Raw genomic sequence first — 57,671 nt, forward strand, 5'->3', positions numbered from 1 at the left:
CTCCCGCCCGAAACGCCAACTGCTCGGCGTGTATTCCCCCGAACTCATCGACGTGTACGCCAAAACCGTCGCTCAATTGGGACATGAACACACCATCATCGTACACGGCAGCGGTTTGGACGAAGTGGCAATCCACGGTATCACACAAGCGGCGGAAGTCCGTAACGGCAACATCGAACGCTACACCCTAACCCCACAGGATTTCGGCTTCCAGGCAAAACCATTAGAAACCTTACGCGGTGGCGAACCGGCTGAAAATGCGCAAATGATCACCGCACTGTTACAAGGCAATGGCAAAGCGGAACACAATCAAGCCGTCGCCATGAACACCGCCTTATTGCTAAAACTGTTCGGACAGGACGACCTTAAACATAATGCACAACAGGTGTTGGATGTCATCCAAGGCAAACCGTTTGAGACATTGCAGAGATTGACGGGGTATTGATTAAAAGGAGGAATTGCCCTCCTTTTTCTGTAAAGAGAAGCTTTACACCCCAAAATATTAATTGTATAGTCTAGCGATACAAATAGGCACAAATAATGATTTTATCTTTCAAACATAAGGGACTTGAACAATTTTTTAAAACCGGTTCGACCGTAGGAATTCAAGCCAAACACGCCAAGAAATTAAATCTGCAATTGGCTACATTAAATAATGCGGAGACGCCTCTTGCTATGAGTGTTCCCGGCTGGAATTTGCACAAACTTAAAGGTGATTTACAAGAGCATTGGGCTATCACCGTAAACGGAAATTGGCGTCTAACATTTAAATTTGAAAATGGTCACGCTGAAGTTGTTGATTATCAGGATTACCATTAAGGAGAAAACATGAAAATGCATAATCCTCCCCACCCGGGAGAACTGTTAAAAGAATATATTGATGGTGTGAGTGTCACGGAAGTTGCCCAAAAATTAGGTGTTTCGCGTGTTACACTTTCCCGTATTCTCAATGGGAAAGCAGGCATCACGCCGGAAATGGCTGTGCGATTAAGCGAATTATTGAATACCACAACACCGAAATTATGGTTGGGTATGCAAGCAGACTACGATTTATGGCAAATTGAACAACAACACGCCGTATTTAACATCCAACCATTATTTAATTAACCGATAATATGATCACACAAGACTTCTCCAAACCGCTCGAAACCGCGACGGTGCTACAAAAAATCGTTCTCGACAAAGCCCAATGGGTGAAAGCCAAAGAAGCGGAATTTCCGTTAAGTACCTTTGAAAAAAACATCGAAAAATCCGACCGCACTTTTTATGACGCGTTGGCGCAAGGTTCGCACGAAAAGCCGGCATATATTCTGGAATGTAAAAAAGCCTCGCCCTCCAACGGATTGATTCGCCGTGAATTTAAACCGACGGCGATTGCACAGGTATATAAAAATTACGCGAGCGTGATTTCCGTATTAACCGATGAAAAATACTTCCAAGGGGATTTTGCCTATATTCAGCAAGTTCGCGACGTTGTCACGCAACCGGTGTTGTGCAAAGACTTTATGATCAGCGAATATCAGGTTTATTTGGCGCGTTTTCATCAAGCCGATGCCATTTTGCTGATGCTTTCCGTGGTGAACGATGAAACTTATCGTATTTTGGCGGATTTAGCCCATTCCCTCGGCATGGGCGTGCTGACCGAAACAAGCAACGAGGAAGAATTTGAACGCGCCTTGGTGTTAGGCGCCAAAATTATCGGCGTGAACAACCGTAACCTGCATGATTTAAGCGTCGATCTCAATCGCGTTGTAGAATTGACCGCCAAATATGCGGATAAAATCCCTGCCGATGTACGCATTATCAGCGAATCGGGCATCTACAATCATCAACAAGTGCGCGAATTACAACAAGTCGCCCACGGCTTTTTAATCGGCAGCAGCTTAATGGGCAGCCCGGATTTAAATAACGCCGTGCGCGAAGTGATTTTCGGTGAAAACAAAGTATGCGGATTAACCCGTGCGCAGGATGTGAAAACCGTTTACGACAACGGCGCTTTATACGGCGGGCTGATTTTCGCCGAACAGTCCAAACGTTGTGTCAGTTTGCGTCAGGCACAGGAATTGGTAACTGCCGCACCATTGCGTTTTGTTGGCGTGTTCCAAAATCAGGACATCGATTTTATTGTGAAAATCGCCCAACAGTTACAACTCTACGCCGTTCAGTTACACGGCGATGAAACGCCGGCGTTTATTACCGCACTTCGCGCTCAACTGCCCCAATCTATTCGCATTTGGAAAGCCATTTCCGTGGATGTGAACCATAAAAGTGCGGTCAATTTTGACGACGTTTCTGAAGTAGATCGTTTTGTTTTCGACAGCAAATCTGGCGCACACCAAGGCGGCACGGGAGCGACTTTTGATTGGTCGCTGATTCCGCAGGACCCGAAACATAAAATTATTCTGGCGGGCGGTATTAACCCGAGTAATATTGAAAACGCATTGGCGCAACATTGCGCAGGCGTTGATCTCAATTCCGGCGTAGAAAGCGCCCCGGGCGTAAAAGATGCCAAAAAAGTGCGGTCGGTTTTTGCGAAGATTTTGTAATCCAAATATTAAAATCTTGATGGCGCGCGTCTCCCGACGCGTGCCTTTCTTTTTTACTCACCGTTTTTATAAATCCTTTCACTCCAAATTACCTTTCTTATACCTCTTTATAGTTACAAATCCTTAACAAATGAGAATCAATCTCAATTACATAATAAAAACAATAGGTTACACTTAATTTTCTTACAAAAAGTAAGGGCGTTTTTGATAACGATCAAAAAATTTTTCATGTGACAGGCATATCATACCTCCAATAACCCTATAGAAAACGTGTGAATTTGGAGTGAATATGCAACGAAGTGATGGTTTATTTTCCGCTTTGGCGGATGTTTCCCGTCGGGATTTTATGAAATTATGTACCGCACTTGCGGCGACAATGGGGTTGAGCAGTAAAGCAGGCGCAGAGATGACGGCAGCGTTAACCGCCCCTGCCCGTCCGCCTGTGGTATGGATTGGGGCGCAGGAATGTACGGGATGTACCGAATCCCTTTTGCGCGCCACTCACCCCACCGTTGAGAATCTGGTGCTGGATTTAATTTCGCTGGAATATCATGAAGTGCTTTCTGCCGCCTTTGGTGAGCAAGCGGAAGAAAATAAACACAACGCGTTGCATAAATACAAAGGCAAATATGTTTTGGTGGTGGACGGTTCCATTCCGGTGAAAGACGGCGGTGTGTATTGCATGGTGGCGGGTAAGCCGATTGTGGAACACATTCGCGAGGCGGCGAAAGGTGCTGCTGCCATTATTGCTATCGGTTCATGCGCGGCGTGGGGCGGCGTACCTTCCAGCGGCGGCAACCCGACAGGCGCCAGCAGTTTGACCGAAGTGCTGCCGAAAGGCACTCCGATTATCAATATTCCGGGCTGTCCGCCGAATCCGCACAATTTCCTCGCCACCGTGGCATACATTATTACCTACAAAAAACTGCCTGCGATGGATCATCTGAATCGTCCGTTATTTGCTTACGATCGCTTAATTCACGAAAACTGTTACCGCAGACCGCACTTTGATGCCGGTCGTTTCGCCAAAGAATACGGCGATTACGGACATCGTCACGGCTGGTGTTTATATCATTTAGGGTGTAAAGGCCCGGAAACCTACGGCAACTGCTCCACTTTAGAATTCTGCGATGTCGGCGGCAATAACTGGCCCGTGGGCATCGGGCATCCGTGCTATGGCTGTAATGAAAAAGGGATTGGCTTTACCAAGGGTATTTTCCAATTAGCCTCCATAGAAAATCCGACACCGCGCGTAGAAAAACCTGATGTGAATAACACGGAAGGACAAGGCGCGACCATGACCGCCATCGGGTTATTAGGCGGTGCCGCGGCAATTTTGGCGGGCGTTACCGTGGTGACCTTGCGTGAATTAAGTATTCAACACAAAGCCCGTGCCGAAGCCAAAGCTGCAGAAAAAGAACAACACGCAGGTAAATAAGATGGATAGACGCAAATTTCTGAAAGCAGGCTTGCTTGGCGGAATCGCTTCCGGTTTACCTGTGGCGAAAGTACAGGCAAACGAAAATTTACCGCCGATTCCGACCGCACTTGGCATGTTGTACGACTCTACCCTTTGCGTCGGCTGCCAGGCTTGTGTCGCCGAATGTCAAAATGTGAACCACACGCCGGTGAATCCGAAAGGGGATCAAACCTGGTCCAATAACGACAAACTTACGCCGTTCACACGTAATATTATTCAGGTTTGGAGTGATGGCGACGGCAAACATAAAGACCAAACAGAAAACGGCTATGCCTACATAAAAAAACAATGTATGCACTGCGTTGACCCGAACTGTGTCGCTGTTTGCCCCGTTCAGGCACTCACTAAAGATCCGAAAACCGGCATTGTGAAATACGACCCCGACATTTGTACCGGCTGTCGTTATTGCATGGTAGGTTGCCCGTTTGATGTGCCGAAATACGATTACGACAATCCGTTCGGCGAAATCAGTAAATGCGAACTCTGCAACCAAAAAGGCGTGGAACGTTTAGACAAGGGCGAATTGCCCGGCTGTTGTCATGTTTGTCCGACGGGCGCCATTATTTTCGGTACGCGTGAAGAATTATTGGCGGAAGCCAAACGTCGCTTACGTTTAATTCGCGGCACGGAATATGATTACCCGCGCCAACAGGTTAACAGCAGCGACAAATACTGCGCCACCGTGCCGGCGTATCAATATCACATTTATGGTGAAAAAGAAGGTGGCGGCACGCAGGTGTTGGCATTAAGCGGCGTGCCTTTTGAAAACCTCGGTTTACCGCCGTTAGATGAAATCGCCACCGGCTCCCGTGCGGCGCATTTGCAACATTTTCTCTATCGCGGTTTGGCATTGCCGTTAGTGGCATTGGCGGGCTTAACCATCATGACCTACAAAAATATGCACGGTGACAAAATCGCCGAGCGCATTGCAGCCCAAAAAGAAGCCATGCGCCAAGCCCGTAAAGAAATTGAAGAAGCGGAGGATGAGCATCATGAGTAATCCACGTCCGGTGGGCGGTCGTCTGATTTCCGCCGCCATTTTGTTCTTCGCGCCTTTAGCCGTGTTATGTCTGTTACTCATCGTCAAACGGCTGGTTTTCGGTATCGGCTCCGTCACCGCACTGAACGGCGGCTATCCTTGGGGGCTTTGGATCGCTTTCGATTTGTTGGTGGGTACGGGATTCGCCTGTGGCGGTTGGGCGTTGGCATGGACGGTGTATATTTTCAATAAAGGAAAATATCACGCCCTCGTGCGCCCCGCGTTGCTCGCCAGTTTGTTCGGTTATTCCCTCGGTGGGCTATCCATCACTATTGATATGGGGCGTTATTGGCATTTGCCGTATTTCTACGTGCCGGGGCAATTCAACACCAATTCCGTACTGTTTGAAACGGCATTCTGTATGACCGTATACATCATCGTGGTTACGCTGGAATTTGCGCCGGTGTGGCTCGGTTTCCTCGGATTGAAAAAATGGTTTAACAAGCTCAATAAAATCATGTTCTTCATTATCGCGCTGGGCGCGCTGTTGCCAATGATGCACCAATCTTCCATGGGTTCCCTGATGATAGTGGCGGGGCATAAAGTGCATGATGTTTGGCAAAGCTACGAAATGCTGCCGATTCTCTCTTTGCTCACCGCGTTTATTATGGGCTTCTCCATTGTGATTTTTGAAGGCTCCTTAGTAAAAGCCGGTCTTGCCGGTAAAACCCCTGATGAACGTCATTTGTTCACCCAACTGGCACGTGTCACCGCAGGCTTGATTTTCTGTTTCCTTGTAGTGCGTTTCGGTGAATTGATTTATCACGACAAACTCAAATTGGTGCTCGGTTTCGACAAATTAACCAAATTTGAAGCCTGGATGTTCTGGATGGAAATCTGGCTGATGGTGTTGCCGTTGCTTACCCTTTTCCTCGGGGAGAAAAAATCCGATTCCCGTTGGTTGTTTATTTCCGCCTTAAGTATGTTACTCGGCGCCGCATTGTGGCGGATGAACTACTCCCTCATCATGTACGACCCGGGCAACGGTTATAAATATTTCCCTTCGGCGGAAGAATTGCTTATCTCAATCGGCTTCGTTTCCATTGAGGTTTGTGCCTACATTTTGATTATTCGTCTGTTCCCGGTCTTGCCGGTCTTTAAAGAAAAACACACAGAAGAATCAGAAAAAATCATTGCCGAAAAAGCGGCATTCAGTAAAAAACTTAGCGGAGCAGAATAATGTCAGAAAAAAAACGTATCTCAATTGACCCGATTACCCGTATTGAAGGTCATTTACGTATTGATTGTGAAATCGAAGACGGCAAAGTCACCAATGCCTGGTCCTCCGGTACCATGTGGCGCGGTATGGAGAATATTGTAAAAGGCGCTGATCCGCGTGATGCCTGGATGATTATGCAACGCATTTGCGGCGTATGTACTACCGTACACGCCATTATCAGCGTGCGCGCGGTGGAAGATGCCATCGGCGCCAAAGTGCCGGTGAACGCCCAGTATATTCGTAACATGATTCTTGCGGCGCACAGCATTCACGACCATATCGTGCATTTCTATCAACTTTCCGCCATGGACTGGGTGGACATCACCTCTGCCCTGCAGGCGGATCCGGAAAAAGCCACGGATATGCTGAAAGGCGTATCCACTTGGTCGCTCAACAGCGCCAATGAATTCCGTAATGTACAGAAAAAAATTCAGGCGTTGGCGGATAGCGGACAGCTCGGCATTTTCGCCAACGGCTATTTCGGACACCCGGCAATGAAACTGCCGCCGGAAGTGAACCTCATTGCCGTGGCGCACTATTTGCAGGCGCTCGAATGCCAACGTGATGCCAACCGTGTGGTGGCGTTACTCGGCAGTAAAACACCGCATATTCAAAACCTTGCCATCGGCGGCGTGGCGAACCCGATTAATTTGGACTCCCAAGCGGTGTTAAATCTCGAACGCCTGATGTTCGTGAAAGCCTGTATTGACCGCCTCACCGACTTTATCAATCAAGTGTATAAAGTGGATGCCGCCGTATTTGCCGCTTATTATCCCGAATGGCTCAGCCTCGGCAAAACCTCCGGCAATTATTTATCCGTGCCGGAATACCCCATTGACGCGGACAATAGTCAATTCATGCTGAAAGGCGGTTATATCGAAAACGGCGATTTATCCACCTTCCGCGCCATCGACCAACAAAAAGACGAATTTGTCGTAAAAGGCATAAAAGAAAGCGGCAAACATGCCTGGTATGAAGACGATGAACCGCTGGAACCTTGGGCTGGTTTAACCCGTCCGAAATACACCGGCTGGCAGGATGACGGCAAATATTCCTGGGTGAAAGCACCTACCTTCTACGGCAAAGTGGTAGAAGTGGGACCGCTCGCCTATTTAATGTGCGGCTTAGCAGCCGACGACAAACCGACGGTCAGCCATTTCAACGAATTAAAAGGCATTTATGAAAAATTAAGCGGCAACAGCCTCACTACCGACCAATTGCATTCCACCCTCGGACGCATTATCGGTCGCACCGTGCATTGCTGCGCCATTAACGACATTTTAAGCACCCAATGGCAATTGCTCATTGACAACATCGGCAAAGGCGACACCACCGCTTACATCAAAACCGAGATTCCGGCAAACGGCGAATTTAAAGGTGTCGGCTTCGGTGAAGTGCCGCGCGGTATGCTTTCCCACTGGGTCGTCATTAAAGACGGACGCATTGAAAACTACCAAGCCGTTGTGCCGTCCACCTGGAATTCCGGTCCGCGTAATGAAAGCGACCAAATGGGGCCTTACGAGCTTTCCATTATCGGCACGCTGGTAGCTGATCCGACCAAGCCGTTAGAGGTAGTCAGAACCATTCACTCCTTCGACCCTTGTATGTCCTGCGCAGTACACGTCGTCAACACGGAAAACGGCGAAGTGACCGAAGTGAAGGTGTTGTAATGAAACCGTTGATTTTGGGCGTCGGCAATATTTTGTTAAGCGATGAAGGCGTCGGCGTGCGTGTTGTGCAGGCACTTGAAAAACGCACTGAAATTCAACCGCACTTTGACCTCATCGACGGCGGCACTTGCGGTATGGAGTTGCTGGACGCCATGGCGAAACGCGAACATTTGATCATCATCGATGCCGTGCTCGCCAACAAACAGGCGGGGGAGATTGTGGTGTTACATCATGAACAAGTGCCGACCTTTTTCTCCCGAAAAATCTCACCGCACCAACTCGGCATTTGCGACGTACTTTCCGCTCTCAAACTGACGGACGAATTCCCGCAACACCTCTGCCTCATCGGTATCCAACCGGCATCCTTGGAGGCAGGAATCGGATTGACGGAAACCATCCAAAAAGCATTGCCGAAGGTTTTTGAAACGTTAAATCAAGTGATTGCTGAATATGGTTTGAATCTAGACTCCCCTCTTTAGAAAAGAGGGGCAGGGGGAGATTTGACAGACCAAATTAACGTAGAAAATAGTAAGATTTTTCTCAGTGAGTGTTAATGGCTCATTAAATTTTCAGTATTTATTAATTTGCTAAATGTCCCATAACCCCTCTTTACAAAAGAGGGGGACATTCTTTAAGGTTTCGCCTGCTATTCTTTAATTTTATTAATATTGATAAACAACCATGTACCGACACGAAAAAACACCGCAAAAAACCACCGCACTTTTTACCCCGATTACCGGCTTTGAAGAAAACCCGACGGATATTTTCCTTGCCGATATGCAAACCATCCAGCCCGAAATGCAGGATTTACCTTTCTTTCATCGCGGCATCGAATGCTTCTGCCCAAGATTTGTGTTATTTGAAGAACAATGGGTCGGCACGGTATTAACGCCGTGGATGATTAGCGTAGTCATTCTACCCGGTCCGCAACAAATCTGGGAACCGCGCGAGTTAGGCGACAAAATCACCGTGCAGCTGCCTTACAAAGCCCTCACGTTCACCGTCAGCGGCATTGAAAACGTACCGCAGTATTTAAGCTGCTCCCTGCACTATCCGCTCGACCCGAATTTAACCCAAGCTCAAGCGGTACAACTCACGCAGGATTGCCTGCGCATGATTTTATCGATGCCAACAAAACAGCCAAAATTTGATCCGGATCGCCGAAACCTGTTTAACGCCATGATAAAATAAACGCAATTTTCAAATGGAGTGAATGAATTATGTGTTTAGGTGTGCCGGGACAAATCGTGAAAATCGGCGACAGCGCGCTACAACTCGCCACCGTGGATGTGTGTGGCGTTCAACGCGACGTCAACATTTCCTTAATCTGCAACGACGACCCCAAACTGCTTCTCGGCAAATGGGTCCTCGTCCATGTCGGCTTCGCCATGAGCATCATCGACGAAGAAGAAGCCAAACAAACCCAAGAAGCCTTGATCGCCATGAGCCAGTTGGAACATGAAGTGGGCGATTTTTTGGGGTTGAATCAGGGGTAGGTTGAGGAAAAGTGCGGTTGGTTTTTACGAAAAAATTATAATTTCAAATAATAAATGGAAGACAAATTTATACACTTACATCTTCCATTACTTCAGAAATAAAAATTACGTATCATATTTTTATCTATTTCTTTTTAGAAAAGCGATCGCCAATGAACCAATACACGTACTCGCAATGATCCAAGAAAGCTTCTCATATCCATTTGCAGCAGCATAAATGGAACCAAATATACCACCTGTTGCTATACCTGCGGCAAGAAGTAATGCCCCCATTCTTTCAATAAAAGTAAACCAATCAATTTTAACTTCACGTTTACGACGATTTTTAGCTTCTTCCCCGGTTTCTTTAATAACGAAATCAACCAAATCAGGTCGAAATGTATTTAAGCGTTCAAGAGAATTTACATCAAGAATAGGACTATCTGTTTGGCTATGAGATAAGCTAATTTCATTACCTACAGAATTTTTTGCTTTAACCTGTGTATTTTTCGTTGCCATATTTTCTAGTGTTACGATTTAAATTTGATACTGTGGTATTAAAATCCCCACGTAATTTAGCCCGATCTTTAACAAATCCATTATGTATATCGGAATACTCTGTCGGATTTTGCAATACACGAGAGACAATACTTAAATCAACTAAACGTTTCAATGTAGCCATCATATATAACCTCCAAGGCTTTAGTATACCATTGAGATACATCATATTACATTGAACAAAAAGTACAGTCAAAATTATGGAACAGTTTTTTATTAATATATTTTTATACAACTAGAAAATTCCCATAGCAGATCTCCCTGCTGACGCAAACATCTTTCATTTATGCCTTTTTATTTCCACAAATCTATATTTCAGCACAAGCCTAGACACTTGCGCTATGGTTTCAAAATCCACCGCCAAAAAACACCGCACTTTCCACACCCTAGCCGTGCCATCGGCGCAAATTATGATCTCAATCACGGTTTTGATGGCGTGAATCCGCTAGAATGAAACTCCCATTTCAAAAATATGAGGAAACGACTGATGACTTCGGCAGAACTTTTCGGTGAAGGAATTAATCTGATGTTTTCAGGGATGGGTTTTGTGTTGGTCTTTTTGCTCATTTTGATTTCGGCAATCGGACTGATGTCAAAACTTATCAACAAATATTTTCCCGAGCCTCAACCCTTGCCAAAAACTCCCCCGAATTCCACCGCACTTTCTGCGGTTCCCATTGACGATTTTGAGCGTTTGCGCCCTGTGATTGCAGCGGCTATCGCGCACCATCGCCGTACCCAACAGTTCAAATAAATAAGGATTTTACTATGACTAAAAAAATTAAAATGACCGAACTGGTGCTTCGTGATGCCCACCAATCGCTTTTTGCAACCCGCTTGCGTCTTGATGATATGTTGCCCATTGCCCATGAATTGGACGACATCGGTTACTGGTCGCTGGAAGCCTGGGGCGGTGCGACATTTGATAGTTGTATTCGTTTTTTGGGTGAAGATCCGTGGGTGCGTTTGCGTGAGTTGAAAAAAGCCTGCCCGAAAACCCCGTTACAAATGTTGTTGCGCGGTCAAAATCTGCTGGGGTATCGCCACTATGCCGATGACGTGGTAGAGCGCTTTATGGAACGTTGCGTGGCGAACGGCATGGATGTGTTCCGTGTGTTCGATGCCCTCAATGACCCGCGTAATATGAAAGCGGCGTTACAAGCGGTGCGCAAATTCGGCGGTCATGCGCAAGGGACGTTAAGTTACACCACCAGCCCGGTGCATACCATGCAAACTTGGCTCGACACCACCGAACAGTTACTTGAAATCGGGATCGACAGCCTTGTGATTAAAGATATGTCGGGCATTTTGAACCCGATGGCGGCGGCAGAACTGGTGCGCGAAATCAAAAAACGTTTTGATGTGGAATTGCATTTACACTGCCATTCCACCACCGGCATGGCGGAAATGGCATTGTTAAAAGCCATTGAAGCGGGTGTGGACGGCGTGGATACGGCGATTTCCTCCATGTCCGCTACCTATGGTCACCCTGCCACGGAATCCATGGTGGCAACCTTGCAAGGTACCGAATATGACACCGGCTTGGATATTCCACGCCTGGAAAAAATAGCGGCGTATTTCCGCAATGTGCGTAAAAAATATGCAAAATTTGAAGGGCAACTGCGCGGCGTGGATAGCCGAATTTTGGTGGCGCAAGTGCCGGGTGGTATGCTAACCAACCTGGAAAATCAATTAAAACAACAAAACGCCTCCGACAAATTGGATTTGGTGTTGGAAGAAATTCCGCGCGTACGTAAAGATTTGGGCTACATCCCGCTGGTGACCCCGACATCACAAATCGTCGGCACCCAATCCGTAATTAATGTGCTAACTGGCGAACGTTACAAAACCATCGCCAAAGAAACCGCCGGTATCTTAAAAGGCGAATACGGCAAAACACCGGCACCGGTAGATAGCGCGCTACAAGCCCGCGTATTGGAAGGCACCGCGCCGATGACCGACCGCCCTGCCGATCACATTGCCCCTGAAATGGCGAAAATTGAAGCAGAAGTCGCCGAACAAGCCAAAGCGAAAGGCGTGAAATTGTCTGAAAATGCCGTAGATGACGCCTTGATCGTCGCCCTCTTCCCGCAAATCGCGTGGAAATTTCTGGAAAACCGCAATAACCCTGCTGCCTTTGAACCGGCGCCGACAGGCAAGGAAAGTGCGGTCGAAAATAAACCTGTTTCTAAAGCCGCAGCGACAACATCAGGCCCGGCCGTTTATACCGTGGAATTGGAAGGCAAAGCCTTTGTGGTGAAAGTGAGTGAAGGCGGTGATATTTCTCATGTGGCAACCACCACGCCACAAGCGGCTGTGCAAGCAGCGCCTGCCCCGGAACCAACAAACAACGGCACACCGGTTACTGCGCCGATGGCGGGTAACATCTGGAAAGTAGTGGCAACAGAAGGGCAAACCGTTGCCGCAGGCGATGTGTTATTCATTCTTGAAGCCATGAAAATGGAAACCGAAGTAAAAGCGGCGAAAGGCGGCACGGTGCGTGGCATTGTGGTGAAAGCCGGCGACGCCGTGGCGGTGGGTGATACCGTAATGACCCTCGTGTAAGGAGTTCCCTATGGATAGCGTTATTGCATTAATTCAAGGCATGGGAATATTTCACCTGCAATGGGGGCAGGCGGTGATGATTGGTATTGGCCTGCTCCTGCTGTGGCTTGCCATTTCACGTAAATTTGAACCGCTGCTGCTCTTGCCTATCGGTTTCGGCGGTTTGCTGTCAAACATTCCGGAAGCCGGGCTTGCCATGAGCGCATTGGAAAACCTGCTCCATCTGGGATCAGCGGAACAAATCGCCGTGATTGCCGCGCAGCTGGGCGTTGCGCCTGATCCGGCGATCATCAAAACAGCCATCGCCTCTGCACCGACGTCCATGATTAATCAACTGGAAACCTTTTCGGTGGATATGGGCTACAGCGCAGGCATTCTGGCGTTGTTCTATAAAGTCGCTATCGGCTACGGCATTGCGCCGCTGGTGATTTTCATGGGCGTGGGCGCCATGACGGATTTTGGTCCGTTACTGGCAAATCCGAAAACCCTGCTCCTCGGTGCGGCGGCACAATTCGGTATTTTCGCCACCGTGCTTGGCGCGCTAGGGTTAAATTATTTTGGCATTATTGAATTTACACTGCCGCAAGCCGCTTCCATCGGTATTATCGGCGGTGCGGACGGTCCGACGGCAATTTACCTCACCGGTAAACTCGCCCCGGAATTGCTCGGCGCCATTGCTGTTGCGGCGTATTCTTACATGGCGTTAGTGCCGTTGATCCAACCGCCGATCATGAAAGCCCTCACCACGGAAGAAGAACGCAAAATTCGCATGACGCAATTACGCCATGTGAGTAATCGGGAAAAAATCCTGTTCCCGGTGATTTTGCTGTTGCTTGTCGGCTTATTATTGCCGGATGCGGCACCATTGCTCGGTATGTTCTGTTTCGGCAATCTGATGCGCGTGAGCGGCGTGGTAGAACGTTTAAGCGACACCACACAAAACGCGTTAATTAACATCGTCACCATCGTGCTCGGCTTGTCCGTGGGGTCCAAACTCATTGCCGATAAATTCCTGCAACCACAAACCTTGGGCATTTTAATTCTCGGTGTGGTTGCCTTCTGTATTGGTACGGGCAGCGGCGTGTTAATGGCGAAAATGATGAACAAATTCAGCAAAACCAAAATTAATCCACTTATCGGTTCCGCTGGGGTGTCCGCCGTGCCAATGGCAGCGCGTGTCTCCAATAAAGTGGGGTTGGAAGCGGATAATCAAAACTTCCTGCTCATGCACGCGATGGGTCCGAATGTCGCCGGTGTTATCGGCTCCGCCATTGCCGCCGGGGTGATGCTGAAATATGTGGGCGCAATGTTGTAACATTAAAAACATTGCGAAAACCAACCGCACTTTTCAAATAAATGATGGCGCACGCTGCATAGCGTGCGTCTTTTTTCGTGCGCGAAAATCTATTTAAAAAACCCACCGCACTTTCACTTCCCATCGGTATACTTCATTCCTTTATCCGACTATAAACCAAAGGTTGGCGCTCACGCCGTAAGCAACGGATTGATGTTGATTAGTAATAAGTTAAGCGAATTTGAACGAATTGAAGGGCTGCTTTTAGAGAATTGAATTGGTTAAAAAATACACGATCACAAAAAATTAAAAAGTGCGGTGGAGTTTTCAATGCCTAAAAACACCCGGAAAACCCACCGCACTTTTTTTGTACTAAAACACACTTACGCGTGTGCAACAATCAAAACAAAATTTTTAGAACTTCATTTCTATTGTTATTGCATAATTCCGCCCTGGTGCAACATAGCGGTTATAGTTACCTACCTTGGTGTGCTGGTTTATTGCACCTATAGCGCTTTGTCGGACGGACTCCCATGTTGAATAACGGGAATTGAACAAATTATATACACCAAAACGTGCCGTCATAAAGTCGGCCAGGGTGACATAACCCGATAAATCTACTGTATGCCAAGATGAGGTTGTTACTTTTGCCGCTTTAATTTTCCGTGATTGTTGAATATGCTTACGAATACCTGTCAATTCATCTTCGGACTTAGCCTGAGAGTGTGTATAAATAAGCATTCATTCCCCATTTACCGGTCGGCGCATCATAGCCCAAACCTATAACATAACGTGCCGGTTGAATGGCATCAAATAAATGGTTAGTAACAGTAACCAAATTCGGTCTGACTCGATTATCTTTTACTTTGATACGATTGTAGGCAAAAGTAGAGTACAAGCCATAAGGCAGAGCTTTCCATACACTGTGCCATTCCAATTGTGCAAGAATATTAATACCTACTAATTTTGCATCTTGTGCATTGCGGAAACCATAATCACCTCTACCGATTAGTCCTAATCTTCCACCTTTTCGCACACTTTCGCCAAATGCTATCAACCCTTTGTAGGAATTACGAAAATGACTTATTTCAAAGCTACCCAAATCGCCTTTTAAGACAATACCGAATTCTTGGTTAAGGGATTTTTCAGGTTCAAATTTGGCCACATAAACCTTTCTGTGTCCCGCTCTCCGACCATATAGTTCGTCGAAACTCGGCACACGGAAGCCGGTTGAAATACGGTAAGAAAAATCCAGCCATTCGGTTGGTTTTAATACGACGCCTGCATTCCATGAGAAATTACGATAATCAGCCCGGCTGATTAATGGATCGTCGCTATGGGCACGATAAATGTCATACCGTCCTCCTATACCTAAATCAACATATTTACCCAGCGACATGTTGTCACGTATGGCAACATAGTAATTCTTACCTTTAATTTTGCGTGTAACACAAGATTGTTCGTTATATAAAGTACCTTTGTAATCACAAAAGTCTGTAGTTTTCAAAACCGGAGGATGGATTTTATAAAAGTGCGGCGACTCTTTCGTTCCCTTCCCTTTTAAATGTTCTTGTTTCTGATCCACTCGCTGTTCCACAAAATCACCGTGCTGTAGTTTAGAAGTAAAATAATCTAAACCCAGATTAGCCGAAACCTGGTGCTCGCCCCATTTGGTATCAAGTTTTTTATCCGCATCCAATCGAAGTACATTGTGTTCTTCGGTGTAAATATTGCGCTCTGTTTGGTGATATGAAAACGGCTTGGATAAATCTGCACGACAAGACTTACTGACTGACGGGTATTTTGCGCAATGCGTGAACAGAATAAAGCTATCAAGTTCAATCTTTTGTTGATCAAAACTTAAACGCAGCTGATCAATCCAACTTTTTTGCGCATTTTTATAAATATACTCAATACCTATGCGTTTTTTTCTGTAGTGTTCATCATAGAACCTCCCCCGCCCATAACCAAGACCCAGCTGGTTATATCTCGTACGTTGGAACTGCCCATAATTTTGCCCCTGATAGATTCCTTGGGAATCTCCAAGGTGAAGCTTTTCACGGGAATAAGGCAGGATATATGCAGGTAATGTCATATCGCGAATATCAAAGCGCTGTTTAGTATATTCCATGACCGCCCCGAGATAATGTTGCTCGGAAAAGTGATACCCCGGGCGGAAAAACCAAGATTGACTACGCGATTTCAGCGGGTTCGGTGCAACGCGATTCTCACCGGTATACTCTCCCTGACTGGCCGTCTCTTCTTGCTCAGGAATAACTTTTGCCAGTGGCTTTATGTAACCTTTGCATAAATCAACATTACCGGACGGGCAATCCTCTTGCAAAAGAAAATAGTTATATGTACCGCTCGTACCCGGTACCGCAACCTGGCGGGAATAACGCTGCTTTCCCCTGCGTGCATCACGATGAATTTGTGTTTCTTTGCCTCGGCGATCCGTGTAAATGAATAGCCCCTCAAACCCATCATTTTTTCCCGCTATTGCAATTTGGTCTGTAACCCCCAGTTTTTACCGGGTTGGATAATATCATCCGCTGTTTTAGTACGAAACGCCACTGCACCGGCCAATGCACCATTACCATATTCTGAAGAACTGGCACCTTTACTGATTTCAATGGATTTTACGTTTTCATATTCAACTTCGTTAATTGCACCTGTACCGGCATAACCGTTACCTTTCGCCGACGGACCTTGAACCACATAAGACTGACTTTGCGGCAGACCATCCACACTTAATGAAATTCTATTGCGATCCATTCCACGAATGGAATAACCGGAAGAGGCGCTCCGTCCCTGCTCGACCACGGAAATTCCCGGGTCATAACGGGTTAAATCCCGAATATTTAAAACTTGCTCACGATTTATCGTTTCAGTTGTTTTTACAACTTTTCCTAATCCGGTCACTTCATTGTCTTTCCGGTCTTTGATTTTTTCTGTAATGACATCGATGGTTTCAAGTTCTTCTTTTTTTGTATCGGCTGTAGCGGCATAGCCGATGTAGCTATAACAAGAAACGAAAAGGTAGGTTATGAGGTTAACACAAAATTTTGGTTGCTTTTTCATTAATTTTCCCTTTAGTAATGAGCAATAAAAACGGCGCTGTGCCGTTTATTAAAAAACGACATCAACAACGATTTTCACACTCAACATCTTAAGCAGTATTTGTGTTGTTGATGTGATACCAACAACGAAGAAACTCAGCGCATTTTTAATCTATAAGTATTAATCAGCGAAAGCTATTATCAATAACACCGAATGATAATAGTTATCATTATGTATCATTAAAGATACTTATCAAGTAACGTTATGCTTCACCGCACTTTTCCTTCCCCGCCTTCAAATTTCTTGATAAAAGTTCTATATTTTTTTGTACTAGTGGAGTAGTATGTTACACATTCACGCAAAAGTGCGGTGATTTTTCCACATGAATTTTCATCACGCACAAATTCCACAAAATAAGGAGAGATAATGATGACAAGAATTGCATTGGTGACCGGCGCCACCGCCGGATTTGGCAACGCCATTTGCCGAACCTTATTAAATGCCGGTTATCCAGTGATCGGCACCGGCAGAAGAAGCAAACGTTTAACACAGCTTCAACAAGAATACGGCAAACATTTCTTCCCTCTCACCTTTGATATTTCCGACCGTCACGCTGCTGAAAACGCGTTGAAAACCCTACCGCCGCAATGGCAGGCAATTGATTTGTTAGTTAATAATGCGGGGCTGGCGTTGGGCTTGGAATCCGCCGACAAGGTGAATCTCGACGATTGGGACCAAATGATTGATACCAATGTGAAAGGTTTAGTCACCATGACCCGCTTAGTGTTGCCGCAAATGGTGGCGCGTAATCAAGGGCACATTATCAATTTCGGTTCTATCGCCGGTACCTATCCTTACCCCGGCGGCAACGTTTACGGCGGCACGGAATTCTCCAACATCCGTTTTAAAGGCGATAACGCCCGCGCGGAAAAACTTTACGAAAATGTACAATACGTTACGCCACAAGATATTGCCAATATCGTGTTATGGCTCAATCAACAGCCGGAACACGTTAATATTAACCGCATTGAAGTAATGCCAACAGCACAAACCTTCGCCCCGCTTAATGTGGCAAGGAATTTAAATTTAGATTAAGGAAGCAATATGGCAGAAACGATTTTAAACCCGTATTTCGGGGAATTCGGCGGAATGTATGTGCCGGAAGTTCTGGTGCCGGTGTTGCAACAGTTGGAAAAAGCCTTTGTAGAAGCCAAGGCGGATCCGGCATTTCAGCGCGAATTTCAGGATTTATTGAAAAATTATGCGGGCAGACCCACCGCGCTGACCCTTTGTCGTAATCTCACCAAAGGTACCAACGCCAAAATCTACTTAAAACGGGAAGATTTATTACACGGCGGTGCACATAAAACCAATCAGGTATTAGGTCAGATTTTACTCGCCAAACGTATGGGCAAAACCCGTATTATCGCCGAAACCGGCGCGGGACAGCACGGTGTCGCAACGGCGCTTGCCTGCGCCATGTTGGATATGCCGTGCCGTGTTTATATGGGCGCGAAAGACGTGGAACGCCAATCGCCAAATGTGTTTCGTATGCGTTTAATGGGCGCGGAAGTGGTGCCGGTGCAAAAAGGCTCCTGTTCACTGAAAGACGCTTGCTGCGAAGCCATGCGCGACTGGTCGGCAAATTATGAAACCACCCATTATCTGCTGGGTACGGCGGCAGGTCCGCATCCGTTCCCGACCATCGTGCGCGAATTTCAAAAAATGATTGGGGAAGAAACCAAGCGCCAGATTCTGGAAAAAGAAAGCCGTTTACCGGACGCGGTGATTGCAGCAGTCGGTGGTGGCTCAAATGCGATCGGGATGTTTGCCGATTTTATTGAAGAAAAAGAGGTGCACTTAATCGGCGTGGAGCCTGCCGGCAAAGGCATTGAAACCGGCGAACACGGCGCGCCGTTGGGGCATGCCAACGTAGGGATTTATTTCGGTATGAAATCACCGCTGATGCAAACGGAAGACGGTCAAGTGGAAGAGTCCTATTCCATTTCGGCGGGCTTGGACTTCCCTTCCGTAGGGCCGCAACACGCTTATTTACAAAGTATCGGTCGCGCGAAATACCCAAGTATTACCGATGATGAAGCCCTTGACGCGTTTCAGGCATTGGCAAAACACGAGGGCATTATTCCCGCGCTGGAAAGTTCCCACGCCCTTGCCCAAGCCCTGAAAATGATCCGTCAGGAACCGAATAAAGCGCAAATTCTGGTGGTGAATTTGTCCGGTCGTGGCGATAAAGATATTTTCACCATAGATAAAATTTTAGCTGAAAAAGGAATGCAATCATGAGCCGTTTTGAAACCACATTTGCCCAATTACATACGCGAAATGAAGGCGCATTCGTTCCTTTTGTGACCTTATGTGACCCAACTTTCGAGCGTTCTTTTGACATCATTTGCACCCTGGTAGATAACGGGGCGGACGCGTTGGAACTGGGTTTTCCGTTCTCCGATCCGTTATTGGACGGACCGGTGATTCAAGCCGCCAACAAGCGCGCGTTAAACGCCGGTCACAGCACGGAAGACAGCTTTAAATTGCTGGAAAAAGTGCGGTTAAAATATCCGGAGATTCCGATTGGTTTGCTGCTTTGCGCCAATTTAATTTTTGCCACAGGCTTGGATAATTTCTATCAACGTTGCTCCGACGTGGGCGTGGATGCCGTCTTGGTTGCCGATATTCCGTTGTTGGCGAGAGACGATTATGTTGCCGCCGCCAAAAAACACGGCATTCAACCCGTCTTTATTTGCCCGCCGAATGCAGACGAGAAAGCCATTCAAGGTGTGGCGCAAAACAGCGAGGGCTATACTTATTTAGTTTCCCGCGCAGGCGTGACCGGTGCGGAAAACCAAAGTCATGCGGCGAATCTGGACAGCTTGGTAGAACAACTTAAAGCCCACCATGCCGCGCCAATTCTACAAGGCTTCGGCATCGCCCAACCGACGCAGGTAAAATCAGCGCTCCAACTTGGCGCGGCGGGCGCAATTTCCGGCTCCGCGACGGTGAAAATTATTGCGCGCAATTTAGATAATCACGACCAATGTTTAACCGAACTCGGCGAATTTGTACACAGCATGAAAGCGGCAACAAAATAACGCTAAAACGGACCGCACTTTTGAAAATGTCACGAAAGTGCGGTTAAAATCCTTTCCGTTTTTCTGAATTTTTTGTCTTTTCACAAACCCTGTCACTGGTCTACTCTCTTTTCTATCATTTTCGCTATTTAGGGTTAATAAATTCAATAATCACTAGATGTTGTGTTTATTTTTATTTTTCACCACTATTCAAAAAGAATAAAAATCCCGATTTTCATCACAATTAAATCCTGTTAGCATAAACAAAGTTTATTCTTACTAATTTACAAGGTTATTATGTCTCACACTCAATTTCTTCCTATTACCGATCCGAATCGACCGGATTTTGCCTGGCTTAACGAAGACAGCAAATTGTTTTTACAACGTGGTTATCTGTTAGAAGGCACCTCCGCCCTAGAACGCATCCGCTTTATTGCTGATTACGCCGAACAAAAATTAGGCATCGAAGGCTATGCGGATAAGTTTTATCACTACATGTCGCGCGGCTATTATTCGCTCTCCTCGCCGATTTGGTCGAACTTCGGCTTAAGCCGCGGCTTGAGCATCAGCTGCTTCGGCTCCTATATCGGCGATTCTATCAACAGCATTATGTCCACCGTGGCAGAAATCGGCGTAATGAGCAAACTCGGCGGCGGCACCTCAGGCTATTTCGGCGATATTCGCCCGCGCGGTTCCAACATCACCAATAACGGTAAATCCAACGGTTCTTTCGCCTTTACCAAACTGTTTGAAGCCACCATCGACACCATCAGCCAAGGCACCAGCCGTAAAGGCATGTTCGCCGGTTATATAGACATCGACCACGGCGACATTGAAGAATGGCTGGATATTCACACCGAAGGCAACCCGATTCAGTTAATGTATTACGGCGTCTGCGTCAGCCACGAATGGTTGGAAGCGATGAAAGCCGGCGATCCGTACAAGCGCCAAATCTGGGCGAAATTGTTACAACGTAAGACGGAAACGGGCATTCCTTATTTATTCTTCAAAGATAACGCCAATGCGGAGCGTCCGGACGTGTATAAAGACCGCAACATGATGATTCACGCCTCCAATTTGTGTAGCGAGATCGCGTTGCCGTCGAGCGAAGACGAAAGTTTCGTGTGCTGTTTATCTTCCATGAATTTGCTCTATTTTGATGAATGGAAAGACACCGACGCACCGGAAGTGCTGACCTATTTCTTGGATACGGTAATGAGCGAATTCATTGAACAAAGTGCCAATATTCAATACATCGAAAAAGCCAATAAATTCGCCCGCCGTCATCGTGCATTAGGCTTGGGTGTGCTGGGCTGGCATAGCTATTTGCAATCGAAAAATATCGCTTTCGACAGTTTTGCAGCCATGCAGCACAACAACACGATTTTCAAATTGTTACAGGAAAAAACCTTAAAAGCCTCGAAAGAACTGGCACATCGTTTCGGCGAACCGGAAATTCTGAAAGGTTATGGTCGTCGTAATACCACATTGATGAGCGTGGCGCCAACCAAATCCAGCAGTTTTATTTTAGGCAGCGTATCGCCGTCCATCGAGCCGTTTAAATCCAATTACTACGTGAAAGATTTATCCAAAATTAAAGTGGTCTATAAAAATCCGTTTTTGGAAGCGTTGCTCAAACAAAAGGGCTTGGATTGTGAAGATATTTGGGAAAGCATTCTGCTCAATGACGGTTCTGTGCAACATTTAAACGAGCTGACCGAACAGGAAAAAGAAGTGTTTAAAACCTTCTCGGAAATCAGCCAACTTTCCGTGATTCAACAGGCGGCACAACGCCAAAAATACATCGACCAAGGGCAAAGCGTTAATATCATGGTCCACCCCGCAACCCTGGCGCGCGATTTAAACCAGCTTTATCTCACCGCCGAAGAACTGGGTTTGAAATCCATTTATTACCAATACAGCATGAGTGCGGCGCAAGTGTTTAACCGTAACCTGCTTAATTGCAGTAGCTGTGAAGGTTAAAAAACACAAGAAAAAACAACCGCACTTTTTACAATAAAAACAGATGATGGCGCGCGTTTTCTAACCTGTGTTTTATACTTGGCTCCACCCGTTTACGGGGGGAGCTGCCGAAGGCTGAGGGGGATGAAATTTATATTGCCCCCTTCCCCCGCAAGCAGGGGAAGGAAAGAATAAAGTAATATTCCGTCTGGTTATCCATTTCTAATGCGCACCTTATTCCACGAATCACGAGGATCACACAATGAACGCTACCGCAAAACGCAGCTTATTTACCCCACGCTTTGAAATTAAACCTTACGAATACCCGGAACTGCTTGAATTTAAAGACGCTATCCGCCATTCTTACTGGCTTCACACAGAATTTAATTTCACCGGCGACATTCAGGATTTTCGCACCCATATTAGCGATGTCGAACGTGCCGTTATCACCAAAACTATGCTTGCCATTTCGCAAATTGAAGTGAGCGTAAAACGCTTCTGGGGCAATCTCTACAATTATTTCCCGAAACCGGAAATTGAAGATGTGGGCGGCAGTTTTCTGGAATCGGAAATTCGCCACAAAGATGCCTATTCTTTCCTGCTGGAAAAACTCGGTTTAAACGAAATGTTCCGCAACGTGCGTCAATACAAAGCCATCATGGCACGCATTGAGTACATGGAAGCTTTTATGCGTAAAAAAGACGTGAGCCAACAGGATTTTGTGCTTTCACTGGTGATGTTCTCTCTGTTTGTGGAACACATTTCGCTATTCAGCCAGTTTGTTATTATGATGAGCTTCAATAAGCACAAAAATCTGTTCAAAGGCATTTCCAATGCGGTAGAAGCCACCTCTAAAGAAGAAGAAATTCACGGGCGTTTTGGCATTAGCCTTTATCATCTTTTACGCGAAGAACAGCCGGAATTATTTACCGACGAGTTCTATGCAGAATTAAAAGAACTCGCCGAACAGGCGTTCAACGCAGAAAAAGCCATTCTGGACTGGATTTTTGAAGACGGCGAATTGGATTTCTTAAGCAAAACCACCGTGGAAAATTACATCGCCAACCGTTACAATAACTCCCTCGTCGCTTTAGGTTTGGAACCGATTTACAACATCAATCCGGCGCAATTGAAGGAAACGGAATGGTTTGACATTGAAATTCTTTCGACCAAAGAAACGGATTTCTTCAACAAGCGTTCCACCGATTACAGTAAAAAAATGAAACAAATCACGGCAGACGATTTGTTCTAGTCTCAAAAAGTGCGGTAGAAAATTAATGTGTTTTTTCACCGCACTTTTTTCATGGGGAAACCGTAACCGATTATGGCTAAACACCTTTATAAAATCGGTTAAAATTGCAACGGTTTTTCCCGAAATGTGATCTCGATCTAATTTTATTTTCGGCGTATAATACCGCCCGGTTCTTGTGGGTAATTGTTGAAACCTGCGCCCGCAATAAAAAGTTTTACAATACAACTAATTACGGAGAAATCTTAATGTCCAGAAGACTAAGAAGAACGAAAATTGTATGTACTATGGGACCTTCAACAGACCGTGGTAACAATTTAGAAAAAATTATTGCTGCCGGTGCCAATGTAGTACGTATGAATTTCTCACACGGTTCACCGGAAGATCATATCGCCCGCGCAGAACATGTACATGAAATTGCCAAAAAATTAGGCAAAACCGTAGCGATTTTAGGTGACTTACAAGGCCCTAAAATTCGCGTATCCACATTTAAAGACGGTAAAATCTTCTTAAACGTCGGCGATAAATTCGTATTAGACGCGGAATTACCGAAAGGCGAAGGCACACAAGAAGTTGTCGGTTTAGACTACAAAACCCTTCCACAAGACGTTGTACCGGGCGATATTCTGTTATTAGACGATGGTCGCGTGCAATTAAAAGTATTATCCACCGAAGGCGCGAAAGTATTCACTGAAGTGACCGTAGGCGGTCCGTTATCCAACAACAAAGGGATTAACAAATTAGGCGGTGGTTTATCTGCCGATGCCTTAACCGAAAAAGACAAAGCGGACATTATTACCGCCGCACGTATCGGTGTTGACTACCTTGCCGTCTCCTTCCCGCGCTCCAGCGCAGATTTAAACTACGCCCGTCAATTAGCCCAAGAAGCCGGCTTAAATGCCAAAATCGTTGCCAAAGTTGAACGTGCCGAAACTGTTGTTGACGATGCGTCAATGGACGACATCATTCTGGCTTCCGACATCATCATGGTTGCCCGCGGTGACTTAGGGGTGGAAATCGGTGATCCGGAATTGGTCGGCGTACAGAAAAAATTAATCCGCCGCTCCCGTAAATTAAACCGTGTGGTAATCACCGCGACTCAAATGATGGAATCTATGATCAGCAACCCAATGCCGACCCGTGCGGAAGTCATGGACGTGGCGAACGCGGTATTGGACGGCACCGACGCGGTAATGCTTTCTGCCGAAACCGCCGCCGGTCAATACCCTGCCGAAACCGTTGCCGCCATGGCGAAAGTGTGTTTAGGTGCGGAAAAAATGCCTAGCGTAAATACTTCTCATCATCGTATGGATATGGAATTTGACAATCCTGAAGAAACCATTGCCATGTCCGCCATGTTCGCTGCCAACCATATGAAAGGCGTGACTGCAATTATCGCCATGACCAGTTCCGGCCGCACCCCGCTGTTAATGTCCCGCATTAGCTCCGGCTTGCCGATTTTTGCTTTATCCCGTAATCAAAATACCTTAAACCTGTGTGCGTTGTATCGCGGTGTAACACCGATTTATTACGATGACGTCAGTCGCACCATTGAAGGCGCACAAAAAGCCATCAACTTGTTAAAAGAAAAAGGCTTCTTAATGTCCGGCGATACCGTGTTATTAACCCAAGGCGCAGAATTCGCCAACAGCGGTTCTAATACCAACACCTGTCGTATCCTTACCGTTGAATAATTGGCGTAACGATAAACGGATAAAAAAAGGCTTAGAGAATTCTAAGCCTTTTTTTGCGTGAATAAAAAACACCGAAAATTTCGACCGCACTTTTATGCGTTGTTCATCAAATAACGGCTTCAGGAAACACCCATTCAAAGATTTTTTTACTTCGACTGCCGGTCATTATAGGTTCCAGCTCGGCGACACAGCGATGGTAATGCACCGTTTTGCGATGCGCTTCCAAAGCAGCTTCGTTCACATAGACTTCATAAGCGTAAAAACGGGTGCGAACGTCCGGATCACGCAACACATCAAAACGCAAATTGCCCGGTTCCTGTCGGGTACCGATATGATTACGTTCAAAGATGTCGAGAAATTCCTGCTCTTTACCTTCCTTAACATTAATCTCTACCAACATTGCAAACATAACAAACTCCTTATTGCAAAAAATGAGAAAGACTACGCATTTTTTTCATGCAGATATAACTGATAGGCTTTTTCTGCATTTTCACCGCCGTGAACAATGGCATGTACTGCTTTCAACATGGCAATCGGCGCGTCAGATTGGAAAATATTACGCCCCATATCCACACCGGAAGCCCCTTGGTCAATGGCTTTGTAGCACATATCCAACGCGTCTTGTTCCGGTAATTTTTTGCCGCCGGCAATGACAATCGGTACCGGGCAGCCGGCAGTTACGCGTTCAAAGCCTTTATCCACATAATAGGTTTTGATGATATGCGCACCCATTTCCGCTGCGATACGGGTCGCCAAGGAAAAATAGCGTTGATCCCGCGCCATATCTTTACCGACGCCTGTCACCGCCATGGTCGGCATACCGTAACGCGTCCCCTGATCCACTAACTGAATAATATTTTTAATGGATTGATGTTCATGTTGCGAACCAATATACACCTGTGCCGCCATCGCGGAAACATTCAGACGCAAGGCATCTTCCACACTCACCGCCACCGCTTCGTTGGATAATTCGGTCAAAATTGAATTGGCACCGGATGCACGCAAAACGACAGGTTTGCGGGTGGATGCCGGCACGACGCTACGCAAAATACCACGGGTACACATTAATACGTCGGTATATTCAAATAACGTGGTGATGTGCAAATCAATACGTTCCAGCCCGGTAGTCGGTCCTTGGAAATAACCGTGGTCGAACGCCAGCATAATGGTTCTGCCTGTTTTCGGGTTAAAAATATTCGCCAGGCGGGATTGCATGCCCCAATCCAACGCGCCGGCACCTTTTAAATAAAACGCCTGATTGGTTTGCGGTCGATCCAGACCGAAATCTTTACCGTCTCTAATGTCATCTAAATCTGCCATTGAAATACTCCTCTCTTCGCTAATCAGAAATTGTAGTTGTCGATATTGTCTTTGGTGAATACCACGCGTTCAGGCAATAAAATAATGCCGTTGCCGTCCGCTTCATATTCGTAGCCTTGTACTTTGTTCGGTGAAACCTCAATAGTACCGATACCCTGCACGTTCAATTTATCGCCCACATTTAATTTTTCACCTTTCAATAAGGCATTGGCGGCAGCCACGGAAATTTTGCCTTGTTGCACCACATCCCATAAGCCGAATTGTTTTACCGTGCCGCGTTTCACATAAGGGCGCATCACATTCGGGGTACTAAACCCAACAATCACCACGGAATTCACTTTCAAGTTTTCTGCTGCCTGTGCAGCCGCCGGTAATGCGTTGGCATCCGGTGCGATAATGGCATCTAAATCAGGATAGGCTTTCAAAATGCTTTCGGCAGTTTGCAGGGATTTAATGGCGTCGTTATAACCAAATTGGGTGATTACAATTTGCCATTCCGGATGATCTTTGGCAATTTTCGCTTTGGCTTCTTTCACCCATTGATTTTGGTCGGTAACTGTCGGGCTGGAATAGAAAAACGCCACTTTGGCTTTCGGTTTGCTGATTTGATTCGCCGCCATATCCACCAACATGGAGCCTAACTGTTCCGGTGTGCCTTGGTTGATATAGTGACTACGGCATTCCGGTTTGGTGTCGGAGTCCCAGGTCAATACTTTTACGCCGCGTTTCATGGCACGTTGCAAAGTAGAGCATAAACCGTCCGGGGAAACCGCCGACACCACAATCGCGTTGTAACCTTGATTCACAAAGTTATTGATCAGTTGCACCTGATTAGGCACGCTCGGTTCGGTCGGACCGTCATAAGTAACATCCACGCCCAAGGTTTTGCCCATTTCGGTGGCGCCCTGCCCGCCGCTGGTGAAGAAACCCACGCCCACCAGTTTAGGAATAAAGGCGATACGGTCGGCTGCCTGTGCCGTCGCCACAACGGATAAACCGAGTAACACGGAAAGTGCGGTTAGTTTTACACACGTTTTCATATTCATTTTCCTCTTGAGTTGAATTTAATCTACTGCTACCTGACGTTCGGTTCGCCGACAAACCCATTGCACAATAGCACCATAATGCAAACTGACGGACTTGCCGATTAACACGATAATAAGTAAGGCGCCGGATAAAGCGCCGGAAATTTCATTGGGAATACCGATCATTTGCAATCCCTGTTGCAAATAACCGATGAGCATGGCGGCAATCGCCGTGCCGATAATGGAACCGGCTCCGCCGTAAATATTGGCGCCGCCCAACACCACGGCAGTTAATACCGGCATTAATAAGGAACTGCCTAAATCGGAGCGGGCGGAGCCGAAATAAGACACCAACAATACCGCCACGAAGGCGGCGATGATGCCGATAAAGGAATAAATCAATAATAATGTGCGACGAATCGGCACGGCGCTGTAACAGGAAGTGCGTTCACTTTGCCCGATTAAAAACGTGCTTCTGCCGATGGTGGTTTTGTACATCAACAACCAGAAGATGAGCGTCATTAACAGAAAATACAGGATCGGGGTCGGAATGCCGAATAAGGTTTGATTGGCGAAATCCAACAACGCATCGGGAAAGCCGCCGATGCCCTCATAACCTGTTGCGCCGGCAAAACCGGATAATAACAACGCTCCGCCGCCGAACAGGTACATGGTGCCTAAGGTAATCACCAACGGATTCACTTTGGTGTATAGAATTAATCCGGCATTAATCAAACCGCATAATATGCCGACCATAAAAGTTAACGGAATCGCCAACATCAACGGCACATCGGCTTTAAACAATACGCCCAAGGTGATGGCGCATAAACCGACGGTGGAACCGAAGGAAATATCCATGCCGCCGCTGACGATAATCATAGTCAACGGCAAGGCAAGCATACCGATATAAATAAAATCGCTGGTACTGTAAAGCAATACGTTTAAATCCAGCATACGCGGATTGAAAGCGCCGAAACCGAGAATTTCAATGATGACCAAACAAAATAACGTCAATTCCCAGCCGTATCTTTTCAACGTCAACATAATTATTCTCTCCTTATTTCGACCGCACTTTTACATCGATGCCGTTGACACTCTCCGCTTTCAAGAAGCGGGCGTAACGTTGTAATTTCAAATTATTGGCGATCATCACGCGAATCCGTCCGTCAAACACCAATACGGCAAGCAGTACGATACCGGCTACAAAATTATTCCAATAAGCAGGCACTTTAAGTAACACCAAAATCGTATCGATTTGAATCAGGAAATAGGCGCCTAACACCGCGCCGATTAAATTTCCCGCACCGCCGAGCAAGCTGATCCCGCCCAACACACATGCGGCGATCGCCTTCATTTCCAAACCGTTACCGGTAGAATTCGGCACAAAACCGATTTGCGAGGCAAAAACAATCCCGGCAATTGCCGCCATCATGCCGTTTATGGCAAAAGCGACGATTCTCACCTGATCAATACGCACGCCCAATTGCAGCGCCCCTTGCAGATTATCCCCCACGGCATAGAAATTACGCCCGGCGGGGAGCTTCGTTAAGAAATAATACGTGGCGAGAATCAAGATAATCAGGATCCAACCGATAGGCGAAATATGTAAGAAAACAGGTTCGGAGAGTGTTTTTAGTTGTTGCGGCAAACCTTCGATCCATTTCCCGCCGGTAATCAACAACATAATGCCTTTGTATAATCCCAGCGTGCCTAATGTGGCAACAATGGCGAGAATGCGTAACGTGGTTACCAATACGCCGTTTAATAATCCCGCCGCCAAACCGCAACATAAGGTAATAAGAAAAGCGCTGCTCAACCCGTAACCGGCGTTTAACAAACTGCCGACAATCACCGCACAAAGCCCCATGGTGGAACCGACGGACACGTCGATGTTGCGGGTTAAAATGACGAAAGTGGCGCCAATCGCCAGCAAAATGACGATTTGTGCGGAATTAAACACCATGCTTAAGGTTTGCAAATGAAAGCCGTTTCCGACAAAACCTAACAGTAAAAATAACAAACCGATGGCAATAAGAATGGTCAGTTCACGATTATCCTGAATCAGTTTCAGTATCAATTTTCCCATCATCGATTCTCCTTACCCATGCGTACTGCCGAACGCCATTTGCATGATATTGTTGGTATTAATCGCCTCACCGACCAAAGAATGGCTAATTTGCCCGTCATGCATGACCAATACGCGATCCGACATATGCTCGATTTCTTCTAAGTCGGAAGAAATAAACAACACCGCCACATTTTGTTTGGCGATATTTTTAATCAGCTGATAAATATCCGCACGCGCCCCGACATCTACACCGCGTGTCGGCTCGTCCATAATCAGCAGCGCCGGATCCGCTTCCAGACACTTGGCGATCAACACTTTTTGCTGATTCCCGCCGGACAGCGTTCTGACTGCTTGTCGCTCATCACTGAATTTAATCCCGATAGCACGATAGTAACGTTCCAAAGTGGCGCTTTCTTTCGCCGTATCCAGCCAGAATCCCATATCGTTATAGGTCAACCCGCAGACATTCCAGGTTAACGGCGAATCCGGATATAATCCGGAAGCCTGGCGATCTTCCGGCAAATAAACGATGCCTTGGTGGAGCCGAGATTTAATGTCGCACGCACTGATTTCCCGATTATCAAAGAAAATTTGACCGCACTTTTGTTTACGCAAGCCATATAAGGTTTCCGCCAATTCCGTCCGCCCTGCGCCGACTACCCCTGCCAAGCCTAAAATTTCACCGGGATAAATATCAAAAGCGACATTTTTAAACCCTTCACCGGTCAAATTCTGCACCTGCAAAATCGGCTTGTCGGTGGATTTCACACGATTATGTCCCGGCAATTCCAGCCATAATTTTTGGCTTTCCGTTAAGCCGGTATTCTTCGCCTTCGGCGTGATGGCGGTAATCACATCATTTTTATTCAACTCGGCGGTATTGCCGGTCAGCGCAATATAGCCGTCGCGCATGACGCTGATACGGTGAGAAATCTGCCACACTTCGGGCAGTTTATGAGAAATGAAGACAATGCCCACGCCCTTCTCCAGCAACGAACGAATTTTCTTAAACAGGTTCTCCGTTTCGATTGGCGTTAAAGAGGCGGTGGGTTCGTCCAGAATCAGAATAGACGCATTGCGCATAAGCCCGCGCATAATTTCCACCAGCTGTTGATCGGCGACTTCCAGCGAACCCGCCGGCATATCCAGCTTTAAATGAGAGTTCAGTTCTGCTAAAAGTGCGGTCAGTTTTTCCGATGTTTTTTCATGACGGGTTAAGCCGAATAAAATATTTTCTTTCACCGTTAAATTCGGAAATAACAGCGGCTCCTGCGGCACTAAATAAATGCCGAGCTGATGGGCTTTATTCGGGGAAAGTTTATTTTGTCGCACCCCATGAATTTCCAGTTCTCCGCTATCTTGCGGCTGAATACCAGCAATAATTTTCATCAGCGTCGATTTTCCCGCGCCGTTACCACCAAGCAAGGCGTGCACTTCACCGGCGTATAAGGAAAAATCAATGGCTTTCAGCACTTCCACGCCGGAAAACGACTTACCGATGTTTCGGGCGGATATTAAGCATTTTGGCTCTGAAATTTGAGTTTGCATCTTTTACCTGCCACACAGAATGAACAAATGTACTTTCATGAAAACATTTTTTCAAAATACTAGTCAGGAATTCACAAAATTTCTGAGAGATAGATCACAAATCTAAATAAGACTGCTTAAAAACCACCACTTATTTTTAAAAAAGTGATCTTCATCATGCTTTTACAAAAAAACAACAAGAACAATTGATAATAGTAAAAAACAAATGAATAATACCCGAAATCAATAAAAATGAATAAAGCAATATGAACGAATTAATCACAGATAATCAGGAAACGACCCAAAGTTTCGGGGAAGAAGAATTATTGGCGCGGATTGCCTGGTTTTATTATCACGATAATCTGACTCAAAGCGAAATCGGCGACAGACTGAAATTACCGCGCTTAAAAGTCTCCAGACTACTGGAAAAAGGGCGTCAGTCCGGCATTATTAAAGTCCAGATCAACTCCCGCTTTACCGGTTGTCTGGAACTGGAAGAAGCGCTACAACAACGCTTCCGACTAAAACATATTCGTATCCTGCCGACACTGGAACAGCATGAAATCAATGAGCGATTAGGTATCGGCGCGGCACAAATGCTGATGTCGTTGCTTAAACCGAATCAGATGCTGGCGATCGGTTTCGGCGACACCATTATGAAAACGCTGAAATACGCCAATGAATTCATCACGCACAATGCGATTAAATTAATCACCTTATCGGGCGGTGTCGGCCCTTATATGAAAGGCATCGGGCAATTAGACGGTTCATGTTCGGTAAGTATCATTCCCGCGCCTTTACGGGCGTCTTCAATTGAAGCGGCAAAGCTATTCAAACGGGAAGCCTGTGTGCGCGATATTATGCTGGCGGCATGTAGTGCCAATGCGGCAATCGTCGGCATCGGCGCCACCCGCCAAAAAGGGCAGGCGACACTGCTCCGCTCCGGTTATATTACGGAGGAAAAACAACAAATTATTCGCAACCAGGGGGCGGTAGGCGATATTCTCGGTTATTTCATGCGCAAAGACGGCAGTTTACAGCCGAATATGCCGTTACATGAGGAATTGATTAGCGTTTCGTTGGAAAATCTACGAAAAATTCCTCATGTTATCGGTGTTGCCGGCGGTGAAGACAAAGTCGAAGCGATTTTAAGCGCATTGCACGGCAATCACATTAATTCATTGGTTACGGAAGAAAACACGGCTCGAATGATGTTGGCGCAGTTGGTTTAGTAAGCGGTGTAGCGGGCTTATTTCCTTCCCAAACAAGAGGAGAAAATAATGAATAATCAAGCTGTTTATCTGATGGCATTAGATGCCGGCACAGGCAGTGTTCGGGCGGTTATTTTTGATTTAGACGGCAATCAAATCGCCGCTGCTCAACGGGAATGGACGCACTTATCCGATCCTGATATTCCCGGCTCAATGGAATTTGATTTAACCAATAACTGGCAACTAACCTGCGACTGCATTCGTCAAGTGCTGAATAAAGCCCAAATTCAGGCGCAGCAAATTGCGGCGATTTCCACCTGTTCCATGCGTGAAGGGATCGTGCTTTACGACGAGCATAAAACACCGATTTGGGCGTGCGGTAACGTAGATGCCCGTGCGGTGGAAGAAGTCAAAGAGCTAAAAACGCTACACAACTATACGTTCGAACAACAGCTGTATTCCGTCTCCGGTCAAACCTTAGCGCTTAGCGCCGTTCCCCGTCTATTATGGCTGGCACATCATCGTCCCAATATTTATCGCCATACCAAAGCCATTTCCATGATCAGCGATTGGCTGGCATTTATGTTAAGCGGCGAGCTGGCGGTGGAACCCTCCAATGCCGGCACGACCGGCATGTTGAGTCTGACAACGCGTCAATGGTCGCCCGAATTACTGGATATGGCGGGGTTAAATTCGGATATTCTGACGCCGGTAAAAGAAACTGGTACGCGTTTGGGCGAAGTCACTGCCGACGTCGCACAACAAACCGGTTTAGCGCAAGGCACACCGGTTGTGGTCGGCGGCGGGGATGTGCAGTTGGGTTGTATTGGTTTAGGCGTCACCGAACCTGCTCAAGCCGCCGTTATCGGCGGTACGTTCTGGCAACAAGTGGTGAATTTACCGCAGGCGGTGACCGACCCGGAAATGAACGTACGTATTAACCCGCACGTTATCCCGCCGTTAGTGCAGGCGGAATCCATTAGCTTTTTCACCGGATTAACCATGCGCTGGTTCCGTGACGCATTTTGCGAAGAAGAAAAAAGACTGGCGGAAAAACTGGGCACCGATGCTTATGCGCTGCTGGAACAAATGGCGGAACGCGTGCCTGTCGGCGCCAATGACGTGATCCCGATTTTCTCCGATGCCATGCATTTTAAAGCCTGGTATCACGCCGCACCGTCTTTTATTAATCTCTCTATCGATCCCGACAAATGTAACAAAGCCGTATTATTCCGTGCCTTGGAAGAAAATGCCGCAATCGTTTCCTCCTGCAACTTGGATCAGGTACAAAAATTCTCGGGAGTTAAATTAACCTCCATCGTCTTTGCCGGTGGCGGTTCTAAAGGCAAATTATGGAGCCAGATCTTAGCCGATGTCACCGGATTAACGGTAAACATTCCGGTTGTCAAAGAAGCGACGGCACTAGGTTGTGCCATTGCCGCAGGCGTCGGAGTCAGCATTTATCCGTCCTTAGCCGATGCCGGGAAAAAGCTGGTTAAATTTGAACGGCAACATCAACCGAATCCGGATAACTACGCTTTATATCAAGCTCACAAAGCGCAATGGGCGGATATTTATAAAAAACAATTACAATTGGTCGATAGCGGATTAACCACGTCTTTATGGAAGGCGCCGGGATTGTAGTAGGCTATAAAAAGTCGTAGGAAATTGATTCTACGACTTTTTATTGATATACAGTAAAAATTGTCGTCCAAATACCACCGCACTTTTATGCCACCGGTTCCGTTTGCATATATGTCAAGCGGTCGATGTCGGTGATGAAACGGCTGAGGTCTTGTTCTTCCGGTTTGTGAAGATAAGAAACCTCACCCAGTAGTGGAGCATCGACTTTTTGTTTTAGGGTTTCGATCACTTCGGCATAATGCCCTAAGCCCGGGTTTATTCGGTTTGCGACCCAGCCGAGCAGCGGTAAACCACGTTCAAGAATCGATTGCACGGTTAATAAGGTGTGGTTAATGCACCCCTCTTTAATACCCACTACTAAAACAACAGGCATTTTTTGCTCACCGGCCCAATCGGCAAAACTGTAATCCTTATTGATCGGCGTTAGCCAACCGAAGGCACCTTCCACTAAAACGGATTGGTAACGAGAACATAAACGTGCTAAATCCACATTTAGCTTATTAATTTGAACACGTTTGCAACTTTCATTCAAAATGGGCATAGAGTGCCGGAAAGTATAGCTGTTGACGTCTTCGTAATGCACTTTTTCTTTGGTGCTGTTCATTAACGTTAATACGTCGGGATTATCTTTCCCGTCATAATCGCCGGTTGTCTGCTTTTGACTGTCGGGATAAATCACGTCTTCTTGCCCGAATGCAATTGGCTTATAACCGACGATCTGTATGCCGATTTTCTGTAAAGCCTGCATGATCGCGCGACTAACAACAGTTTTACCTACATCGGTGTCCGTACCGGTAACAAAAAAACTACTCATTGTATTCCCCTTCTCATACTATAAGAATAGATTCTAAAGAAAATTACAATGCGTGATATTGAGCTAAAACAAAGTTTTAAAAATTTATGATGTTTTCTTCTTGTTTTACCAACGACGTCAGCAAACTTCCGTCATATATGCCCTGCTTAATCGCAGAAGCAGCGACGATCGGGCTATTCCATTCATATTTGCCGGCAATCACTGAAACTGTGCTGATGTTATCGACTAAATAGGACTTTAGTTTACGATTAAGCTGTTCGAGCAGGAAATCTTTCAGTTGCAGCAAGCTGGAGTTCAGCATCACCCGCCGCGCGGAAAAAATATGAACCAGATTCATCAAGATATAAGCCAGGCAATCGGTAATATGTTCAATAATCCGCAACGCGTTTTTATCTTTTAATTGAATCTGTTCACACAGGAAATTCATTTTCTCGGAATTGTTGTTGAAAACACGATTCGGATAAAGGGCATCAATAAACTGTGCAATCGCCCGATGGGTGATTTGATGTTGTACCTGGTAACGCTCAACTTCCGGTAAATCGTGGTTAATGAGCGCTTGAAGCTCGTTTAAGCGCGGCACAATCAAATGATTGATATTGATTTTGTCCTGTTCCCGGCTAAATAACAGCTCCCCTTCTGATAACACGCTGAGGTTAATTTCATCGTCCAACTGCAGAAACAACACATCATCACAGTTGATCACATTACCCAAGGTAGATTCCGCGAGTAACCAGGTTTTGAAATATTCGGCAATTAAAATCGGAATATTGAAATAAGGCGTAAACAAGGACTTTAGATCTAAATGGGCAAATTTCGTACATCCCAGTTTAATCAGATGACCGTTTTTATCCAATTCACCGCCCACGGTAACGGAAAAGGTTATCGGGCGGGCAAGTGAGTGGGTTTCAGCCAAAAATTGTTTTACGCTTTTTACCAAAAATTTATCCAGACATTCTAAATCATCTTTTTGCAACGGGAAAACGCTTTGTTCAATAATTACGCCGTCCAATTCGCTTAAAATAATTTCAAACCGATCCTCCATCAACGTGGCACATAAAGCTTGCCAATAAAAAGGCGAAACACATAGGGCAATGGCAGGACGTCCGCGGTTGTCGGTATTTCTTGAGGTTTTTTCCATAATCAATCGTTTTTCAATGAGAGAACGGCTCAACGATGTAATGGATGCCGGCGCTAAACCGGAAAGTTTTGATAATTCAATACGTGAGATTTCTTCAAACTGCTCGATTAAACGGTAAATTTTACCAAGCTGAATTAAACGAGATGGGGTTTTATCTTCCTTTTTCATTAAATAATTCCGTATTTTTTATAATAATTTATTTAGTGAAATTATTTATACCAGCTCATTGCTTTTATTCAAGAAATTTAAGTCAAATCTGTGTTCCCTGTCACAAAAATAAAAACTTCCGATAGATTTTGGTAATTTTTCTAACTTGAGGTAAACTAACCCGGTTTTCAAAAATGTATTAATTTTGAGGTATATATGAAAAAAATTGCATCAATTGTAAATGTGCTGCAAGGCAAAATTGCAATTGGCGAAAAAGTGACTGTGCGCGGCTGGGTGCGTACCCGTCGCGACTCCAAAGCAGGTCTATCCTTTCTTGCCGTTTATGACGGTTCTTGCTTCGCACCAATTCAAGCTATCGTAAATAATGACATTGCCAATTATGAATCTGAAGTTTTACGCTTAACGGCGGGTTGTTCCGTGGTTGTCACCGGCACGGTGGTCGAATCGCCGGCAGAAGGTCAGGCGGTAGAATTACAAGCGGAGAAAGTGGAAGTCACCGGTTGGGTGGAAGATCCGGAAACTTACCCGATGGCGGCAAAACGTCACTCTATCGAATATTTACGCGAAGTGGCGCACCTACGCCCGCGTACCAATATTATCGGCGCGGTTGCCCGCGTTCGGCATTGTTTGGCGCAAGCCATTCATCTCTTCTTCCATGAGCAGGGTTTCTACTGGGTGGCGACACCGTTAATCACTGCTTCCGATACGGAAGGTGCGGGTGAAATGTTCCGCGTTTCCACCTTAGATTTAGAAAATTTGCCACGCACAGACAAAGGTGCGGTGGATTTTAGCCAAGATTTCTTCGGTAAAGAATCGTTCCTCACGGTGTCTGGTCAGTTAAACGGTGAAACCTATGCTTGCGCATTAAGTAAAATTTACACCTTCGGACCAACCTTCCGCGCTGAAAACTCCAACACAACCCGCCACTTGGCGGAATTCTGGATGATCGAACCGGAAGTGGCATTCGCAACCCTTGCCGATAACGCCAAACTTGCCGAAGATATGTTGAAATACGTTTTCCGCGCCGTGTTGGCGGAACGTCGTGATGATTTGGAATTCTTTGCCAAGCACGTGGATAAAGACGTTATCAACCGTTTGGAACATTTCATTAACTCCGATTTTGCACAAGTGGATTACGCCGATGCCATTGAGATTTTACTGAAATCCGGTAAAACCTTTGAATTCCCGGTATCTTGGGGGATCGACCTTTCCTCCGAACACGAACGCTATTTGGCGGAAGACTATTTCAAATCCCCTGTTGTGGTGAAAAACTATCCGAAAGACATCAAAGCCTTTTATATGCGCTTAAATGACGACGGAAAAACCGTTGCGGCAATGGACGTATTAGCCCCGGGCATTGGTGAGATTATCGGCGGTTCGCAACGTGAAGAACGTTTGGACGTATTAGACAAACGCATGGAAGAAATGGGTTTAAATCCTGAAGATTACTGGTGGTATCGTGATTTGCGTCGTTACGGCACGGTTCCGCATTCCGGCTTTGGTTTGGGCTTTGAACGTTTAATCGTTTATGTAACAGGCTTACAAAATATTCGTGATGTCATCCCGTTCCCGCGGGCGCCGCGCAACGCGAATTTCTAATTCATCACAAATGAAAAAATCGACTTGTTTAACTAGCAAGGCGATTTTTTATACCTTCAAAAACACCGGAAAAAACGACCGCACTTTTTTCCCCTGATAACAAAAAAGATACCAAAGTGCGGTATCTTTTTTCAGTGTTTTTGATTTGATGATCGAACAACTATTTTACAATGCGTAAATGAGAGGTGGATTTTTTCTCGGTGGATTTCGGTTTATCCGATTTATCCTTTTGATCCGTTTTATCTACGGCATTTTCAAAACCTGTCTGTTGCTCTTCCGCCTGCTCTGGATATTCATAAGCGGCTTCGGGTTCAAACATTACACCGTCACCATTTTCACGGGCATAAATCGCTAATGCGGCGCCAAGGGGAATATAAATATCTTGAGGCACACCACGAAAACGCGTATTAAATTGAATAAAATCATTAGTTAACTGCAAATTCCTGGTGGCATTGGCAGACAAATTTAAAACGATTTGCCCGTCTTTGACATACTCTACCGGCACTTTTACGCCCCAATAGGTGGCATCTACCACCAAATACGGCGTAAAATCGTTATCAATTAACCAGTCGTAATAAGCCCTTAATAAATAAGGGCGTTTCGGTGAGGATTTATATTCCATGAGATGACCTATTATTTTTCATCCATGAGATTTTTCGGTGCTAATTCGCCCACGGATTGCAGGAAAGAATCCCGTTCAAAAACACGGGTCATATAGGCTTTAATCGCTTTGCTGCCGGCACCGCTGAATTCTACGCCTAATTCCTGCATACGCCATAACAACGGCGCCATGTAGCAGTCGATTAAGCTAAATTCGTCGCTCATAAAGTAGGTGTTCTGATTAAAAATCGGCGCAACGGCAAGAATTTCTTCTTTCAATTGCTTCAATGCAGCAGCACGTTCTGCTTCGGATAAGTCATATTGCGCTTTTTCTAAGGTTGGATACCAATCCTGTTCAATGCGTAACATTAATAAACGACTTTTGCCGCGCGCAACAGGATAAACCGGCATTAACGGCGGATGCGGAAAACGTTCATCCAGGTATTCCATAATAATGCGGGAATTAAATAAGACGAGATCACGATCAACTAAAGTCGGCAAGGTACCATACGGATTAAGTTCCATTAAATCTTCTGATAATACTTGCTGATCTACAATTTCCGTTTCATAAGCCACGCCTTTCTCTGCTAAAACGATGCGCACTTGGTGGCAATAAACATCAGTTTTTTTTGAAAATAGCGTCATTACAGAACGTTTATTTGCAGAACTTGTCATCTATTCCTCCGACGACTCAAAATAATTTTAAAATATTCAATTGGTATCACCCGATACCAAGAAAAACGGTCGCTTATTCTAGCATAAAGCGACCGTTCTTTTCCAAGAAAACCACGAGATTTTACGTTCGGCCCGAAAAAAATCCCCTGTTTCGTGAAGAAATCAGGGATTTTTCCGTTAGGGATAAAATAGGGTCAGGCTTATTTCCATTTATCGGCAGCGACATAATCGCTATCACGCCCTTCAATCCAATGCGCGCCTTTTTCCGTTTGTTCTTTTTTCCAAAAAGGCGCTTTGGTTTTTAAATAATCCATAATGAACTCATTGGCGTGATAGGCATCGCTACGGTGTGCCGCCGCGGTTCCCACCAACACTATTTCATCGCCCGTATGCAGTAAGCCGACCCGATGAATAATGGAAATCTTCTGTAAATCCCACCGCACTTTTGCCTGTTGGGCAATATCTAACAACGCCTTATAGGCCATGGCGGGATAATGTTCCAAATACAAACTGCTGACTTCATCCCCCAAATTCATGTCGCGCACTTTGCCGACAAAAATCACTGTGGCACCCACCGAATGTTGCTCACTTAACCAACGATATACCGCATTCTGATCGAAAGGCTGTTGCTGCACGGAAATCTGAATATCGTCCATTTAGCCCCCGGTGACCGGCGGGAAAAACGCAATTTCATCGCCATTTTTGACCACACTTTGCGGCGGCATCAGAGTTTGATTTATGGCAACCAATAATTTATCCGATTGCAATGCCAACGCCCATTTATCGCCTTTCGCGGCTAAGTGTTGGCGTATCTCTTCTGCCGTTGTGAAATCGCCTTCCACTTCAATAAAATCCAAGCCGATTAATTCTCGGGTTTGCGCAAAAAATAAAACGCGTAACATTATTTTCTCTCCGCGATAAAATGCCCGGATTTTCCACCGCACTTTTCCAGCAAACGCACGGTTTCAATCACCATATCCTTTTGCACCGCTTTGCACATATCGTAAATCGTCAATGCCGCAACACTCGCCGCGGTTAAGGCTTCCATTTCCACGCCCGTTTTACCGGTTAATTTACACAGGCTTTCAATACGCACCTGATTGGTTTCAGGAAGTGGCGTCAAACTCACTTCAACTTTCGAAAGCAACAACGGATGACACAAGGGAATCAATTCCCACGTTCGTTTTGCCGCTTGAATGCCGGCAATGCGGGCGGTAGCGAACACATCGCCTTTGTGATGCTGACCGGACAGGATCATTTGTAAGGTTTCGGGCGCCATACGAACATAAGCCTCGGCGCGGGCTTCACGGACGGTTTCGGCTTTGGCGGAAACGTCCACCATATTGGCTTCCCCATGGGAATTAATGTGAGTAAATGTGGTCATGATAATTAAAAGTGCGGTTGATTTTCTTGATGTTTTTCAAAATCGGCGTGCATTAACCGCCGATACTTGCCAAATGATTACGTACGCCACTATCGCCGATGTGCAGATAATGATGCTCACGCTTACCTTGTAACGCAGAGAAAATTCTTGATTGCAAAAGAAGTTGTTGTTTATCGGATTGTAACAAATCGCGTAATTCAATGCCTTCTTCGCCGAATAAACAAAGGTGCAATTTCCCTTTGGCAGAAACCCGTAAACGGTTACAACCGGCGCAGAAATTTTTCTCATAAGGCATAATTAAGCCGATTTCGCCCACATACTCAGGATGGCGAAACACTTTTGCCGGACCATCAGAACGATTTTTCACCTGCAACTGCCAACCTGAGCGCAGTAATTTCTGTTCCAGAATCTGCCCGGATAAATGATGTTTTTGGAAGAAAGCATTCATTTCGCCGGTTTGCATTAATTCAATAAAACGCATTTGAACGGGTTTGTCTTTAATCCACGCCAGAAAACCGGAAAAATCCTTGTCATTTAAATCTTTCATTAACACGGAATTCACTTTAATTTTTTGATAGCCGCATTCAAAAGCGCGATCAATGCCGCGCATAATGTCATCAAATTTATCTACGCCGGTAATCCGTTGGAACATTCTGGCATCCAAGCTGTCAACACTTACATTAATGGATGTGATGCCGGCATTTTTCCAGTGCTCGACGTCTTTCAGTAAACGAAAACCATTGGTGGTTAAGGCGATTTGTTTGATGCCCTCAATTTGGCTGATCGTTTCGGCGATAACGAGAAAGTCTTTGCGTAAGGTCGGTTCACCGCCGGTGATGCGTACTTTTTCCGTTCCCATGATGCTAAAGCTGTTCACCAAACGACGAATTTCATCCAAGGTTAAAAAGCTCGGCTTGTTGGGTTCCGGTTGATAACCGTCAGGCAGGCAATAATTGCAACGGAAATTACACACATCGGTAATTGACAGTCGCAAATAGTAATACGCACGTTGGAACGAATCAACTAATTGAGTCGCCCCAACGTTTTTGATTGGAATGGTTTGCATTTGACACCTTTCTAAAAACGGAGAGGATAAATCGTTTCCAACGTATCCCTGAATAATACGGACTGCGTATTATTGGCATTACCACCCTATTTTGAGACCAAAACGTAGGTTAAGTAAGCTCGGAGTTATATGCGTTAAATTAAGTTTTTTATATTGTAAAAGATTAAATTCGGCAATTGCAATCAATTAATTTGATCTAGATTATAAAATAATAAAATTCTTTAAAATCAATTATATAATAAATTACATAACGATAAAAAATAACAATAAAACGGTATTTATCTACCTCATAATAATTATAAACTAACGAACAAAAATAAATCGTTACCATTGCCAAAAAGAAAATAAAGGAAAATAAAGGAAAATAAAGTGGCGGACTTTAACGGCTATCAACAACACGAAAATCTGAGCAAAATTAAAAAAATCGTGGCGATTGGCGGAGGACACGGATTAGGTCGGGTCATGTCAGCCTTAAGTTTTATGAACGAGCGCCTCACCGCCATTGTTACCACCACCGATAACGGCGGTTCTACAGGACGCATTCGCAGTGATCAGGGCGGCATTGCCTGGGGCGATTTACGCAATTGTTTAAATCAAATCATCATACAACCGAGTACCGCCTCCGCCTTGTTTGAATATCGTTTCAGCGGCAACGGCGAATTGGCGGGACACAATCTCGGCAATTTGATGCTGAAAGCCTTGGAAGATTTGCATATTCGCCCGATGGAAGCCGTTAATCTGATTCGTGATTTGCTTGATGTTAAATCTTTTATCGTGCCGATGTCGGAACAGCCTGTGCATCTGGCCGCCATTTCAGGCAGCGGCGCCAGCGTGGTAGGCGAAGTGAGCGTGGACAGCTTAACCGAACTGCCGAAATCCATTTTTCTTGTTCCCTACGTGCAAGCCACACCGGAAGCCATTAGCGCGCTAAAAGAAGCGGAAGTCATTTTATTCGGACCCGGCAGTTTTTTAACCAGTATTCTACCGCCGGTTCTCTTGCCTGAAGTCATCGAACAATTACAACAAAGCCAAGCCAAGAAAATTTTTATTGATAACCTCGGCGTCGAACGTAGCCCCGCTGCAAGACTTTCCCTTGCCGATCGCATCCAGTGGATTAACGACACCGTCGGCAAACCGATCATTGATGCTGCCATTGTCCCCTTTGACAACGCACCGGAAAATCTGCACGACATTAAAATCCTCGCCGGCCGTCTCAACGCCGACGACATCACCTACCGCCACGACCGCGCCCTCCTCTGCTCCGCCATTGACGAACTATTGGGCGAATTGCCGGAATCGCGCGACTACGAAGAGCATTTGGAAGCTATTAATATCTAAAAAAGTGCGGTGAAAAAACACAGAGAATTTTCACCGCACTTTTATTTATTCTGAAATTTGAGCACTAGCTTTTTAGCAAAATAAAATGCTCAATCAGCTTAATCATGAGTTCTTTCTGTTCAGGCAAACTTTCCGCCGCAAGCAATGCCAATGCCACTAAGGTATTATCATTAATTAACTGTTCTACCGGCTTTGCCAATAAGTGTTGATTTAATCGCAAATACCATAAAAACAGGAAAGATCCTGTGCGTTTATTGCCATCGGTCAACGGATGATTTTTGATAATAAAATACAATAAATTAGCCGCTCGGCTGGCAATATTCGGATAAAAAAGCGTATCACCGAATCCCTGTTCAATCGTTGCAATGGCGGAAGCTAAACCAGAATTTCGTTGTTGTCCAAATAACGCCGTCGCTTCCCCTTTTTCCACTAACGCCCGTTTTAATTGAGAAATTGCCTGTAATACGTCATCCAACACCAACGGAACCATATTATTCTGCTTCTGCTGATTCGTCGTTAGGCTTTGCTCATCGTAAGCCTGTAACAAACTCCAACTTCGCGCATAATCCTGCACAACCGACAATACGGCTTTGCCTTCGTCAGATAACAACGATTGATTGCTTAACGTCTGCCCAAGCAAGCCTATGACTTGTTCAAATTCAATGCCTCGTTCTTGTAAACGTCGCTCATTTAATGCGTAACCCTGCACCAAATATTGCTTCAGGGTTTGTGTAGCCCATTGGCGAAATTGCGTAGCCCGCTTAGAACTAATCCGATATCCCACGGAAATGATAGCATCAAGGTTGTAATATTTAATTGTACGCTTAACATTACGCTTACCTTCTTGTCGAACTACCGAGAAATCCTCGGTAGTTGAAATTTCATCAAGCTCATGTTCCAAATAAATATTTTTAAGATGCAGACTAATATTATCTGTGCTTGTACTAAATAATTTCGCCATTTCAGACTGGCTAAGCCAAACCGTCTCCTTCTCAAAAGACACGGTTAACGAAACTTTCCCGTCCTGATTGGTATAAATCTGAATTTGGTTATTCATTGAATTAATCCTTATGCCATAAACCGACTCAATATGAAACAATAGATTATAAGAAAAGCAAAACACCGAAAAAGATGGTTGCACTTAAATCGCTACGTAGATCGCAAAATTCACATTTTTTGTTTAATAAAATTTACGCTTCAACGAAAAGATACAACGCCATGAAATCCCTGCCGGTTCGGTATTTGAAATTTGATCATTGAAAGAAAAAGTGCGGTGGGTTTTCTCAACGTTTTTTCACTACGAAAACCCACCGCACTTTTTATGCAAAAATTTAGTTTATGGAATGCGTCAGGAAACGGATTTCTTAAACACCTTCACATTATTAAACCCGTTCTCTTTCAAATACAGCGCCTGTAATTTGCTCATCACGCCGCGTTCGCAATACAGCACATAATTTTTGCTTTGATCCAACTCGGCAAATTGATTAGACAGTTTGTAGAACGGTAACAAAATCATCATTTGATTTTCAATATGTAACGGTTTTTCGTCGATTTCTTCCGGGCTGCGAATGTCGATAATCACGTCATTTGCCCCCAACACGGAAACAGTATCCACGGAACCCACCTCTTTTTCCGTCTGCTCGGCGATTTGACGAATATCCAAATATTGCGCATTTTCTACCGCACGTTCCAACACGGCAAAATTGAAATTTCCCTCTTCCTGTTCGATTTTCGCTTTAATGGCTTTCACCGTCGGATTTTTAGAAATCACGCCGCAGAATTCCGGCATGGATTTGGCTATGTCGTCGGTGCCGATGTGTTTTGCCATGGCGATGATTTGTTCTTTGTCGTGCGTGATTAACGGACGCAACACCAACACCTCGGCGGCTTCATCAATTAAACGTAAATTGGTTAAGGTTTGGCTGGAAACCTGCCCTAACGCCTCGCCGGTGACAATCGCCTGAATGTCGAAACGTTGCGCGATTTTGGAAGCGGCACGCACCATCATGCGTTTGAGCACCACGCCCATTTGTCCGTTATCCACGTTTTCCAGAATCTCGCCCACCACGCCTTCAAAGTTAATCGCCACAAAACGCACTTTATGCGAGCTGCCGTAACGTTGCCAAATGTAATACGCCATTTGTTTCACACCGATTTCGTGTGCCGCGCCGCCTAAATTAAAGAAGCAATAATGTACGCGCGAACCGCGACGCAACAACATATAACTGGACACGCCGGAATCGAATCCGCCGGAAATCAGCGACAGCACGTCTTCCTGGGTGCCGATCGGATAACCGCCGATGCCTTCGTAACGGACGCGCACCAGCATCATTTTGTCGTCTTCAATTTCAATGCGTACCGTCACATCGGGATTTTTCAGCTGCACTTTAGCGCTGGCGATATGTTGATTCAGCCCGCCGCCGATATAACGTTCCGCGTCCAGCGAGTTAAATTCATGTTTGCCTTTGCGTTTTACCCGCACGCAAAAGGTTTTGTTTTCCAGTTGCGGCGCCACATTGGACAGGGTTTGCTCAAAAATATCATGCAGGCTGTTAAACGATTTTTCTTCCACTTGCAGAAAATGATGAATCCCCGGAATGCGTTGCAGCTGCTCAATAAGCATCGGTAAATTCTCTTCGATTTTTGACCGGACTTCAATGTAATCCCAATGCTTCACCACGGCGATGGTGTCATCGTATTTTGCCAATACGTTACGAATATTACCGGTCAGTATTTTCACGAACTGTTTCCGCACGGATTCGCTTTTAATCATAATTTCCGGAAATAATTTGACGATAAATTTCATGTTAATTCACTTTTTAACCACGAGAAAAATGGGGCGTATTTTAACAGATAGTGCAAAAATTGCCATTGGCTCAAACGCCTTTCAAACCCTCTTAATATAAAAATATATATAACGATTAATTATATCGTGATCGTTATCACAGAAATAAAATTAATTTACTGATTTATAAGTAAATAAAGAAATTAATTTATTTTACTTGACTGAAATCAAAGTATTTATATTTAGATACACTAGAATCAACACTAACTCGTTGTAGTTATAAATTTCTTTTAGTTATTAAAACGATCAAACATCGGAGTGATTCCATGTCAAAAACAAAAAAAATTGTGACCGCACTTTGCCTGATGGGGATTGGGGCAGGTGCGTTGTGGGGGACGCAGTTTGTCATGCACGAGACCAGCTCGCCGGAATTCTGCGTCAGCTGCCATTCCATGAGCCATCCGCAACAGGAATGGGAAGGTTCCAGCCATTTTGCCAACGCCAAAGGCATCCGCGCCGAATGTGCGGATTGTCACGTGCCGCAAGAAGGCTGGCATTATGTCAAAGCCAAATTCATTGCTTTGAAAGATGTTTGGTATGAAATGCAAGGCAAATTGGACAGCAAGGAAAAATATGAAGAACACCGTGCGGAAATGGCGCAGCGCGTGTGGGACGACATGAAAGCCACCGATTCGGAAACCTGTCGTAGCTGCCATAGTTTCGACGCCATGGAATTGTCCAAACAATCCAAGCTAGCCAAACAAACCCATATTGATGCCAAAGCGAACGGACAAACCTGTATCGATTGCCACAAAGGCATCGTGCATTTCTTGCCTGAAGTTCACGCCGATCAATCGGCGGTAAAATCCGGCGCGCCGAAGGGCGGGCTGATAACCGAAAACACCACCTTATATGCCACCGAAATGGTGAAAGCCCAAGGCACGAAAGGCGGTGAAGTACGCTTAATGCCATTTGCCGAAGTGACGGAATGGCAGGTGCAAGGGGATCAAATTCACGGCACATTACACGGCTGGCAACAAACAGGTGCGGAATCTGTGGTGTATTTGGATTTAGGCAAACGGATTACGGTTGCCTTGGTGGATGAAGACGCGCGCAATAACGCGCAAGTGTTGCAAACCAAACACGATGACGTGACCGATTCCGAATGGAAAGAAGTGACTTTTGCGGTGAATGTGGCGAAAGAAAAAATGTCTTCAGATTTGACCGCACTTAATCAATACGGCAACAATTTAAACCAAACTCATTGTAGCGGTTGCCACGCGGCAATCGGCGCCGATCACTATACGGCGAATCAATGGATCGGCGTGGTGAACTCCATGAAAGATCGCACTTCCATGACCAAAGACGATGTGCGTGCCGTGACGATTTATTTACAACGCAACGCCAAAGATATGAAAGCAAAATAATAGGGATAAATTAAATCCCAAATCTTGGTATCAGTTTAATGACGACAAAACGAGGCTTAAATGAAAAACAGCAACATTAATCACACCCGCCGTGACTTTTTGAAAAAAACCTCTCTCGGCGTAGCGGGCGCATCGCTTTCCGGCGGTGTGGTCGGTTCCATTATCTCACCGAAAGCGGCGGCTGCCGAAAACACCATGCAAACCGTGGTCACGGCCGCCCACTGGGGCCCTATCGGCGTGGTGGTGGAAAACGGCAAAGCAGTGAAATCCGGTCCGGCAATTGAGCCTGCTGCACCGAACGAATTGCAATCTGTCGTGCCGGATCAGCTTTACAGCGAAACCCGCGTGAAATATCCAATGGTGCGTAAAGGCTTCTTAGCCAATCCGGGCAAAAGCGACACCACCATGCGTGGACGCGACGAATGGGTGCGCGTGTCTTGGGATGAAGCGCTGGATTTGGTGCACGATCAATTAAAACGCGTGCGTGATAAACACGGGCCGACAGGCATTTTCGCCGGTTCTTACGGCTGGTTTAGTTGCGGCGCATTGCACGCTTCCCGCACTTTATTACAACGTTATATGAACGCCACCGGCGGTTTCGTCGGACATAAAGGCGACTACTCCACCGGCGCGGCGCAGGTGATTATGCCACACGTGCTCGGCACTATTGAAGTGTATGAACAACAAACCAGCTGGGAATCCGTGTTAGAACACAGCGATATTATCGTGCTTTGGTCGGCAAACCCGCTAACCACCATGCGCATTGCGTGGATGTCCACCGACCAAAAAGGCATAGAATATTTCAAAAAATTCGAAGCCACCGGCAAACGCATTATTTGTATCGATCCGCAAAAAAGCGAAACCTGCCAAATGCTGAACGCAGAATGGTTGCCGATCAACACCGCAACGGATGTGCCGTTAATGCTGGGCATTGCGCATACTTTAGTCAGCGAAAATAAACACGATAAAGACTTCCTGAAAAAATACACCGCCGGTTATGGAAAATTTGAAGATTACCTGTTGGGCAAAACCGACCATCAACCGAAAGATGCACAATGGGCGAGCAAAATTTGCGGCATTCCCGCGGACACCATTAAACAATTAGCAAAAGATTTTTCAAGTAAACGCACCATGTTAATGGGTGGCTGGGGAATGCAACGCCAACGCCACGGCGAACAAAGCCACTGGATGCTCGTCACCCTCGCCGCCATGCTCGGGCAAATCGGCTTGCCGGGCGGAGGATTCGGTTTGAGTTATCACTATTCCAATGGCGGTGTGCCAAGTACGACAGGCGGCATTATTGGTTCCATTACCGCCAGCCCATCTGCCAAAGCCGGCGCAAAAACCTGGTTAGACGACACTTCCAAATCCGCTTTCCCGTTGGCGCGTATCGCCGATGTGTTGCTCAATCCGGGCAAAACCATTCAGTATAACGGCACGGAAATCACCTATCCGGACATCAAAGCCGTCTATTGGGCGGGCGGCAACCCGTTTGTGCACCATCAAGACACCAACACCTTGGTGAAAGCCTTCCAACAACCCGATGTGGTTATCGTCAACGAAGTAAACTGGACGCCGACCGCACGCATGGCTGACATTGTATTGCCGGCAACCACCAGTTACGAACGCAACGACCTTACCATGGCGGGTGACTATTCCATGATGAGCGTTTACCCTATGAAGCAAGTGGTTCCACCGCAATTTGAAGCGAAAAACGACTACGATATTTTCGTCGAACTGGCAAAACGTGCGGGCGTGGAAGAACAATACACCGAAGGCAAAACAGAAATGGAATGGTTGGAAGAATTCTACAATGCCGCCTTCACCGCCGCACGAACTAACCGCGTCGCCATGCCACGTTTTGAAAAATTCTGGGCGGAAAATAAACCGTTACGTTTTGAAGCCGGTGACGCGGCGAAAAAATGGGTGCGCTACGGCGAATTCCGTGAAGATCCGTTGCTCAATCCGCTCGGCACGCCGTCCGGTAAAATTGAAATTTATTCCGATGTGGTTGCCAAAATGAATTACGACGATTGCAAAGGTCACCCAAGCTGGATGGAACCGGAAGAATTTGCCGGCAACGTCACGGAAGAATATCCGTTGGCATTGGTGACACCGCACCCGTACTACCGCCTGCACAGCCAATTGGCGCACACCTCATTGCGTCAAAAATATGCGGTCAACGATCGTGAACCGGTGATGCTCCACCCTGAAGATGCCGCCCCGCGTGGCATTAAAGACGGAGACATCGTCCGCATCCACAGCAAACGCGGACAAGTACTTGCCGGCGCTGTGGTCACCGAAAACATCATCAAAGGCACCGTCGCCTTACATGAAGGCGCCTGGTACGACCCGATGGATTTAGGTGAAAGCGAAAAACCATTGTGCAAAAACGGTTGTCCGAACGTACTCACCCGCGACGAAGGCACCTCCAAACTGGCACAGGGTAACTCACCTAATACCTGTATCGTGCAGGTAGAAAAATTTGTAGGCAACGCTCCTGAGGTCACTGTATTTAAACAGCCGAAACACGCCGCGCAAAATGCCTAACAAAACGACCGCACTTTGGATTGATGAGATCAAAGTGCGGTTTGTTTTTGGGATGTTTTTTAACTTTAATTTGCCTAATAAAGATCACTTTTTTCCCCTGTTTACGGGGAACAAAACACAACGTGTTTTGAGCGTTGGCTTTGCCAATGACCCCGAGGGGCAAGCATAGCGAGTAATGTGCCCAAAGGGCGGAAGGGGCTTATCCCCCCCTCAGCCTGCGGCAGCTCCCCCCGTAAACGGGAGGGAGCCAAGATGATGATTTCAGCGTATGTAGAGTGCGGTTTGTTTTTGGGGTGTTTTTTAACGCTCCCCTTCCCCACTCAATAACGCAATTTCCTGTTTTAACGCATAGGGCATATGACGAGGTCCGCGCACGGCGGTGACACCGAATTGTGCCATTTTGGCGCGGGGAATGAGGGTTTTGTCGTATTCTTTCAGGCAACGGATTTTCATCACCCGTTTCACCTGCAAATTGTCCGTTCGTTTTTTACGATAAGGAATGTTCACTTCCAGTACCAAACATTTATAACGAATCGCACCGGTGGGTTCGGTGACGTACATATAAACAATATCATCCACCGCAATGTTATTACTCTGCTTCCAATGAATTTCACCGCCTTCGCGCAAGTCTTTTTCCACATCGTAATATTTCGGATTGGCGGGCACGATCCATTCCGTATAACGGGCGATGCTCAGTTGCTTTTTCGCCTGTCGGGTCGCGGTGAGATCAAAACTGGCATTCAACAAAAACAGAATGGTCTCCTTGTCCACCGAACCGTCCAGCAACACCGTCAACCAATGATTTTTATTCATGTGATACGCCAGCAAAAATCCCGCTTGTGGCAAAAATAAACTGAGCATCTCCGGGGAACATTTGACATTCATGAGTGGCACCTTCCCCGCGCCGATTAACCCCAATACGTTTTTTTCCACGTTCATCACAATGGCATACCATTTGCGATTATCCCCATGACGCAATACCGCATAATCGGGATGGCTTTTCCACAGGTATTCCGGCTGTGTGCCGTATTGCGTCAACACATAATCAAAGAGTTGTCGGGTTAAAGGTTGTTTTGCCATATTGACCTCGCTTCAAATTGCTTATCGTTCTATTTTACGCCAAAACGGCAGAATTGTGGCGCACTTGCACCCTTCAAAAACACCGCTGAAAACGATCGCACTTTATTTCGCTTTTTGTCTTAACATCTTGCGAAGACAGGCATATGATGGGCAAAAGGATTACAAAGCGTAAGGGATTATTCGCACGCACTTAACATTCCGTCCATCAACCCGGGAGGTTTAAAAATGGAAAGTAAAACAATAACGCCGGTGGAAGTAAAACTCGGTTTCAAGTGGCAAGGATTATTGCTTTCGTTTTTGGTCGGTTTGGCGATTTGGTTGATTCCCATACCGGAAGGGCTATCAACCAAAGCTTGGGGCATGCTCGCGCTGTTTGTCGCCACCATTGTCACCATTATCGCCAAAGCCATGCCGATGGGCGCAGCGACATTAGTGGCATTAGTTATCAGCGGGCTGACGGGGCTTACGCCACTTTCACCAAAACAAGGGGAAGTCGGTATGCTATCCGGCTTTGCCAACGGAACGATTTGGCTAATCGCCATTGCCATGTTTTTATCCCGCGCAGTGATCAAAACCGGACTGGGAAAACGCATCGCCCTCTACTTCGTTGCCCGCTTCGGTAAAAAAATGATGGGCGTGGCTTACGGCATGGCGTTAGCCGATGTAGTTATCGGTCCGGGCATTCCTTCCGCCTCGGCGCGTGGCGGCGGTATTATGTACCCGATTATGCAATCTATCGCCGATGCTTATGATTCCAAACCCGGTCCGACCGCAAGACGTGCCGGCTCATTTTTGGCGATCGCCGTCTCACAAATCGACACCATCGTATGTACCATGTTCCTCACCGCCATGGCGGGTAACCCGTTAATCGCCGAACTTGCCAAAGGTCAAGGCGTTGAAATTACTTGGATGACCTGGTTTTTAGGTGCCATCGTACCGGGCGTGATCAGCCTTATCGTGTTACCGTATTTCGTCTATTTAATCTATCCGCCGGAACTCAAAGACACGCCGAAAATGGCAGAAATGGCGCGGGAAGAATTGCGTAACATGGGTCCGATGAGTAAAGCCGAATGGATCTTAGCGCTGGACTTCATCTTATTGCTGTTCTTATGGACGGTGGGCGATTTGGTCTTCCACATTCCGGCGACCGTTTCCGCCTTTATCGGCTTAGTGATTTTACTGCTCACCAACATCATGAGCTGGAAAAACATCGTTGCCGAAACCACCGCGTGGGACACCATGTTCTGGTTTGCGGTCTTAGTAATGATGGCGAATGCCCTCAATAAATACGGCGCCATTGCGTGGATTTCCAGCCACATTTCCTCTTCCGTGGGCGCGTTTAGTTGGCCGGTTGCCTTTACGATTTTAGTCTTGGTGTATTTCTACACCCGCTACTTCTTCGCCTCCGCCATGGCGCATATTTCCGCTATGTATCTGGCTTTCGTTGCCGCCGCCATTGCCGTCGGCACACCACCGATTATCGCCGCGCTCGGCTTAGGTTACACCTCCACATTATCTATGAGCTTAACCCAATACGCCGGCGGCCCCGGCCCTGCACTTTACGGATCGGGCTATAATTCAACCGGCCAATGGTGGGGCGTAAGTTTCATCACCTCCATCATTTCCCTCATCATCTGGTTCGGCGCAGGCGGATTATGGATGAAATTATTAGGTTGGTGGTAAAAGAAACGCCGCTTTACTCATAACATAAAATTCACCTAATAAAACTACCGCACTTTTATGACTCGATGATTGAGAAAACCAATAAAAAGCGCTATTATCAGCCCTAATAAAAAGTCGTTAAAAGGAGTTAATTTATGACAAGCCTTGTTTTAACTGATGTTGTCGCCAGTATCACCGAATTAAAAACCAACCCAATGGCGGTACTTCGTGAAGCCGGTGGAAAACCGCTGGCAATTTTAAACCGTAATGAACCCGCATTTTATTGCGTCCCACCAACAATTTATGAATATCTGATGGAATTAGCCGAGGATGCCGAATTAGCAAAAATCGTGGAAGAACGTCAACATGAAAAAAGTTATCCTGTTGATTTAGAGGATTTACTACGATGAGTTACATCATTGAGTTTATACCATCATCCGAAAAAGAATTCCGCAAACTTGATGTTGCACTGCGTAAACAATTTATTGAGAAATTAAAAGAACGCGCCGAAAATCCCGGAGTACCATCCGCCAAATTACACGGTATGAAAGATTGCTATAAAATCAAATTACGCAATGCGGGATACCGATTGGTGTATCAGGTTATTGATGAACGCATTGTGGTCAAAGTCATCGCCGTAGGAAGACGCGATCGAAGTTTCGTTTATACCAAAGCAAAAAGCAGGCTTTAAACCTACTTTTTATCTGATAATCAATCCGCCAAAAACAGCGGGCCCATTGGCATTTTCGGCAGATTAAAGTGGTCGGGATAGATCACATTCACTAAATACAGCCCTTCCGGTTTGGCGGTGGGGGCGGCTAGGGTGCGATCTTTTTGAGCCAGCAGCCATTTTATCCACTCAACGGGTTGATTGCCGCAACCGACTTCAATAAGACTACCGGCGATGTTGCGCACCATGTGATGCACAAAAGCGTTAGCTTGAATATCCACGATGATATATTGCCCCCGGCGGGTGACATGTAGATGATGGACGTTGCGCCATGGTGTGTTGGATTGGCATTGGGCGGCGCGAAAGGAACTGAAATCATTTTCGCCGAGCAGCACCTGCCCCGCATCGTGCATTAATTGATGATCGAGTTCCAAATGGCAATGGGTCACGCCTTGCGGCAAAATCGCCGAGCGCAATTTGTTGCAGTATAAAATGTAGCGATAACGTCGCGCTGTGGCACTGAAACGGGCATGAAAATCCGCTTCTACCACTTTCACCCAACGCACGGCGATGTCATCGGGCAAATTGGCGTTCACACCAAAACTCCAGGCTTTTTCCGGGCGTTCCGCCGTGGTTTCAAAATGGATCACCTGCCCCGTGGCGTGCACGCCAGAATCGGTGCGGCCGGCGCAGGAAATACCGATGTCTTCATTGGCAACCACGGAAATCGCCCGTTCCAATTCCGCCTGCACGCTGGCGACTTTTTCTTGTCGTTGCCAGCCAAAATAATTTTTTCCGTCGTATTCTACGCCTAATGCGATTTTCATGCTTTGCCCTAATGTTATTGAAAATGGCGTGCATTATAACAAGGCTTGGCAGATCGCAAAAAACATTCTGAAAACCGACCGCACTTTTTGCCGAATTTTACGCATAAAAAAAGCAGAGATTGCTCTGCTTTTTGAAAAACGTATAAAAATTAACGTTTGGAGTATTGTGGACGACGACGTGCTTTGTGCAAACCCACTTTTTTACGTTCAACGCGACGTGCGTCACGCGTAACGAAGCCTGCTGCACGAAGCGCAGGGCGTAGGGTTTCATCGTATTCCATCAATGCACGGGTAATACCATGACGGATTGCACCCGCTTGACCGGAAATACCACCACCTTTAACAGTGATGTATAGGTCTAATTTATCAGTTAATTCAACCAATTCTAACGGTTGACGAACTACCATGCGTGCAGTTTCGCGACCGAAGTAAACGTCTAATTCACGTTGGTTGATAGTGATCTTACCATTGCCCGGTTTGATAAATACACGAGCTGAAGAGCTTTTGCGGCGACCTGTGCCGTAGTTTTGATTCTCTGCCATATCCTAAACCTCGTGATTAAATGTCTAATACTTGTGGTTGTTGTGCAGCGTGTTGGTGTTCAGCACCTGCGTACACTTTTAATTTGCGGAACATTGCACGGCCTAACGGACCTTTTGGCAACATACCTTTAACCGCAATTTCAATCACTGCTTCAGGACGGCGCGCGATCATTTCTTTGAAAGTCGCTTGTTTGATACCACCTACATAGCCTGTGTGCCAGTAGTAAATTTTATCGCTTTCTTTATTACCTGTTACGGCAACTTTGTCCGCATTAATCACGATGATATAATCACCGGTATCAACGTGCGGCGTATATTCAGCTTTATGTTTACCACGAAGACGACGCGCTAATTCAGTCGCCAAACGACCTAAAGTTTTACCTGTCGCATCTACTACGTACCAGTCGCGTTTAACCGTTTCCGGTTTTGCTACAAAAGTTTTCATTAATTAATTACCAATATAATAATATTAATACCCAGTGCTCAAAAAAGCACAACCAGTTATCTTAATCTTCACCCCTTCGAGTGCGATCTCGACAAAATAATGCGCGGTGGGAATCCTCGGCATTCACAGGGTCGCGCGATTATACAAAAAGTTTCAATAAAAAGCTAACGGTTTATTCTGAAAACATGATAAATCTTAACCGCACTTTCCTCTTTTCACTCACCATAATGATCCAAAATCCTTAAGGTTTACGTCCCAACAGACAAATTACCGAACTGGTGCCGATATGGCGATTTCCTTCATTCATCTCACGTACGCTATGCTCTGCAATCAGCCATTCCAAGCCTGCTAACGCCTGCTGCATCTGTGTCAATGTACCCAACATTTCAACCTGACCGGGTCCACCGGTACCATAATGAATTTGGTCCGGATGATAAAACACGCCGGCAAATAACCCACCCGGTTGCAATGCATTCACAATACGTTGCATCACTTGCGTTCTTTGCGGTTCCATAAAATGGCAAAAAACGGAAGTAATTACGGCATAATATGCTGTCGGCATATCCATCTCTGCAATATTGGCCAATCTTGTAGTAAACGAAACATTTTGCTTACGCGCCAACGCTTGCGCTTTGAGCAAACCGACCTTAGACATATCAACCCCTTCTGTTTCCAATCCATGCAAAGCTAAAAATACACCATTCCGCCCTTCTCCGGTAGCAAGATCCAATGCTCGCCCGGAAGTGGGTAGATAAGATTTAATTCTGGCGATAAATTCATTGGGTTCCGTACCAAAAATATAGTCCTCCGTTTGATAACGCTCATCCCATTTTGTCATAGTTTCTCCTTTTCAGATTTCCAATAATTGACCCAATCCGCTTTGCCGTTGCACCGGATTTTTCACCGCACTTTCCCATACGTTTTGCAGCGCAAACACCGTTAAAAAATCTTTGGTGCGGGTAATACCGGTGTAAACCAGTTCTTTGGATAACACGGGGCTGTTTTCCAACGGCAAAATCAGAAAAGTATGCGGGAATTCCGAGCCCTGAGATTTGTGCACCGTCATCACGAATGCGGTTTCATGGTTCGGCACACGGCTCGCCAGCACGGTTTTATAGCTGTTTTGTCCCTGTTCGAACCACACCTGTCCGTTTCCCAAATAAATGCCGATGTCACCGTTATACAAGCCCACATTGCCATCATTTTGCATCACCATAATCGGTTTGCCGATGTACCATTCCCGTTCCTGATGAAATTGCAACAGGCGTTTTTGGCGTAATTTTTCTGCGATGGCCAGATTTAATTGCTCCGCGCCGAATTCGCCCACACGTAACGCCGTCAAAAAACGGATGCCGTTAAACGCCGCGAAAATCGACCGCACTTTTTCTTTATCAGGCTGCCCGACTTGCGCGATTAATTGCAGATAGCGGGCATATTCCTCGGCGGCGCGTTCAACGACGAGCTTCACGCAGGCTTTGCGCTGTTGAATATCTTCTTTATTGTCTAAATAATAGGCGAAATCCGTTAAATACACGCCGCATTTTTTCCCTTGGTGTTGCTGATATTGCTGCAATAACCGCCAGCTTTCCGCCGCGTTGCCTGAATTTACTGCGGTCGCTAACGCGCCCACTTCGGGGTTTGCGCCGAATCGACGGCTAACCTGCAAGTAACAAATGCTATCGCTAATAGGATTGACGCTATCCGACGCAGCAAGAGAAATGCCTGTGGTCGCCTGTAAATATTGCGCCATCACGGGGCTATACGTCGGCGCCGACGCATTCACGAAACGCCCTAATTCGCCCAGAATCGCCCCCGCCTCCACGGAAGCCAGCTGGTCTTTATCGCCCAATAAAATCAATTTTGTTTCCGGTTTTAGTGCATTAAGCAGTTTCGCCATCAAAGTTAAATCGATCATGGATGCTTCGTCCACCACCAACACATCCACCGGCAACGGATTGTCGGCGTGATAGCGGGTTTCTTCACTGAAAAAACGCACGCCGAGCAAGCGATGAATGGTTTCCGCGTTCATGGGAATGCGCAGACTCTCGATTATTTCCCGTTCGTGTTTCTCCGTAGAAAAAGTCTGTTTCAGGCGATCTACCGCGTCCACAATGGACTCCATAAGCCGTGCCGCCGCTTTTCCCGTCGGGGCGACAAGTTTAATGCGCAAGCCGTTTTGATGAAGCTCCTGCAAGGTCAGCAGGAGTTTGGTAACGGTGGTGGTTTTGCCCGTACCCGGCCCGCCGGTAATGAGGCAAAATCGTTGACGCAATGCCATCGCCACTGCGATTTTTTGCCAGTCGATGCCCTGTTCTTCATGAAAATAGCGGTTCAAAATCGGGGCGATTTGCGCCATCTGTTCGGCTGAAAAAACATTTTGAAAACGGACCGCACTTTTAAAGTAATCAGCGATACGGAATTCATCCTGCCAGATGCGATAAAAATACAAGCGGCCAAACTGCAACACTAAAGGCGCTACCTGTTGCAACGGCGCGGCGGTAAAAGCGATATGTTGCGCCGCCGGCAACGCTGCCTGCCATTGGTCAATGGGCAAATAATCAATTTTTCGCCGAATATCCGTTAAATAAACGCGTTCGCTAAAATAATCCTGCAAGCCGAATAAATCCTGTTCCGTGGCGTGATTCAGCAAAATACAGGTATTTCCCTGCCGATAACTGAAATTACACAACGCCGCCATGAGCACCGCCAGGTTCTGAATAGGCGGTGCATAGTGAAAAGGCTGTTGTTTGCGGTGAATAAACTCGGCGAAATAATAGTCGGCGGCGTTGATAATGCCCTTTTCTTTGAGTTGGGATAATAAAGCTAACATTAGAACAAGTTCTCCAAAGCCTGAATCAATGCGTAATCCGGTTTATCAAAAAATACGCCGTTTTGATTTTCGCCGTTCATACCGCGTAAAAAACAATAAAACACGCCGCCGAAATGGGTTTCGTAGGCATAATTTGCGTCACGTTGTTGTAAATAACGGTGCAATGCCAATGTATAAAGCAAATATTGCCAGTCGTAATGATTCGTCAGCATGGCTTGCTGAAGTCCGGTGCCGACGTAGTTTTGCGCTTCCACGCCAAGAAAATTGGATTTGTAATCCGCCAAATAATATTTTCCGTTATGATAAAACACCAAATCCATGAAACCGCGTAACATTCCCTTAATGGCTTCAAATTGCAGGGGTTCCGACGGCAAATGGT

General features: G+C 46.1%; 57 protein-coding genes and 1 riboswitch (2 of these 58 only partly in view). Of the genes, 29 read left to right on the plus strand and 28 right to left on the minus strand.

All coding sequences use genetic code 11. The features are described from left to right. From trpD to hybG, 11 genes are all read left to right on the plus strand, one after another. Positions 1-445, plus strand: partial view of an anthranilate phosphoribosyltransferase gene (gene trpD, locus DK423_RS01595; protein ID WP_061886966.1) — the end only. Its footprint begins 554 nt before the window's first position; 445 of the gene's 999 nt are visible here — the last part of the coding sequence; its start codon lies off the left edge, out of view; it ends in the stop codon at positions 443-445. A gap of 95 nt (positions 446-540) precedes the next feature. Beyond that, positions 541-819: a type II toxin-antitoxin system RelE/ParE family toxin gene (locus DK423_RS01600; RefSeq protein WP_005556977.1), complete on the plus strand. Its 279-nt coding sequence runs from the start codon at positions 541-543 to the stop codon at positions 817-819. 15 nt (positions 820-834) lie between these two features. Beyond that, positions 835-1,107: a HigA family addiction module antitoxin gene (locus tag DK423_RS01605; protein WP_005576244.1), complete on the plus strand. Its 273-nt coding sequence runs from the start codon at positions 835-837 to the stop codon at positions 1,105-1,107. 8 nt (positions 1,108-1,115) lie between these two features. Further along, positions 1,116-2,546, plus strand: a complete 1,431-nt coding sequence (gene trpCF / locus DK423_RS01610; protein ID WP_061886077.1) for a bifunctional indole-3-glycerol-phosphate synthase TrpC/phosphoribosylanthranilate isomerase TrpF — start codon at positions 1,116-1,118, stop codon at positions 2,544-2,546. 289 nt (positions 2,547-2,835) lie between these two features. Further along, positions 2,836-3,984, plus strand: coding sequence for a hydrogenase 2 small subunit (gene hybO, locus DK423_RS01615; protein ID WP_005556985.1), 1,149 nt, complete (start codon positions 2,836-2,838; stop codon positions 3,982-3,984). Position 3,985: 1 nt separating this feature from the next. Continuing rightward, positions 3,986-5,026, plus strand: coding sequence for a hydrogenase 2 operon protein HybA (gene hybA / locus DK423_RS01620; protein WP_005556988.1), 1,041 nt, complete (start codon positions 3,986-3,988; stop codon positions 5,024-5,026). After that, entirely contained in the window at positions 5,019-6,245 is a 1,227-nt protein-coding gene (gene hybB, locus DK423_RS01625) for a Ni/Fe-hydrogenase cytochrome b subunit (protein WP_005556990.1), read from the plus strand. Before hybA ends, hybB begins: the two co-directional genes overlap by 8 nt. Then, positions 6,245-7,954: a hydrogenase 2 large subunit gene (hybC, locus tag DK423_RS01630; protein ID WP_005556993.1), complete on the plus strand. Its 1,710-nt coding sequence runs from the start codon at positions 6,245-6,247 to the stop codon at positions 7,952-7,954. The genes hybB and hybC overlap by 1 nt, the downstream gene beginning before the upstream one ends. After that, on the plus strand, positions 7,954-8,433 hold the full coding sequence (locus DK423_RS01635; protein WP_005556996.1) for a HyaD/HybD family hydrogenase maturation endopeptidase: 480 nt from the start codon (positions 7,954-7,956) through the stop codon (positions 8,431-8,433). The genes hybC and DK423_RS01635 overlap by 1 nt, the downstream gene beginning before the upstream one ends. A 202-nt stretch (positions 8,434-8,635) precedes the next feature. Next, on the plus strand, positions 8,636-9,145 hold the full coding sequence (hybE, locus tag DK423_RS01640) for a hydrogenase-2 assembly chaperone (protein ID WP_005556998.1): 510 nt from the start codon (positions 8,636-8,638) through the stop codon (positions 9,143-9,145). Positions 9,146-9,174: 29 nt separating this feature from the next. Next, a complete protein-coding gene (gene hybG, locus DK423_RS01645) occupies positions 9,175-9,450 on the plus strand; it encodes a hydrogenase maturation factor HybG (protein WP_005557001.1) in 276 nt (91 codons plus the stop codon). A gap of 120 nt (positions 9,451-9,570) precedes the next feature. Here hybG and DK423_RS01650 read toward each other — a convergent pair whose 3' ends face one another. Both DK423_RS01650 and DK423_RS01655 read right to left on the minus strand, forming a co-directional pair. Continuing rightward, the gene (locus DK423_RS01650) at positions 9,571-9,948 is read right to left on the minus strand and encodes a hypothetical protein (protein WP_005544784.1); all 378 of its coding nucleotides are present in this window, start codon (positions 9,946-9,948) and stop codon (positions 9,571-9,573) included. Beyond that, the gene (locus DK423_RS01655; protein WP_005553960.1) at positions 9,923-10,114 is read right to left on the minus strand and encodes a hypothetical protein; all 192 of its coding nucleotides are present in this window, start codon (positions 10,112-10,114) and stop codon (positions 9,923-9,925) included. Before DK423_RS01655 ends, DK423_RS01650 begins: the two co-directional genes overlap by 26 nt. Positions 10,115-10,474: 360 nt before the next feature. Between DK423_RS01655 and DK423_RS01660 the strand changes: the two genes are divergently transcribed. From DK423_RS01660 to DK423_RS01670, 3 genes are read left to right on the plus strand one after another with little or no spacing between them, the layout of a single operon-like run. Further along, positions 10,475-10,741 (plus strand): oxaloacetate decarboxylase subunit gamma, encoded by a 267-nt coding sequence (locus tag DK423_RS01660; RefSeq protein ID WP_061885833.1) that lies wholly within the window; start codon positions 10,475-10,477, stop codon positions 10,739-10,741. A gap of 14 nt (positions 10,742-10,755) precedes the next feature. Continuing rightward, on the plus strand, positions 10,756-12,552 hold the full coding sequence (oadA, locus tag DK423_RS01665) for a sodium-extruding oxaloacetate decarboxylase subunit alpha (protein ID WP_061886969.1): 1,797 nt from the start codon (positions 10,756-10,758) through the stop codon (positions 12,550-12,552). Positions 12,553-12,562: 10 nt separating this feature from the next. After that, entirely contained in the window at positions 12,563-13,867 is a 1,305-nt protein-coding gene (locus DK423_RS01670; RefSeq protein WP_109043850.1) for a sodium ion-translocating decarboxylase subunit beta, read from the plus strand. A gap of 393 nt (positions 13,868-14,260) precedes the next feature. Here the strand turns inward: DK423_RS01670 and DK423_RS11560 are convergent, their stop codons facing one another. From DK423_RS11560 to DK423_RS11565, 3 genes are read right to left on the minus strand one after another with little or no spacing between them, the layout of a single operon-like run. Beyond that, the gene (locus DK423_RS11560) at positions 14,261-14,587 is read right to left on the minus strand and encodes a hypothetical protein (protein ID WP_325048007.1); all 327 of its coding nucleotides are present in this window, start codon (positions 14,585-14,587) and stop codon (positions 14,261-14,263) included. Then, positions 14,559-16,370, minus strand: a complete 1,812-nt coding sequence (locus DK423_RS01675) for a lactoferrin/transferrin family TonB-dependent receptor (protein WP_324602924.1) — start codon at positions 16,368-16,370, stop codon at positions 14,559-14,561. The genes DK423_RS11560 and DK423_RS01675 overlap by 29 nt, the downstream gene beginning before the upstream one ends. Then, positions 16,343-16,927: a TonB-dependent receptor plug domain-containing protein gene (locus DK423_RS11565; RefSeq protein WP_316245594.1), complete on the minus strand. Its 585-nt coding sequence runs from the start codon at positions 16,925-16,927 to the stop codon at positions 16,343-16,345. Before DK423_RS11565 ends, DK423_RS01675 begins: the two co-directional genes overlap by 28 nt. 408 nt (positions 16,928-17,335) lie before the next feature. Between DK423_RS11565 and DK423_RS01685 the strand changes: the two genes are divergently transcribed. The 6 genes from DK423_RS01685 (at position 17,336) to pyk (ending at position 24,897) form a co-directional block, all read left to right on the plus strand. Continuing rightward, positions 17,336-18,001 carry an SDR family NAD(P)-dependent oxidoreductase gene (locus DK423_RS01685; RefSeq protein WP_109043855.1) on the plus strand — a complete coding sequence of 222 codons (666 nt, stop codon included), beginning with the start codon at positions 17,336-17,338 and terminating at the stop codon, positions 17,999-18,001. Positions 18,002-18,010: 9 nt separating this feature from the next. Then, entirely contained in the window at positions 18,011-19,210 is a 1,200-nt protein-coding gene (gene trpB, locus DK423_RS01690; RefSeq protein WP_005557020.1) for a tryptophan synthase subunit beta, read from the plus strand. Next, positions 19,207-20,013, plus strand: a complete 807-nt coding sequence (gene trpA, locus DK423_RS01695; protein ID WP_005557022.1) for a tryptophan synthase subunit alpha — start codon at positions 19,207-19,209, stop codon at positions 20,011-20,013. Before trpB ends, trpA begins: the two co-directional genes overlap by 4 nt. A 276-nt stretch (positions 20,014-20,289) precedes the next feature. Continuing rightward, complete coding sequence (locus DK423_RS01700) at positions 20,290-21,975, plus strand: ribonucleoside-diphosphate reductase subunit alpha (RefSeq protein ID WP_109043851.1); 1,686 nt, start codon at positions 20,290-20,292, stop codon at positions 21,973-21,975. Positions 21,976-22,216: 241 nt separating this feature from the next. After that, entirely contained in the window at positions 22,217-23,206 is a 990-nt protein-coding gene (locus DK423_RS01705) for a ribonucleotide-diphosphate reductase subunit beta (RefSeq protein ID WP_005557027.1), read from the plus strand. Positions 23,207-23,451: 245 nt separating this feature from the next. Then, a complete protein-coding gene (gene pyk, locus DK423_RS01710) occupies positions 23,452-24,897 on the plus strand; it encodes a pyruvate kinase (RefSeq protein WP_081111367.1) in 1,446 nt (481 codons plus the stop codon). A 106-nt stretch (positions 24,898-25,003) separates the two neighbouring features. Here the strand turns inward: pyk and lsrG are convergent, their stop codons facing one another. Genes lsrG through lsrA form a run of 6 tightly spaced genes read right to left on the minus strand, consistent with a single transcriptional unit; the run spans position 25,004 to position 30,858 of the window. Further along, positions 25,004-25,306, minus strand: coding sequence for a (4S)-4-hydroxy-5-phosphonooxypentane-2,3-dione isomerase (gene lsrG, locus DK423_RS01715; protein WP_061886218.1), 303 nt, complete (start codon positions 25,304-25,306; stop codon positions 25,004-25,006). Positions 25,307-25,338: 32 nt separating this feature from the next. Beyond that, positions 25,339-26,217, minus strand: a complete 879-nt coding sequence (lsrF, locus tag DK423_RS01720) for a 3-hydroxy-5-phosphonooxypentane-2,4-dione thiolase (RefSeq protein ID WP_061886380.1) — start codon at positions 26,215-26,217, stop codon at positions 25,339-25,341. 23 nt (positions 26,218-26,240) lie between these two features. After that, positions 26,241-27,257, minus strand: a complete 1,017-nt coding sequence (gene lsrB, locus DK423_RS01725; protein WP_005557036.1) for an autoinducer 2 ABC transporter substrate-binding protein LsrB — start codon at positions 27,255-27,257, stop codon at positions 26,241-26,243. Between the two features lie 24 nt (positions 27,258-27,281). After that, positions 27,282-28,286, minus strand: coding sequence for an autoinducer 2 ABC transporter permease LsrD (lsrD, locus tag DK423_RS01730; RefSeq protein ID WP_005557038.1), 1,005 nt, complete (start codon positions 28,284-28,286; stop codon positions 27,282-27,284). Between the two features lie 13 nt (positions 28,287-28,299). Next, complete coding sequence (lsrC, locus tag DK423_RS01735) at positions 28,300-29,328, minus strand: autoinducer 2 ABC transporter permease LsrC (protein ID WP_316245599.1); 1,029 nt, start codon at positions 29,326-29,328, stop codon at positions 28,300-28,302. 12 nt (positions 29,329-29,340) lie between these two features. Then, complete coding sequence (lsrA, locus tag DK423_RS01740) at positions 29,341-30,858, minus strand: autoinducer 2 ABC transporter ATP-binding protein LsrA (protein ID WP_005557043.1); 1,518 nt, start codon at positions 30,856-30,858, stop codon at positions 29,341-29,343. A gap of 245 nt (positions 30,859-31,103) precedes the next feature. On the opposite strand from lsrA, the gene lsrR reads away from it, so the two are divergent. Continuing rightward, the gene (lsrR, locus tag DK423_RS01745; protein ID WP_005557045.1) at positions 31,104-32,069 is read left to right on the plus strand and encodes a transcriptional regulator LsrR; all 966 of its coding nucleotides are present in this window, start codon (positions 31,104-31,106) and stop codon (positions 32,067-32,069) included. Positions 32,070-32,117: 48 nt separating this feature from the next. Then, positions 32,118-33,692 carry an autoinducer-2 kinase gene (lsrK, locus tag DK423_RS01750; RefSeq protein WP_061886302.1) on the plus strand — a complete coding sequence of 525 codons (1,575 nt, stop codon included), beginning with the start codon at positions 32,118-32,120 and terminating at the stop codon, positions 33,690-33,692. Between the two features lie 85 nt (positions 33,693-33,777). Here the strand turns inward: lsrK and bioD are convergent, their stop codons facing one another. Continuing rightward, positions 33,778-34,506, minus strand: coding sequence for a dethiobiotin synthase (gene bioD / locus DK423_RS01755; protein WP_005557049.1), 729 nt, complete (start codon positions 34,504-34,506; stop codon positions 33,778-33,780). A 76-nt stretch (positions 34,507-34,582) separates the two neighbouring features. Continuing rightward, a complete protein-coding gene (locus tag DK423_RS01760) occupies positions 34,583-35,812 on the minus strand; it encodes an ROK family protein (RefSeq protein ID WP_005557051.1) in 1,230 nt (409 codons plus the stop codon). Between the two features lie 195 nt (positions 35,813-36,007). Between DK423_RS01760 and asnS the strand changes: the two genes are divergently transcribed. Beyond that, a complete protein-coding gene (gene asnS / locus DK423_RS01765; RefSeq protein ID WP_109043852.1) occupies positions 36,008-37,411 on the plus strand; it encodes an asparagine--tRNA ligase in 1,404 nt (467 codons plus the stop codon). A 160-nt stretch (positions 37,412-37,571) separates the two neighbouring features. Here the strand turns inward: asnS and DK423_RS01770 are convergent, their stop codons facing one another. The 6 genes from DK423_RS01770 to moaA all read right to left on the minus strand — a co-directional run bounded on the left by DK423_RS01770 (position 37,572) and on the right by moaA (position 41,136). After that, the gene (locus DK423_RS01770; RefSeq protein WP_061886855.1) at positions 37,572-38,033 is read right to left on the minus strand and encodes a ClpXP protease specificity-enhancing factor; all 462 of its coding nucleotides are present in this window, start codon (positions 38,031-38,033) and stop codon (positions 37,572-37,574) included. An 11-nt stretch (positions 38,034-38,044) separates the two neighbouring features. Next, positions 38,045-38,686 carry a stringent starvation protein SspA gene (gene sspA / locus DK423_RS01775; RefSeq protein WP_005576299.1) on the minus strand — a complete coding sequence of 214 codons (642 nt, stop codon included), beginning with the start codon at positions 38,684-38,686 and terminating at the stop codon, positions 38,045-38,047. A gap of 200 nt (positions 38,687-38,886) precedes the next feature. Then, positions 38,887-39,342, minus strand: coding sequence for a molybdopterin synthase catalytic subunit MoaE (moaE, locus tag DK423_RS01780; RefSeq protein WP_005557062.1), 456 nt, complete (start codon positions 39,340-39,342; stop codon positions 38,887-38,889). After that, positions 39,343-39,588, minus strand: coding sequence for a molybdopterin synthase sulfur carrier subunit (gene moaD / locus DK423_RS01785; protein ID WP_005557063.1), 246 nt, complete (start codon positions 39,586-39,588; stop codon positions 39,343-39,345). It lies immediately after the preceding gene. Continuing rightward, a complete protein-coding gene (moaC, locus tag DK423_RS01790) occupies positions 39,588-40,070 on the minus strand; it encodes a cyclic pyranopterin monophosphate synthase MoaC (protein ID WP_005557065.1) in 483 nt (160 codons plus the stop codon). The genes moaD and moaC overlap by 1 nt, the downstream gene beginning before the upstream one ends. A gap of 52 nt (positions 40,071-40,122) precedes the next feature. Then, positions 40,123-41,136, minus strand: a complete 1,014-nt coding sequence (moaA, locus tag DK423_RS01795; RefSeq protein WP_005557066.1) for a GTP 3',8-cyclase MoaA — start codon at positions 41,134-41,136, stop codon at positions 40,123-40,125. After that, a riboswitch (molybdenum cofactor riboswitch) is annotated at positions 41,125-41,273 on the minus strand. It overlaps the preceding gene by 12 nt. Positions 41,274-41,505: 232 nt before the next feature. Here moaA and DK423_RS01800 point away from each other — a divergent pair. Next, the gene (locus DK423_RS01800) at positions 41,506-42,474 is read left to right on the plus strand and encodes a gluconeogenesis factor YvcK family protein (RefSeq protein ID WP_005557070.1); all 969 of its coding nucleotides are present in this window, start codon (positions 41,506-41,508) and stop codon (positions 42,472-42,474) included. 64 nt (positions 42,475-42,538) lie between these two features. On the opposite strand, the gene rhuM is transcribed toward DK423_RS01800, so the two are convergent. Further along, positions 42,539-43,531 (minus strand): virulence protein RhuM/Fic/DOC family protein, encoded by a 993-nt coding sequence (gene rhuM, locus DK423_RS01805; protein WP_005557072.1) that lies wholly within the window; start codon positions 43,529-43,531, stop codon positions 42,539-42,541. 291 nt (positions 43,532-43,822) lie between these two features. Continuing rightward, complete coding sequence (gene thiI, locus DK423_RS01810; RefSeq protein WP_109043853.1) at positions 43,823-45,280, minus strand: tRNA uracil 4-sulfurtransferase ThiI; 1,458 nt, start codon at positions 45,278-45,280, stop codon at positions 43,823-43,825. Between the two features lie 305 nt (positions 45,281-45,585). Between thiI and DK423_RS01815 the strand changes: the two genes are divergently transcribed. Together DK423_RS01815 and torA are read left to right on the plus strand one after the other, a co-directional pair. Continuing rightward, positions 45,586-46,686 carry a NapC/NirT family cytochrome c gene (locus DK423_RS01815; RefSeq protein ID WP_005557076.1) on the plus strand — a complete coding sequence of 367 codons (1,101 nt, stop codon included), beginning with the start codon at positions 45,586-45,588 and terminating at the stop codon, positions 46,684-46,686. Positions 46,687-46,746: 60 nt separating this feature from the next. Next, entirely contained in the window at positions 46,747-49,236 is a 2,490-nt protein-coding gene (gene torA, locus DK423_RS01820) for a trimethylamine-N-oxide reductase TorA (RefSeq protein ID WP_005557078.1), read from the plus strand. A 300-nt stretch (positions 49,237-49,536) separates the two neighbouring features. On the opposite strand, the gene DK423_RS01825 is transcribed toward torA, so the two are convergent. Next, entirely contained in the window at positions 49,537-50,316 is a 780-nt protein-coding gene (locus DK423_RS01825) for an MmcQ/YjbR family DNA-binding protein (protein ID WP_061886961.1), read from the minus strand. Between the two features lie 225 nt (positions 50,317-50,541). Here DK423_RS01825 and DK423_RS01830 point away from each other — a divergent pair, with 225 nt between their 5' ends. The 3 genes from DK423_RS01830 (at position 50,542) to DK423_RS01840 (ending at position 52,669) form a co-directional block, all read left to right on the plus strand. Beyond that, on the plus strand, positions 50,542-51,999 hold the full coding sequence (locus tag DK423_RS01830; RefSeq protein WP_005557085.1) for a DASS family sodium-coupled anion symporter: 1,458 nt from the start codon (positions 50,542-50,544) through the stop codon (positions 51,997-51,999). A 134-nt stretch (positions 52,000-52,133) separates the two neighbouring features. Beyond that, complete coding sequence (locus tag DK423_RS01835) at positions 52,134-52,388, plus strand: type II toxin-antitoxin system Phd/YefM family antitoxin (RefSeq protein WP_005557087.1); 255 nt, start codon at positions 52,134-52,136, stop codon at positions 52,386-52,388. Beyond that, a complete protein-coding gene (locus tag DK423_RS01840) occupies positions 52,385-52,669 on the plus strand; it encodes a type II toxin-antitoxin system RelE family toxin (RefSeq protein ID WP_005557089.1) in 285 nt (94 codons plus the stop codon). The genes DK423_RS01835 and DK423_RS01840 overlap by 4 nt, the downstream gene beginning before the upstream one ends. A gap of 20 nt (positions 52,670-52,689) precedes the next feature. Here DK423_RS01840 and truA read toward each other — a convergent pair whose 3' ends face one another. From truA to recB, 6 genes are all read right to left on the minus strand, one after another. Continuing rightward, complete coding sequence (truA, locus tag DK423_RS01845) at positions 52,690-53,475, minus strand: tRNA pseudouridine(38-40) synthase TruA (protein WP_005557090.1); 786 nt, start codon at positions 53,473-53,475, stop codon at positions 52,690-52,692. A 149-nt stretch (positions 53,476-53,624) separates the two neighbouring features. Beyond that, positions 53,625-54,017, minus strand: a complete 393-nt coding sequence (rpsI, locus tag DK423_RS01850; protein ID WP_005557091.1) for a 30S ribosomal protein S9 — start codon at positions 54,015-54,017, stop codon at positions 53,625-53,627. Positions 54,018-54,033: 16 nt separating this feature from the next. Continuing rightward, complete coding sequence (rplM, locus tag DK423_RS01855) at positions 54,034-54,462, minus strand: 50S ribosomal protein L13 (RefSeq protein WP_005546126.1); 429 nt, start codon at positions 54,460-54,462, stop codon at positions 54,034-54,036. Positions 54,463-54,703: 241 nt separating this feature from the next. Further along, on the minus strand, positions 54,704-55,300 hold the full coding sequence (locus DK423_RS01860; RefSeq protein ID WP_005557092.1) for a class I SAM-dependent methyltransferase: 597 nt from the start codon (positions 55,298-55,300) through the stop codon (positions 54,704-54,706). Positions 55,301-55,312: 12 nt separating this feature from the next. Further along, positions 55,313-57,292 (minus strand): exodeoxyribonuclease V subunit alpha, encoded by a 1,980-nt coding sequence (gene recD / locus DK423_RS01865; protein ID WP_005557094.1) that lies wholly within the window; start codon positions 57,290-57,292, stop codon positions 55,313-55,315. After that, positions 57,292-57,671 carry the final stretch of an exodeoxyribonuclease V subunit beta gene (gene recB, locus DK423_RS01870; protein WP_061886960.1) on the minus strand. 3,289 nt of this gene lie beyond the right edge of the window, so 380 of the gene's 3,669 nt are visible here — the last part of the coding sequence; its start codon lies off the right edge, out of view — the gene reads right to left on this strand; the stop codon is at positions 57,292-57,294. The genes recD and recB overlap by 1 nt, the downstream gene beginning before the upstream one ends.

This window comes from Aggregatibacter actinomycetemcomitans, from assembly GCF_003130205.1.
Taxonomy (GTDB): domain Bacteria; phylum Pseudomonadota; class Gammaproteobacteria; order Enterobacterales; family Pasteurellaceae; genus Aggregatibacter; species Aggregatibacter actinomycetemcomitans_A.

Coding starts and splice junctions, on each gene's coding strand:
- thiI (WP_109043853.1), bottom strand. CDS start 45,280: ATGAAATTTATCGTCAAATTATTTCCGGAAATTATGATTAAAAGCGAA.
- DK423_RS01860 (WP_005557092.1), bottom strand. CDS start 55,300: ATGACAAAATGGGATGAGCGTTATCAAACGGAGGACTATATTTTTGGT.
- hybC (WP_005556993.1), top strand. CDS start 6,245: ATGTCAGAAAAAAAACGTATCTCAATTGACCCGATTACCCGTATTGAA.
- hybB (WP_005556990.1), top strand. CDS start 5,019: ATGAGTAATCCACGTCCGGTGGGCGGTCGTCTGATTTCCGCCGCCATT.
- trpCF (WP_061886077.1), top strand. CDS start 1,116: ATGATCACACAAGACTTCTCCAAACCGCTCGAAACCGCGACGGTGCTA.
- lsrR (WP_005557045.1), top strand. CDS start 31,104: ATGAACGAATTAATCACAGATAATCAGGAAACGACCCAAAGTTTCGGG.
- asnS (WP_109043852.1), top strand. CDS start 36,008: ATGAAAAAAATTGCATCAATTGTAAATGTGCTGCAAGGCAAAATTGCA.
- bioD (WP_005557049.1), bottom strand. CDS start 34,506: ATGAGTAGTTTTTTTGTTACCGGTACGGACACCGATGTAGGTAAAACT.
- moaC (WP_005557065.1), bottom strand. CDS start 40,070: ATGACCACATTTACTCACATTAATTCCCATGGGGAAGCCAATATGGTG.
- hybE (WP_005556998.1), top strand. CDS start 8,636: ATGTACCGACACGAAAAAACACCGCAAAAAACCACCGCACTTTTTACC.
- lsrC (WP_316245599.1), bottom strand. CDS start 29,328: ATGGGAAAATTGATACTGAAACTGATTCAGGATAATCGTGAACTGACC.
- DK423_RS01660 (WP_061885833.1), top strand. CDS start 10,475: ATGACTTCGGCAGAACTTTTCGGTGAAGGAATTAATCTGATGTTTTCA.
- DK423_RS01770 (WP_061886855.1), bottom strand. CDS start 38,033: ATGGAATATAAATCCTCACCGAAACGCCCTTATTTATTAAGGGCTTAT.
- rhuM (WP_005557072.1), bottom strand. CDS start 43,531: ATGAATAACCAAATTCAGATTTATACCAATCAGGACGGGAAAGTTTCG.
- lsrK (WP_061886302.1), top strand. CDS start 32,118: ATGAATAATCAAGCTGTTTATCTGATGGCATTAGATGCCGGCACAGGC.
- DK423_RS01700 (WP_109043851.1), top strand. CDS start 20,290: ATGTCTCACACTCAATTTCTTCCTATTACCGATCCGAATCGACCGGAT.
- moaD (WP_005557063.1), bottom strand. CDS start 39,588: ATGTTACGCGTTTTATTTTTTGCGCAAACCCGAGAATTAATCGGCTTG.
- moaA (WP_005557066.1), bottom strand. CDS start 41,136: ATGCAAACCATTCCAATCAAAAACGTTGGGGCGACTCAATTAGTTGAT.
- torA (WP_005557078.1), top strand. CDS start 46,747: ATGAAAAACAGCAACATTAATCACACCCGCCGTGACTTTTTGAAAAAA.
- DK423_RS01605 (WP_005576244.1), top strand. CDS start 835: ATGCATAATCCTCCCCACCCGGGAGAACTGTTAAAAGAATATATTGAT.
- trpB (WP_005557020.1), top strand. CDS start 18,011: ATGGCAGAAACGATTTTAAACCCGTATTTCGGGGAATTCGGCGGAATG.
- DK423_RS01705 (WP_005557027.1), top strand. CDS start 22,217: ATGAACGCTACCGCAAAACGCAGCTTATTTACCCCACGCTTTGAAATT.
- lsrG (WP_061886218.1), bottom strand. CDS start 25,306: ATGTTTGCAATGTTGGTAGAGATTAATGTTAAGGAAGGTAAAGAGCAG.
- DK423_RS01840 (WP_005557089.1), top strand. CDS start 52,385: ATGAGTTACATCATTGAGTTTATACCATCATCCGAAAAAGAATTCCGC.
- pyk (WP_081111367.1), top strand. CDS start 23,452: ATGTCCAGAAGACTAAGAAGAACGAAAATTGTATGTACTATGGGACCT.
- trpA (WP_005557022.1), top strand. CDS start 19,207: ATGAGCCGTTTTGAAACCACATTTGCCCAATTACATACGCGAAATGAA.
- DK423_RS01815 (WP_005557076.1), top strand. CDS start 45,586: ATGTCAAAAACAAAAAAAATTGTGACCGCACTTTGCCTGATGGGGATT.
- DK423_RS11565 (WP_316245594.1), bottom strand. CDS start 16,927: ATGAAAAAGCAACCAAAATTTTGTGTTAACCTCATAACCTACCTTTTC.
- lsrB (WP_005557036.1), bottom strand. CDS start 27,257: ATGAAAACGTGTGTAAAACTAACCGCACTTTCCGTGTTACTCGGTTTA.
- rplM (WP_005546126.1), bottom strand. CDS start 54,462: ATGAAAACTTTTGTAGCAAAACCGGAAACGGTTAAACGCGACTGGTAC.
- DK423_RS01760 (WP_005557051.1), bottom strand. CDS start 35,812: ATGAAAAAGGAAGATAAAACCCCATCTCGTTTAATTCAGCTTGGTAAA.
- DK423_RS01685 (WP_109043855.1), top strand. CDS start 17,336: ATGACAAGAATTGCATTGGTGACCGGCGCCACCGCCGGATTTGGCAAC.
- recD (WP_005557094.1), bottom strand. CDS start 57,292: ATGTTAGCTTTATTATCCCAACTCAAAGAAAAGGGCATTATCAACGCC.
- hybG (WP_005557001.1), top strand. CDS start 9,175: ATGTGTTTAGGTGTGCCGGGACAAATCGTGAAAATCGGCGACAGCGCG.
- moaE (WP_005557062.1), bottom strand. CDS start 39,342: ATGGACGATATTCAGATTTCCGTGCAGCAACAGCCTTTCGATCAGAAT.
- DK423_RS11560 (WP_325048007.1), bottom strand. CDS start 14,587: ATGCTTATTTATACACACTCTCAGGCTAAGTCCGAAGATGAATTGACA.
- DK423_RS01635 (WP_005556996.1), top strand. CDS start 7,954: ATGAAACCGTTGATTTTGGGCGTCGGCAATATTTTGTTAAGCGATGAA.
- DK423_RS01600 (WP_005556977.1), top strand. CDS start 541: ATGATTTTATCTTTCAAACATAAGGGACTTGAACAATTTTTTAAAACC.
- hybO (WP_005556985.1), top strand. CDS start 2,836: ATGCAACGAAGTGATGGTTTATTTTCCGCTTTGGCGGATGTTTCCCGT.
- sspA (WP_005576299.1), bottom strand. CDS start 38,686: ATGACAAGTTCTGCAAATAAACGTTCTGTAATGACGCTATTTTCAAAA.
- DK423_RS01670 (WP_109043850.1), top strand. CDS start 12,563: ATGGATAGCGTTATTGCATTAATTCAAGGCATGGGAATATTTCACCTG.
- DK423_RS01830 (WP_005557085.1), top strand. CDS start 50,542: ATGGAAAGTAAAACAATAACGCCGGTGGAAGTAAAACTCGGTTTCAAG.
- hybA (WP_005556988.1), top strand. CDS start 3,986: ATGGATAGACGCAAATTTCTGAAAGCAGGCTTGCTTGGCGGAATCGCT.
- oadA (WP_061886969.1), top strand. CDS start 10,756: ATGACTAAAAAAATTAAAATGACCGAACTGGTGCTTCGTGATGCCCAC.
- lsrA (WP_005557043.1), bottom strand. CDS start 30,858: ATGCAAACTCAAATTTCAGAGCCAAAATGCTTAATATCCGCCCGAAAC.
- lsrF (WP_061886380.1), bottom strand. CDS start 26,217: ATGGCAGATTTAGATGACATTAGAGACGGTAAAGATTTCGGTCTGGAT.
- lsrD (WP_005557038.1), bottom strand. CDS start 28,286: ATGTTGACGTTGAAAAGATACGGCTGGGAATTGACGTTATTTTGTTTG.
- DK423_RS01655 (WP_005553960.1), bottom strand. CDS start 10,114: ATGATGGCTACATTGAAACGTTTAGTTGATTTAAGTATTGTCTCTCGT.
- DK423_RS01835 (WP_005557087.1), top strand. CDS start 52,134: ATGACAAGCCTTGTTTTAACTGATGTTGTCGCCAGTATCACCGAATTA.
- rpsI (WP_005557091.1), bottom strand. CDS start 54,017: ATGGCAGAGAATCAAAACTACGGCACAGGTCGCCGCAAAAGCTCTTCA.
- DK423_RS01825 (WP_061886961.1), bottom strand. CDS start 50,316: ATGGCAAAACAACCTTTAACCCGACAACTCTTTGATTATGTGTTGACG.
- truA (WP_005557090.1), bottom strand. CDS start 53,475: ATGAAAATCGCATTAGGCGTAGAATACGACGGAAAAAATTATTTTGGC.
- DK423_RS01650 (WP_005544784.1), bottom strand. CDS start 9,948: ATGGCAACGAAAAATACACAGGTTAAAGCAAAAAATTCTGTAGGTAAT.